The organism is Mesorhizobium sp. WSM4884 (genome assembly GCF_029625675.1).
Lineage (GTDB): Bacteria > Pseudomonadota > Alphaproteobacteria > Rhizobiales > Rhizobiaceae > Mesorhizobium.
Window position 1 is genome coordinate 1 of sequence record NZ_JARTVO010000022.1, and the last position, 55576, is coordinate 55576.

Sequence of the window (55576 nt, forward strand, 5' to 3'; positions counted from 1 at the left end):
TCCCAGCCAGCATCTTGAATCTGATTTGCAGACCCTTGGGAATCCCCTTCGATTCAAGCCAAAATCATCCCGCTCTATCGCGAGCGATCTTAAAGCGGCGCGGCCTTTCAGATTCGCTCCATGCGCTTTAATGCGCCGACACCCGGCAAGCCGAACTCAAGCGACCACTGCCAGGCCCGGCGAAGCGCGCAAGCGGGCTATGTCGCGCGCCGGCGGTTCGCCAAAGTGGCGGCGATATTCGCGGCTGAACTGCGACGGGCTTTCGTAACCCACGCGGAAGGCGGCGGTCGTGGTGTCGATGTCCTGGACCAGCATCAGGCTGCGCGCGTCCTGGAGCCTGAGCTGCTTCTGGAATTGCAGCGGCGTCATCGCCGTCACGGCGCGAAAGTGCTCGTGCAGGCTCGACGGACTCATGCCCACTTCCGCGGCAAGCCGCTCGATGCTGAACCGTTCCCGGAAGTTCTGGCCGATCCAGGCGATGGCGCGGCCGACCTGGGCCACCCGCCCCTGGCTGGAGGTGATGTGGCGCATCCTGGCGCCGTCCGGGCCGGCGAGCAGGCGATAGAGAATTTCCTGCTCGGCAAGCGGCCCGAGCACGGGCAGCGCCGCCGGATCGTCGAGCAGGCGCAACAGGCGCAGCACCGCATCGAGCAGACCGGCGCCGGCATCGGACACCGTCTTGCCTATGGGCAGAGAGGGCGCTCCCGGCGGCGGCGGTACGCGCAACGCCAAGTCCCCCAGCATCACCGGATCGAAATCGAGGTACAGGCAGAGATAGGGCTTGTCGGGCGTCGCCTCGACCACGTGGCCTATAGCCGGCAGATCGTAGGTCACAACCCCATAGCGCCCCGGTGCGTATCTGAACACGCGGTCGCCCAGCGTGACCTCCTTTTGCCCCTGCGCGACGAGGCACAGTTGCGGCCGGTAGACATTCGGCATCGGCATCGTCACCGTGGAGGATCGAACAAGCGTCACGCGTTCGATGGGAGTAGCTTGGAAGCCATCCTTCGAGACATGCCGGGCAACCACGGCCGCGATTTCGGTCAGTGTTTCCATGAATCGGACCATCGCATGGGCGCGGAGGGGCGACAATGCGAACCCCGCGACTTCTGGAGGATTGGGCAGGAATCCCGGCGCATCAGGCTAACGGTTCGACGTCGCCGCGCATCATAGTTTCCGCAGCCTCTGGCGAGGCAGGTGAGCAAGTATGGAGAGCGAACATGACAATCGATAGTCTGAAGATCCCCACGGTCGCACTTGGGACCTGGGCCTGGGGCGATAGCGGCGAGACTGGCGACGGCTATTTCGGCAGCTCGCTAACTCGGGCTGGCCTGGAAGAGGTCGCGGACAAGGCGCATGCGGCCGGCTTCACCCTGTGGGACACCGCCGTGGTCTACGGCATGGGCCGTTCAGAGACCGTACTCGGGGAAGTCCTGAAGCGCTACGCCCGCAGCGACTACCAGCTCTCCACGAAGTTCACCCCGCAGGCCGCGGGGACCAGCGATGATCCGATGGCGGGCATGCTGGAGCAGAGTCTGGCACGCCTCGGCACCGACTACATCGACATCTACTGGATACACAATCCAGCGGATGTGGCGCGGTGGACTCCGCGCCTGATCCCGTTGCTGAAGAGCGGGAAGATCAAGCATGTCGGCGTCTCGAATCACAACCTGAGCGAAATCGAGCTCGCCAACCAGATCCTTGGAGACGCCGGGTTCCGGGTCGAGGCCGTCCAGAACCACTACAGCCTTCTCTACCGCAGCTCCGAGGATGCCGGCATCCTGGACTACTGTCGCAACCAGGGCATCCCGTTCTTCGCCTATATGGTGATCGAGCAGGGCGCCTTGACCGGCAAGTACAGCCCGGAAAACCCGCTGCCGGAAGGCACCAACCGGGCGAAGGCTTACAATGGCATGCTGCCTCAGCTGAAGGCGCTGACGGACAGGCTCGCCTCGATCGGCCAGAAACACGGTGCAGCAGCTCCCGATGTTGCGACGGCCTGGGCTATCGCCAAGGGCGCGACGCCGATCATCGGCGTCACCAAGCCCAACTACATCGATGGTCTGGTCCGAGCCACCAGCATGACGCTCTCCAGCGACGACATCGCGGAGCTGGAAGCCCTCGCCGACGCCGCCAACGTGAACACCCGGGGCTGGTGGGAAAAAGCGATGCAGGTTTAAGCTTCGCTAGGAACTCGGACCGCCGCTCCGAGCAATACGCCAGGCGATCATCTCGTTCCGCGGGATGCAGCGGGGCGAGCGAACTTCCGCAGACTAATTCGTAGCCTTAATCTGCGACGTCCATCTAGGTCATTGAAAGATTGGCGCTCGAAGAGATACGAACTCCTGACCCCAGATTCGTAGTAAGTCATGTCAAAGTTCTTGAAATCAATGATTTACCAAAATGGATTTGGATTGCGGAAAACTGGATGATCCAGAATGCCATATCTAGCGCAGCGTCGCTAGCAGGCGGGCGGCAGACTTCAGATCAGCCGTATCCAAGCCCTCCGCGAAACGCTCGAACAGCGGTTGGAGTAAAGCTCGGGCGCTTTCGTGTTGGGTGCGAGCGGCCAGAAGAGCAGCCAGATCGATCGTGGCGCGCAACTCCCACCCCCGCGCGCCGTGACCACGGCTCATTTCGAGCGACCGCTTGAAATACATTTCCACCTCGTCATCAGCACCGGGCTTGGTTACGCGAACAAGGGTTCCCTTCACGCGCAGCAACTCCGGCATGTAGCAAAGATCCCCATTTGACTCGACCGATCGGATTGTCTCGTTGACTAGTGCGAGGGCTTCCGCGAACCGGCCCGTCGCGGCGAAACCTTGAACGAGCGCGATGCTGAGCGGCGTTGTGAGCAGTTCGTATGGGGCTGCGTGAAGGTCCTGAAGAACGCGTTGCAGGCTCCGAACCCCGCTTTCTGCATCGCCTCGACGAATGGCAAGTTCTCCTTGGAAGCCCCGCCCGACTGTGAGGTAGGGCCTGAGAGAGTGCAGCTCGGCGCAGGAGAAAAGACGATTTATATGCTCCTCCGCCCGGTCGAAATCACCGACCCAGGCCAACACGGAAACTGCCCAGACCAGAGCGATGGAGAGCGTTAGCGGATGGTCTAAGGTTTCCGCATCCTTGACTGTCAGCAGCGCACGCTCCACCGCGCGATCCGGATAGCCTTGCAGCCAGTGTGTCCTGGCCAGGATCGCGCCGGCGAGAATTCTGCCGTCAAAGCCGAGATAGTTCGTCGTGGTCAGGTCAGAACGAGGGCCGTATCGCAGCGCCTCTTCGAGCGAGGTCCGCGCACGGTCATGCTCTCCGTTCAGATGGAGCGAAATTCCCATCAACGAATGCGCCAATGTCGTGGAGACGGAGTCCTCGAGAGTGCCAGCGATGACGGAGCAGCGCTCCGCATAGCTGAGCGCCGTCCTGAACCCTCCCGTGCGCAGGTGGAACATCTGCAATGGACCCAAAACCTGGAGCTGATCGAGCCCATTGCCTCGCTCCTCGGCAATGGCGAAGCTTCTGTTCAATGCCGCACGCGCAGCATCCTGTCCTCCGCGCGTGAACATCAGGGATACACCCGAGGCCGCCTGAAGACGCATCTCGTCGGGCCCTCCATGCGTGCTGTTGTCCAGAGCGAGAATTGCCTGGGCAGCCCAGCGGTGGCATTCGGTGAGCAAGGACATCGACAGGAAGACTGGAGCTGCGGCAGCGGCGAGCCGGATACCGAGTTGAGTGTTCCCGTTAGGCCCGAAGCACCATTCCAAGGCCGCTCGCACGTTCGCAATGCCGGCGAGGTGAAGAGCGCGCTGCGCCGCGCTCGACAAGGTCGGCCATTCAGTTCCAGTCTCCTCCAGCCATCGCAGATAGTAGGTGACGTGGCGGACGGCCAGCTCCGTGAGTTCGGCATCGTGGACGTCGAGATGGAGGGCATAGGCCCGCGTCGTATCGAGCAGCCGATAACGCATTGTTGCGCCAGCGGGTCTTGCCGCGACCATCGACTTGGCTACGAGGCTGTCGATGGCACCAAACACCAGAGTCTCGTCAGCGGTGCGGCTCGTCACGATCGCCAGGGCGGCCTCAATCGAAAAGTGGCCAACGAACACGGCGAGCCGGCGAAGCACTAGACGCTCGAACTCGGACAGAAGCCCGAAGCTCCAGTCCAAAGTGGCCTGGAGGGTCTTCTGGCGCGGCGGGGCGGTGCGCTGCCCCGGCCACAGCAGAGTCAGTCGTTCGTCGAGAAGGGCCGCGGTCTTGTGAAGGCCGTAGCTCGCAACTCGTCCGGCCGCCAGCTCAATCGCGAGCGGCATGCCGTCAAGCTTCCGGCATATGTTGGCCACGACCTTGGCATCCGCATCGTCGAGATCGAGGCGAGCACCGCTCGCCGCGGCGCGTTCCACGAACAGCTGGGATGCGGGGAAGCCCTGCGCAACTGACACCGTGAGCTCCGGATCGTCCGGCGGGTATGCCAGCGGCGCCAGCTTGTAAACGTTCTCCCCTTCGACTTGAAGCGGCTCGCGGCTCGTCGCGAGGATGTGGGTCTGCGGCGTGTTGGCGAAGATACGGGTTGCCAGGTCTGCAGCCGCATCGATGACATGCTCGCAGGTATCGAGGATCAGGAGGGTCCGCCGCCCCGCCAGACAGGCGATCAGCTCGGGGATGGCGTCGTCGGACTGCGGTGACAGCCCGAGCGTCGAGGCCACTGTTGTCGCGACCAGGCTGGAATCGCTGAGCGCGCCTAGATCGACGAAATGCACGGCGCCAGCGAACATCTCGATCAGATCGTGTCCCACCGATACCGCAACAGTGGTCTTGCCGACCCCACCGGTGCCAACCATTGTGACGAAGCGCGTGGCAATGAGCTGGGTTGAAAGCGCGATAGCATCATCGGCCCGCCCCACCATCCGAATGAGCCGGCTTGGTAGATTGGCGTGATAGCTGGCGGCGACCTCCCTCTGCACGTCGTTCCGACTGCCCGATCGCGCGATCGGCGCCACAAAGCAGTAGCCTCGTCCGGCCAGGGTCGCGATGTAGCGCGCGCCGTCCTTGCCGTCTCCCAACGCTTTTCGCAGGTTGGCCATGTGAAATCGCAGGCTACCCTCCTCCACGGTCACATCGGGCCAGACATGAGCCAGCAGATCCTTCTTGCTGACGACCTCGTTCGGGCGGGCAGCCAAGGTCGCCAGGATGTCGAAGGCGCGTGCGCCTAGATCAATCGGCACCCCTTGACGCAGAAGCAGCCGTTCGTTCGCAACCAGAGTGAAAGGGCCAAACGAAATCATATCGGTTTCCGCGCCACCAACCGTATCATGGAGTCATCCTTCGCCTGACTGAGGAAGACCCTGGCTCGCGGAAAGGCTTTTCCTCAGGACAGATCCGCCGCGCCGAGTGGCGATCTGCGACGGGACTTGCTGCTGCTGGCGAGCACTAACAGCTCCTCATAACGCATAACGGGCAAGCAGGGCGACCTCTCTCTATGTGTCGAAGCAGCACAGCCTTCCATCGACCAACGGAGAGTGATCATGCCCGCACAACCAAACAAACTCTACACCGGGAAAGTCCGCACCGCCGGTGGCCGGGACGGAGCATCCCGCAGCTCCGACGGGAGGCTGGACATCCGGCTCTCGCCACCCGGAGGCCCGGGCAGCGGCACCAATCCCGAGCAGCTGTTTGCCGCGGGGTGGTCGGCCTGCTTCGAGGGCGCGATGGCGATCGCCGCCCGCAAGATGAACGTCGCGCTGCCCGCCGGAACGGCAATCGACGCAGAGGTGGACCTCAACGTCGACGAAGGCGCCTACTTCCTCGGCGCGCGTCTCAGCGTGAGTCTGCCAGGTCTCGACCGCAACGTCGCACGAGCGGTCGTCGATGCGGCCCATCAGACCTGTCCCTACTCGAAGGCCACGCGCGGCAACATCGATGTCGAAATCAACCTGGTCTAGCCTCATGCCGACCGTCGGGTCGGCGCTGGCCAAAACCTCACAGCAAGGCGGTTTACCAATGAACGCAATCAGAACTCCAGAAGAGATCGACCATTCCCGCCGACGCCTGTTCGGCATCGCCGCAGCGACCTTCGCGGCTGCGCAACTCGGCGCGATCAGCGGCGCGAGAGCGCAAGCTGGCCGGACAGACGCCGCCGCTTCCGCCTCCATAGAGCCCAGGACCTCTTTCGCTTCCCTGAAGCAAATCGACGCGGGCCTCCTGAACATCGGATATGCCGAGGACGGCCCTGCAGGTGGCCCCCCGGTCATCCTTCTGCACGGCTGGCCCTATGACATCTACAGCTATGTCGATGTCGCGCCGCTGCTTGCGGCCGCAGGATACCGCGTGATCGTGCCCTATCTCCGCGGCTACGGCACGACGCGCTTCCTGTCGGACGCCACCGTCCGAAACGGCCAGCAGGCGGCGCTCGCCGTCGACATCATCGCCTTGATGGATGCCCTCGGCATCCAGAGGGCGGTCGTCGCGGGCTACGACTGGGGGGCGCGGACTGCCAACATCGTCGCCGCGCTGTGGCCGGAGCGCTGCAAGGCCATGGTGTCCGTCAGCGGATATCTGATCGGCAGCCAAGCGGCCAACATGGCGCCGCTGCCACCGGAGGCCGAGCTGCAATGGTGGTATCAGTTCTATTTCGCCACCGAGCGCGGCCGCGCAGGCTACGCGAAAAACACGGACGACTTCGCCAAGCTGATCTGGCGGCTCGCGTCGCCGCAATGGAAGTTCGACGACGCCACCTTCGCGCGCAGCGCGGCAGCCTTCGCCAATCCGGATCATGTCGACATCGTCATCCACAATTACCGGTGGCGCCTCGGCCTGGCTGCAGGCGAACCCAGATACGACGAGTTGGAGAAGAAGCTCGCCACGGTTCCGACGATCGGTGTGCCGACGATCACGATGGAAGCCGATGCCAATGGCGCGCCGCATCCAGCCCCGGGCGCCTACGCCAAAAGATTTTCCGGCAAATACGAACACAGGCTGATCACGGGCGGCATCGGGCACAACCTGCCGCAGGAGGCACCACAGGCTTTCGCCCAGGCAGTCATCGACGTCGACCGGTTCTAGCCCCTCGCGCTCAGGGTCACGATTACGTCTTCACGCGGCTTGCGCCGCAGTTCAACCAATCAACCGTCAAAGGACATCGAGATGAAAACACTGCTTGCAGCCTTGGCAGTCGCCAGCGCCTTGTTCGGCAACGCATATGCGCAGGCCAACAAACCCACCGTCGTTTTGGTTCACGGCGCGTTCGCGGATTCGTCGAGCTGGAACGGCGTCGTCAAAATCCTGGAGAAGGATGGCTATCCCGTCGTAGCCGTCGCCAATCCGCTGCGTGGGGTCAAAAGTGATGCTGGCTACGTCGCCGACATCCTTGGCTCCATCAAATCGCCTGTCGTCCTCGTTGGCCATTCCTACGGCGGCTCGGTCATCAGCGACGCGGCCGAAGGCCATGCGAACGTCAAGGCACTGGTTTATGTCGCGGCCTTCGCGCCGGATGCGGGCGAGACCGCCGCGCAACTCGCCGGCAAATTTCCCGGCAGTTCGCTCGGTCCGACCCTCGCGCCGCCGGTCACCCTGTCAAGCGGTGGGAAGGACCTCTACATCCAGCAGGATAAGTTCCGCGAGCAGTTCGCAGCAGACGTCCCCGAAGCCGAAGCCAGGCTGATGGCCGCGGGGCAGAGGCCTATTGCAGAAGCTGCGCTGAACGAAATCCAAATGGAAGCAGCGTGGAAAAAGCTTCCGACCTGGTTCATCTACGGAGACGGCGACAAGAACATACCGCCGGAAGCCTTGGCTTTCATGGCTGCTCGGGCCCGCTCTCGGGATACTGCGGTGATCAAGGGCGCCTCGCATGTAGTGATGGTATCGCACCCTGAACCGGTGGCGCGGCTGATCGAGAAGGCCGCCACGGAGACATCACGATGAAAGCGGTGGTGATGACCGCCCAAGGCGGACCGGAAGTGATAGAACTCGTCGAGTTGCCCGAGCCCGAGGCCGGCCCGGGCGAAGTCCTCGTCAAGGTCGCTGCTGCGGGCGTCAATTTCATGGATACGGGCGTGCGGCGCGGGCTCGCCTGGACCGACATCCCCAATCCGAAGGTCCTCGGAGTCGAGGGAGCGGGTCGCGTGATCTCGGTCGGCCATGGAGTTGATCGCCTCACACCGGGCGATCGCGTCGCCTGGGTCTATGCGCCAGGAAGCTATGCCGAGCGGGTGGTGGTACCGGCGGATGCGCTGGTGCAGATACCGGATGCGATCGACGATCGCACCGCGGCCGCGGTGATGATGCAAGGACTTACCGCCAGTCACTTCGCGACGGATTTCTATCCGGTACAGCCGGGCGATATCGCGCTCGTGCATGCGGCAGCCGGCGGTCTCGGCCTGCTGCTCACCCAAATCATCAAGTTGAGAGGCGGCCATGTGATCGGCCGCGTCTCCGCGGCGGAGAAAGTGGCGATCGCGAAAGAAGCTGGCGCTGATCATGTGATCGTGGATACCAAAGGGCAGTTCGCGCAAGATGTCCTTCGCCTGTCCGGCGGCGACGGCGTCCACGTCGTCTATGACGGCTCAGGGCCGAAAACCTTCCAGGGATCGCTCGACTCACTGCGCCGTTCCGGCACTTTCTGCTGGTATGGCCCGGTGCTCGGCGGTCCCGGTCCGCTCGATATTATGAGCCTGCCGAAGAGCATCAAGATCGGGTACGCCGTCTTTTCCGATCATATCCACACACCGGCACTGCTTCGCGCCCGCACCGGACAACTGTTCGACTGGATCGCGAGAGGAGACCTGAAGGTCCGGATCGGCGGCATCTATCCGCTTGCCGAGGCAGCACAAGCGCATGCCGATATGGAAAGCCGAGCCACGACAGGCAAGCTTCTGCTTATACCGTAATCTCCGGCATTTTCCAGAAAGTGCAGCAAAAGCTCCCGCGATTGCTTTGACTGCCATCCGTCACTCTCGGCACACGGGTGATGCCTCGTATGCTGATGAGAAGACCTCGCGCTCCGCAGACTAATTTCTCGCTCTAGTCTGCGGCGCCCTGCTAAGTCCTTGAAATTATGGCGCGCCCGAAGAGATTCGAACTCCTGACCCCCAGATTCGTAGTCTGGTGCTCTATCCAGCTGAGCTACGGGCGCGCAACAGGCCGTGCATGACACAAGCCCCGCGATCCGGTCGAGACGGCCGGCCGCGATGTGGAGTGTTCCCTAACGACTGAATTTCGGAAAAGCAAGCCGATCCGGCAAAAGTTTTGTCGCAGGCATTGCGACTGAGCCTCCGACGGCGTCGTTCAGGACGAAACCGGCGCCGTTGCTGGGATGGTTACGGTCAAGCAGGACGGCGCAAGCCGTTACGCGCCTGGTCGAGCCGCACCGGCTGGTCGGGGATGGTAACGGCGAAGACCGTGCGGCCGCCGATCGATTCGACCAGCTCCACCATGCCGCCATGGGCGCGGATCAGCTCGTGGGCGATCGCCAGGCCAAGGCCGGTGCCGCCGCTGCGCGCCGAACCGCGGAAGGCGGCGAAGAGGTTCTCGCGCGCTTTCGGCGGCAGGCCGGGACCGGTGTCGGTGACGGTGATACGGCTGACGCTGCCCGAGCGCTCGGCCGAGACGGCCAGCCGGCGCACCACTGCGCTCTCGGTATCGGCGGCCATCGCCTGCACCGAATTGCGGCAGAGATTGGTGAGCACGCGGAACAGCTGGTCGGAATCGGCATCGACCTCGAAGGTGAGATCGACGGCGTTGATGAACTCGATGCCTTCCTCGATGTCGAGCAGGCCGTGCACGTCGTCGACCAGCTGGCGCAGCCGCAAGCGGCGGCGCGACGGCGCCGGCTCCTGCGTGCGGCCATAGGCGAGCACGCCTTCCGAATAGGCGACGGCGCGGTCGAGAGCGCGCAATAGCTTCGGCGCGAAGGACTGCACGGTCGGATCCTTCACTTGGCGTAGGCGGTCCGACATCAGCTGCGCGGAAGCCAAAATGTTGCGCATGTCGTGGTTGATCTTCGACACCGCGAGACCGAGGTCGGCGAGGTGCTTCTGCTCGGAGAGCATTTTTTGCAGCCGATCCTGCATCTGCGCCAACTCGCGCTCGGCGACGCCGATTTCGTCGGCGCGCTCGGTCGGGCAGATGATGCGACCGGGATCGTCGGGCGCTTCGGAGAAGGACAGGATCGAGCGCGTCATGGTGCGAATCGGGCCGATCATGATGAGGTCGATCGCCGCATAGACGAGCATGGCGGTGAACAGCGAGATCAGCAGCGAGACGACGGCAACGTTGCGCGAATAGCGCAGCATCGCGTTGCGCAGGCTGTAGTCCGGCATGATCAGCTCGAATTCCTTGTCGCTGTCGCCGACCGGACCGAAGACGCGCAGCATGCGGTTGCCGCCGGCGAACAGCGTTTCCAGCGCGCCTGTCATGCCGTTGACCAGGCCGACATTGGCGATGTCGACATGCTCGTCGACCTTCGGCGGCATGTCGGCCACGACCAGCAGCCGCGAGACGCCGCCGTCGCGCACCGCGATCGCCTTGGCGCCGATCGCCATCAGCACGTCGTTCTGGGCGGTATGCGACAGCGAATTGGGTTCGCCCTGCAGCAAGACGATCGAAACGGCCGCGGCAGTGCTCAGCCGCTCCTTCAGCCAGTTCACCCTGTAGCTGGCGATCCAGGGCAGGAAGATCAGGATTTCGGCGAGCAGCACGAAGACGATGGTGAGGAGCAGAAGCTTGGTCGACAGGCCGCGCGACAGCGGCACCCGGCGCGGCGAGCTCTCAGCCGCCGGGCGTGCCTTTTGATCCGTGGATGGGACTTCACTCGTCATGACGCGGTCTTCACGAAGGCTTGATGGGGCAAGATTATGCGATTTGCGGCTTTTTTGCCAATTTCGCCCCCGACGTCGCAAAAAAATCGCCCGCGGCAGGCCGGATTGACTTCCAAAAACCTTCTTTCTATAAGCCCGCTCACGCTCGGGCCATTCGTCCCGGCGCGGTTTCGATCGCGCCTAAAGCCGGCCGGGCGAAAGCTCCTGTTACAAAGTGACAGAATCAAGAAGGGCCGCACGCCGCGGTATTAAAACAAATGAAGCGTACCTACCAACCGTCCAAACTCGTCCGCAAGCGCCGGCACGGTTTCCGTGCCCGCATGGCCACCAAAGGCGGCCGCGGTGTCGTCGCAGCCCGCCGCAACCGCGGCCGCAAGCGGCTCAGCGCCTGAACGAAAGACGAGATCGTTGCCCGCAACCGGCAAGCCAAAGGGACAAACTCCCGGGCGGCTTCTGAAACGCGCGGATTTCCTGGCTGTGCGCGGCGGCGAGAAGCGCCGCGGGCGGCTTTTTCTCGTCGAGGTTCTCGACCGTGGCGACGACCTTTCGCCGCGCGTCGGCTACACCGTCACCAAGAAGGTCGGCAACGCCGTGATGCGCAACCGCGTCCGGCGGCGGCTGAGAGAAGCCGTGCGCACGCATGCCGCCGATGACATGGCGCCCGGTAATGACTATGTCATCGTCGGGCGCGAAGACGTGCTTGCCGTTCCGTTCGGCCAGTTGAAGGCGGAACTCTCCCGCCGGCTGCGCGGAACACGATAGGCCAAGGGCTTTCGATGGAAAACAACCGCAATTTCTTCATCACCATCGCGCTGTCGGTGCTGATCCTGACGCTGTGGCAGGTGTTCTACATGAACCCGCGCATGGAACAGCAGCGCGAGCAGGCCCGCATCGAGCAGCAGCGCGCCGAAGCGCAGAAGAAGGAAGCGGGCGGCGGCGCCAATTCCGGCGCGGCGGGCACTGAGGCCCCGGCGCCGGGCACGATTCCGAATGCGCCGGGCAGCGAGGCCGTGACGGCGGCCAACCGGGATCAGGCGGTTGCGGCATCGAAGCGCGTCAAGATCGACACGCCGAGCCTCGAAGGCTCGATCAACCTCACCGGCGGGCGCCTCGACGACCTGCGGCTGAAACACTACCGCGAGACGGTCGACAAGAACTCGCCCGAGATCGAACTGCTCAACCCCTCGTCGCTGCCCAACGGCTATTTCGCCGAGATCGGCTTCGTCGGCAACGACAAGACCGGGGCGGTGCCGGGCGCCGACACGGTGTGGAGCATCGATGGCAATCCGACGCTGACGCCGACGACGCCGGTGACGCTCACCTACACCAATGACAAGAGCCTCACCTTCAAGCGCACCATCTCGGTCGACGGCGACTATATGTTCACGGTCTCCGATACCGTGCAGAATTCGGGCAGCGCTCCCGTGTCGCTGTTCAACTACGGCCGCGTCACCCGCTACGACAAGCCGGCCGTCGCCAGCACCTATGTGCTGCATGAAGGCCTGATCGGCTATACCGGCACCGAAGGCCTGCAGGAGCACAAATACGCGGCGATCGAGAAGGACAAGCAGTTCCAGCCTGGCAAGTCGACCGACGGCTGGCTCGGCATCACCGACAAATATTGGGCGGTGACGCTGGTGCCGACCGAGAAGCAGCCGTTCCAGCCGCGCTATGCCTATTTCGAGGACGGCCGCCATCGCTACCAGTCCGACTTCCTGACCGATGCCATTAACGTCGATGCCGGCCAGTCCGCGACGGTCGAGACCGAGGTCTTCGCCGGCGCCAAGGAAGTCGCCAAGATCAACGCCTATGAGGAAGACCGCCACATCAAGCGTTTCGACCTCTTGATCGACTGGGGATGGTTCCACTTCATCACCAAGCCGATGTTCTGGCTGATCGACACGCTGTACAAATTCTTCGGTAATTTCGGGCTGGCGATCCTGGCCACCACCGTCATCGTCAAGGCCATCTTCTTCCCCTTAGCCAACCGGTCCTACGCGTCGATGGCGAACATGAAGAAGGTGCAGCCGAAGATGCTGGAGATCCGCGAGAAATACGCGGACGACAAGATGAAGCAGCAGCAGGCGATGATGGAGCTCTACAAGACGGAGAAGATCAATCCGCTGGCCGGCTGCTGGCCGGTGGCGCTGCAGATCCCGGTCTTCTTCTCGCTCTACAAGGTGCTCTACATCACCATCGAGATGCGGCACGCGCCGTTCTTCGGTTGGATCCACGACCTTGCCGCGCCCGATCCGACCTCGGTGTTCAACCTGTTCGGCCTGCTGCCCTTCGCGCCGCCGGCCTTCCTGCCGCATCTCGGCGCCTGGGCGGTGGTGATGGGCATCACCATGTTCCTGCAGATGCGCATGAACCCGGCGCCGCCGGACCCGACGCAGGCCGCGGTCTTCACCTGGATGCCGGTGATCTTCACCTTCATGATGGGCAGCTTCCCGGCCGGCCTCGTCATCTACTGGGCCTGGAACAACCTGCTCTCGATCCTGCAGCAGGGCGTGATCATGAAACGCCAGGGCGCCAAGATCGAATTGTGGGACAATCTGGCGGCGATGTTCCGCAAGAAACCATCGCCGGCGGAATAGCCGGCGCCCGACAGCTGAACGCAAAAACCCCCGTATGCCCGGGGTTTTTTGTTGGCCGAAATCGGTCGAGGGTTCGGACGGAAGCCTGCGGGCTTCTTCCGCAATTCGTTTGGCCTGGCGAAACTCCGGCGCGGTCCGTCTCGTAGCTTTCCCATATCCTCCCCAATAAGGCCGCGGCGGCTTCCGGCGCGACGACGCCGGTGTTTGGGAGGCCGTCCGGCAGACCGGGGTCCCCGCGGGCGGACCCCGGTCTATACAGCAAGACCCCGGTCTATACAGCAAGAATGGCACAAGGCGTCGCGGCGGCCGTTGAGCGCGGTTGGTTCGCTGGCCGTATCGCGTTAGTTTGATGGGCGACTTCGGCGTAACCCGTGCCTGCCAAATCGTGGACTGCCCCCCGATGACCGGACCCAATCCCCACCTCAAGCATCCGATTGCGATGCATCCGCGCGTCGGCTTCCTGAAGCCGCTGGTCAACGCGCCGAACATCGAGATCGGCGACTTCACCTATTACGACGACCCGGAAGGGCCGGATAAATTCGCCGAGAAATGCGTGCTGCACCACTATCCCTTCATCGGCGACCGGCTGATCATCGGCAAGTTCTGCGCGATCGCCGAGGGCGCGCGCTTCATCATGAACGGCGCCAACCACGCGATGTCCGGCTTCTCGACCTATCCGTTCAACATCTTCGGCCATGGCTGGGAGGAAGGCTTCGACCGGGAGACCTGGTCGAAGGAGATCCGTGGCGACACGATCGTCGGCAATGACGTCTGGATCGGCATGGATGCGGTGATCATGCCGGGAATCGAGATCGGCCACGGCGCCATCGTCGCGGCGAAATCGGTTGTCACGCACGACGTGCCGCCCTATGCGATCGTCGCCGGCAATGCGGCCAAGGTGGTGAAGATGCGCTTCGACGAATTCACGGTGCGGCGGCTTTTGAAAACGGCCTGGTGGGACTGGCCGGTCGACAAGATCGGCCGCAACCTCAACGCCATCCGTGGCGCCGACATTTCCAAGCTGGAGGCCGCCGTTTGAACGCGCCGGATAGAACCACGAACGAAACTGCGATCAGTCCGGAATTGTTCACCCGCGCGTGGATCTTCATCCGCGGCGTGCCTTCGATGAAATTCCTGCCGCCGGAAGGGCCGCCGGAGATCGCCTTCGCCGGCCGCTCCAATGTCGGCAAATCCTCGCTGATCAACGCGCTGGTCGGCCAGAAGGGCCTGGCGCGCACCTCCAACACGCCGGGGCGGACGCAGGAGCTCAACTATTTCGTGCCGGACGGCTTTTCCGGCGAAGGCGCCGACCTGCCGCCGATGGCACTGGTCGACATGCCGGGCTATGGCTATGCCAGCGCGCCGAAGGACAAGGTCGACGCCTGGACGAAGCTTATCTACGAATATCTGCAGGGCCGCGTCACCCTGAAGCGCGTCTATGTGCTGATCGACGCCCGCCACGGCATCAAGGCCAAGGACGAGGAGGTGCTGTCGCTGCTCGACAAGGCGGCGGTATCCTACCAGATCGTGCTGACCAAGACCGACAAGATCAAGGCGGCCGGCGTGCCAAGGCTGATCGAGGAGACGCTCGCCAAGATCAAGAAACGGCCGGCAGCGTTTCCGGCGGTGCTGGCGACATCGTCGGAAAAGGCCGCGGGGCTCGATGAACTGCGCGCGGCGATCGCGCTGGTGGCGAACGGCGGCTGAAATCCGCCGGAACCTCGCCAATCAGACAAGGCTGGACGAGAGCCGTATCCACCGGTTTGACCCGCCCGATCCCGATCAATCCGTCTCGTCGCGCTCCGGCGCATGGTCGCGCCGGCCGGTGAGGATTTCGCGCTTGCCGACATGGTTGGGAGCGCCGACCAGACCTTCCTTCTCCATGCGTTCGACCAGCGACGCGGCGCGGTTGTAGCCGATGCCGAGGCGGCGCTGGATGTAGGAGGTCGAGCATTTCTTGTCGCGCTTGACCACCTTGACGGCTTCCTCGTAGAGGGCGTCGCCATCCTCGGCGTCGACCGCGCCCTTGTCGAAGACCGGACCGGTGTCGGCCGCCTCTTCCTCCGCCTCCTCGTCGGCGGTGACCGTATCGAGATATTCCGGGCGGCCCTGCGCCTTCAGATGCGCCACGACATGCTCGACCTCCAGGTCGGAGACGAAGGGGCCATGCACGCGCGCGATGCGCCCACCGCCGGCCATGTGCAGCATGTCGCCCTGGCCGAGCAACTGCTCAGCGCCCTGCTCGCCAAGGATGGTGCGGCTGTCGATCTTGGACGTCACCTGGAAGGAGATGCGGGTCGGGAAATTGGCCTTGATCGTGCCGGTGATGACATCGACCGACGGACGCTGCGTGGCCATGATCAAATGGATGCCGGCGGCGCGCGCCATCTGTGCCAGCCGCTGGATGGCGCCTTCGATCTCCTTGCCGGCCACCATCATCAGGTCGGCCATCTCGTCGACGATGATGACGATGTAGGGCATCGGCGCGAGGTCGATTTCCCGCTCCTCGAACAGCGGCTCGCCCGTGCCCTTCTCGAAGCCGACTTGCGTTTGCATGACCACGACCTCACCGCTGTCGCGGGCGGCGGCGGCGCGCTGGTTGTAGCCGTCGATGTTGCGCACGCCGAGGCGCGCCATCTTGCGGTAGCGCTCCTCCATCTCGCGCACCGCCCATTTGAGCGCCGTGACCGCCTTCTTGGAATCGGTGACGACGGGCGTGAGCAGATGCGGGATGCCGTCATAGACGGACAGTTCCAGCATCTTGGGATCAACCATGATGAGGCGGCATTCCTCCGGCTTCATCCGGTAGAGCAGCGACAGGATCATGGTGTTGATGGCGACCGACTTGCCCGAGCCGGTGGTGCCGGCGACCAACAGATGCGGCATCTTGGCGAGGTCGGCGATGACCGGCTCGCCGCCGATCGTCTTGCCGAGGCCAAGCGCCAGCCTGCAGGAGGTGTTGCGGAAACCGGCCGACTCGATCAGCTCGCGGAAATAGACCGTCTCGCGGGTTTCGTTGGGCAGTTCGATGCCGATGACATTGCGGCCCGGCACCACGGCGACGCGCGCCGAGATGGCCGACATGGAGCGGGCGATGTCGTCGGCCAGCCCGATGACGCGGCTCGATTTCACGCCAGGCGCCGGCTCGAACTCGTAAAGCGTCACGACCGGACCCGGCCGGACATGGATGATCTCGCCCTTGACGCCGAAATCCTCCAGCACGCTTTCGAGCAGATCGGCGTTTTGCTCCATCCGCTCCTGCGACATGTAGAAGCCCTGGCCTTCAGGCGGCATCTGCAAGAGGTCCTCGGAGGGAAGGTGGTAGCCGGCGTCGGCGGCCGGCGGCGCGACCTTGCCGGCGAGAGGCAGGGAGGGCGCGGATTTAGCGGATCGGACGCTCTTTGCAGCGGAAGGCGGCGCGGCGGCCGACGCTTTTGGCGCGCGCGATTCGGTCTCCAACGGAGCGGGCCGGGCGGCGGGCGCGACGGCCGGCGCCGTCACCGAGGCAGGGCTTGCGGCCGGCCCATTCGAGCGCCACTCGATGACGCGGTAGAACGAAATTGCCTCGCCTGCCGAGGCGGAGCGAGATGGGCTCGGCTGCGCCGGCGCAGGCCTCACCGGCGCGGGAGCGACGGGCGGCTGCGCCGGATCGTGCAGGCGTGCCCGCGCCAGGCGTTCGGCGAGCAAAGGCATGCTGAATTCGAAGAACGCATCGTCGGAAAGGTAGGACCAGCGGAATTTCGGCTGCGGCTTTTGCGCCGGAGTGGCGACCGCCCGCGGCGACGTGGTGATGGCCTGCTGCGGCCTGACTGCGGAAGCAGCGGAGGGAACTGCCCGGGTCGGATTTGCCGTTTGAGCCGCCGTCGGCGCAGGACGGGTGGAATCGCCGGCGGGAGCCGCCGTTTTGGCCGACGCTTCGTCGTCAGGCTGCGCTGCTGGCCGCTTGTCGGAATCCGGGGTGCGGGTGAAACGCACATTGGGCGCGAGGAAGAAATATTGCTGCCAGGGCTGACGGGCGAACTCGCCGCCGCCAGCCGAATCGAACGAGACGGCATCCGATTCGCCTCCGATCGAGTCCCGCAGCGTGACAACCTGCCCCGCTTGGCCCTGCCGCGGCGAGTCCGAGCCATGCCCGCCCGCCTGCGCCGCACGACGGTGATCGTCGTTGTCGCAGGCGGAAACACCGGAAAGATTGGCACGGGAGAAACGCATGGATGTCATACTCGAGACTCGTCGAATGAACCTGTCCCGAGACATAGAAAGCGATGGTTAACAAGACCTTCCAACGGGCTCGCGAAGGAGCAAGGAGTGGAGACCTAGGATGGTGTAGCGCCGCGTTCCCTTCACATCCCCTCTTGCCTGCCGGCCATCTCCCGCAAGGGGGAGATTGGCAGCTTCAGTGTCCCGCCAGCATTTCGGATTTCTGCGCCGCGCCCTCCACTCCAACGAACCCGACAGGCAGCTCGGTCAGGCCGGTTCCGACGCCTGCTCCTCGGCGGTAAGCGTCGCGGTGCCGTAGGCCTTCAGGAAGACGTTCACGCCGGAGCGCACGACATGGTCGATCTCGGCCTGGGTCGGCGCCTTGGTACGGTAGGAGAAGATGCACTGGCGAAACAGCCCGGCGAGGCAAAGGTCGGTGAACTGGTAAGCGGCGAGGTCGACGTCGTCGACCTCGAGCAGACCGCGTTCTATGGCGGCATCGAGGAAGGTCACGAACTTGTCGTGGCCGCGCTTGGGGCCGCGCTCGTAGAAGCGCGCGCCAAGCTCGGGAATCCGGTCGGACGCGCCGATCACGGTGCGTTGCGCCTGTATGACCTTGGCCGAGGTGATCTTCATGACCAGCACCTTGCCGAACTTCACCAGCGTCTCGCGCAGGTCGTCGGCGTGGTCCAGGACGTCATACATATTCTTGAAGATGGTGCCGCGCTCTTCCTCGATGAGGGCCTCGAACAGCTCTTCCTTGTTGGCGAAATAAACGTAGATCGTGCCCTTGGAGACGCCGGCCTCGCGCGTGATGTCGTTCATGGATGCGGCCTCGAAGCCCTTGTCGATGAAGACGCGGCGCGCGCCCTCGATGATCTGGGCCCGCTTGACCGGATCCTGGCCGGCCGCCGGACGGCCTTTGCGCAGGTCGAGCAGATCGCTATCCGCTGTCGTTTCGACCATTGAAGTCACACCTCACGAAATATTTCGAACCAGGCGGTTCGATTTGCTCTTGATATGGGCCTCTTTACGCGCTATGTCAATCATCAATTCGAACCGAACGGTTCAGTCTGACTGACTTACCCAGAGAGATTATCATGTCCTCGAACGCGCCCGCCACCGCCGAAGTCCGCACTTTTCCCAACGCCAAGGTCCAACCGTCGACCGAAGCGCCGGAAGTTCCTGTCCAGCCCACTCCCGTCGCTCCCGTCGAAGCGCCCACCAAGAAGAAGCGTTCGGTCCGCTCGTTCCTGCTGCCGATCATCGGGCTTGCCCTCCTCGGCGCCGGCTCCTGGTACGGCTACAACTACTGGGCCGACGGCCGGTTCATGATCTCCACCGACGACGCCTATGTCCAGGCCGACATGTCGTTCGTGTCGCCGAAAATCTCCGGCTATGTGGATAAGGTGCTGGTGAGCGAGAACCAGAGGGTCAAGGCCGGCGATCCGCTGTTCGTCATCGACGACGGCGACTACAAGATAGCCGTTGCCCAGGCCGAGGCGCAGATCGCGACCTTGGCGAAGACGCTCGACCGCATCGACGCGCAGACCAAGGCGGCACAGGCCTCGCTGGCGCAGGCCCAGGCGCAGAAGATCGCCGACCAGGCGGCGGCCGACAACGCAGCGCGCGCCCAGGACCGCGCGGCGCAGCTGCTCAAGACCCATGTCGGCACACAGGCGCAGCTCGACGACGCCCAGACCGCGCTCGACCAGGCCAAGGCAGCCCTTGCCGGCGCCGACGCGCAGATCACCGCGGCCCAGGCCAATATCGGCGTGCTGGAAGCCCAGCGCGCGGAGCAGGCAAGCACGCTCGCCTCGCTCCAGCTCACACGCGACAAGGCCCAGCGCGACCTTTCCTTCACCGTACTCAAGGCGCCTTATGACGGCGTCGTCGGCAACCGCTCGGTCGAGCAGGGCGATCTCGTCAGCCCCGGCCAGAAACTCGCCGTCGTCGTGCCGATGGACAAGCTCTACATCGTCGGCAATTTCAAGGAGACGCAGCTTGGCCGGCTGGTGCCCGGCGAGAAGGTCCGCATCACGGTCGACGCCATCGACGGCCAGACCTTCGAGGGCACGGTCTCGTCGCTGGCGCCGGCCTCGGGTGCGGTGTTCTCGCTGCTGCCGCCGGAAAACGCCACCGGCAACTTCACCAAGGTCGTGCAGCGCGTGCCCGTGCGCATCGACGTGCCGGCCGACGTGCTGAAGACCGGCAAGCTGCGCGCCGGCCTGAGCGTCATCGTCGCCGCCGACAGCCGCACCGCGCCGGCCGCGACGACCAACTGAGCAGTTTGGGGGGCGGTTCGGCGGCCGATCGAGCGCCGGGCCGCCCAGCCTGCCAGCTATCTGTTTCGACGCAATTCCGGACGGAAAACCGCTTTGCCGGAATTGCTCCCAGGGAGGCCATGACATGGCAACCGCGACCATCACAGCAGGATCAGTGCCGGCACGGCCGGCAGCCGCCGCGCCCGCCGACCACATGCCGGCGCGCCGCGTCATCGCCTTCCTGGCGATGGTGTTCGGCATGTTCATGGCGATCCTCGACATCCAGATCGTCTCGGCATCGCTGGCCGAGATCCAGGCGGGCCTCAGCGCCAGCTCCGACGAGATCCCGTGGGTGCAGACCGCCTATCTGATCGCCGAGGTGGTGATGATCCCGCTGTCGGGCTTCCTCAGCCGCATGCTGTCGACCAGGGTGCTGTTCACCATCGCCGCCGCCGGCTTCACCGCGGCCAGCGCGCTCGCCGCGACCGCCACCAACATCGACCAGATGATCGTCTACCGCGCCATCCAGGGTTTCATCGGCGGCGGCATGATCCCGAGCGTGTTCGCGGCCGCCTTCACCATCTTCCCGCCGTCGCGTCGCGCCGTCGTCTCGCCGATGATCGGCCTGGTGGCGACGCTGGCGCCGACCATCGGCCCGACGGTGGGCGGCTATATCAGCCACGCCATGTCCTGGCACTGGCTGTTCCTGATCAATGTCGTGCCCGGCATTTTGGTGGCGACGGCGGCCTGGTCGCTGATCGACTTCGACAAGCCCAACCTGAAACTGTTCTCGAAGTTCGACTGGTGGGGCCTGATCGGCATGGCCGCCTTCCTCGGCTGCATGGAGTATGTACTGGAAGAAGGCCCGAACCATGACTGGCTGCAGGAGCAGGCCGTCTTCATTTGCGCCGTGATCATGACCATCGGGGGTGTCATCTTCTTCTGGCGCGTCTTCACCGCCGAGGAACCGATCGTCGACCTCAGGGCCTTCAGCAACGTCAACTTCGCCTTCGGCTCGCTGTTCTCCTTCGTCGTCGGCATCGGCCTTTACGGGCTCACCTATCTCTATCCGGTGTTCCTGGGGCGCATCCGCGGCTACGATTCGATGATGATCGGCGAGGCGCTGTTCGTCAGCGGCCTGGCGATGTTCTTCACCGCGCCCGTTGCCGGCATCCTGTCGAATAAGATCGATCTCAGGCTGATGATGATGATCGGCTTCTTCGGCTTCGCCACCGGCACCTGGTGGATGACGCATCTCACCGCCGACTGGGATTTCTATGAGCTGCTCGTCCCGCAGATCCTGCGCGGCTGCTCGATGATGCTGTGCATGGTGCCGATCAACAACATCGCGCTCGGCACTTTGCCGCCGGAGCGCCTGAAGAACGCGTCGGGCCTGTTCAACCTGACCCGCAATCTCGGCGGCGCTGTCGGCCTGGCGATCATCAACACGGTGCTGATCGACCGCAACGCCTTCCACTACGCAAGGCTCTCCGAGCATGTCGAGTGGGGCAGCCAGGCGGCGCAGACCAAGCTGCAGAACATGACGCTGAACTTTGAGCAAACCGCCGGCCTCGATGCCACCAGCGCCGCGATCTCGAAACTGTCCGGCATGGTGCATCAGCAGGCGGCGCTGCTGTCCTTCATGGACGTCTTCTTCATGCTGACGGCGCTGTTCGCCACGCTCGGACTGCTCGTGCTGTTCATCAACAAGCCGGCCGACCAGCGCGGTGGTGGCGGCGGAGGCCATTGAGGAAGCCGGAACCCCCGCCTGGCATCCTCACGCGCGACCCCGGAAATCGGCAACGATTTCCGGGGTCGTTTCTTTTTGGATAAAGGGAAGCGCTGCCTCAGGCGGCGGCCGGCTTGAAGCTCAGCGCCACGCCGTTGATGCAGTGGCGCAGCCCGGTGGGCGGCGGGCCGTCGTCGAAGACATGGCCGAGATGGCCGCCGCAACGCCGGCAATGCACCTCGGTGCGCGTCATGCCGAGCGACCGGTCCTCGGTCTTGCCGATGGCATTGGGGATCTCCTGCCAGAAGCTCGGCCAGCCGGTGCCGGAATCGAACTTCGTTTCCGACGGATAGACCGGGAGGTCGCAGCCGGCGCAGGCGAAGATGCCCTTGCGGTGTTCGTTGAGCAGCGGGCTGGTGCCCGGATATTCGGTGCCCTCTCTGCGCAGCACGTCGAAGGCGGCGTCCGAAAGGATAGCGTGCCATTCGGCATCGGTCTTGGTGACTTCGAAGGTCTCGGCGGCCAGAGCAGGCTTGGCGCCACCGATGCGCAACGCCGCTCCGGTTCCGACGGCGAGGGCGGTGGCGGCGGCACCGCTCCAGAGAAAGTCGCGACGGTTCATGGCCTTTCCTCCTGATATGATCTTACAAACTAGGACGCCGCCGGAAAGTCAAAAGCCGGTGACGGCCCACCTGCGCCACCCCGCATCGACCCAAGCCCTGGAGATGCGGAGCGGCGCTTGACGGCAGCGCGGATCGTGGGAGAGAGAACCGTGCGGCCGGCGGGGACACATCTCACTTCGCCGGCCGCACGCGCTTTGTTACATCTTCGGCAGAAGAACCTTGTCGACGACGTGGATGACGCCGTTCGACTGGCGCACGTCGGCGATGGTGACATGGGCGACGTTGCCGTTCTCGTCGGTCACGGTGACCTTGCCCTTTTCCGACTTCAGCGTCAGCGCGCAGCCGCCGACCGTCTTGACCTCATGCGCGCCGCCATCGGCCTTGGCCATCTTGGCGACGTCGGCGGCCATCGCCTTGGCGGCGATGACGTGGCAGGTGAGGATCTTGGTCAGCTTGTCCTTGTTCTCGGGCTTCAGCAGCGTCTCGACCGTGCCGGCAGGCAGCGCGGCGAACGCCTCGTTGGTCGGGGCGAAGACGGTGAAGGGACCGGGGGTTTGCAGCGTGTCGACCAGGCCGGCGGCCTTGACGGCGGCGACCAGCGTGGTGTGGTCCTTCGAATTGACGGCATTCTCGATGATGTTCTTCTTGGCATACATCGGCGCGCCGCCGACCATCGGATTGGCGGCATGGGCAACGGCGCCGAGCGCGGAAATGCCGATCGTCGAGACAAGCAAAAGGGTGGCGAGTTTACGCATGATATCAGTCTCCTCGGGTTGTTTTTCCCATCCTTGGGAACGCTAGGAGATACGGGGCATCAGAAACTTAGTTTCATGAGCCTCGAAATTTTTTTATTCGCCGATCTGAATTCGGATACGCCGCACTTAAGTACACAGAATCGCTTCTGCCAACGGCGAAAGGCATATAGACTTCGGTTAACCTTGAAAAATTTCCGGCGATCAGATGCCCTTCAGATCGCCGGTGGCGACGACGGGGCCTGTCGGCTGGCCGGTCGGCGAACCGCCGGTCGGCTCGAGGCTGACGGCGAGCACGGCGCCCTGCGCCAGCTTCCGCTGGACGGCGGGCGTGACCGCCATGCGCGCGGTCTGGCCGGCCGGGATGACGCCCATCGAGACCGGCGCGTTCTTGCCCTCGATCATCCACAGCTCGAAGTCCTTGCCGGCGCCTCGCTCGCCGGAAACCAGCGAGAGGCCGACCTCCTGGCGCGCCGCGTCATAGACGGCGAGGTATTTGACGTTGCTGTTGTCGGCGGCGAGCGAGGCGACCAACCTGGTCTCGGGGGGCGGCAATGACGGATTGACGAAAGGCAGGGCGACAAAGACGGCCAAAGCGGCAAGCGCGGCGGCGGCAAGCCCGCGCCAGAAGGCGAGGTTCCCCAGCAGGCCGGCGCCGGGATCGGATGTGGCGGCCGAGGAGGCAAAGAGCCGGCGGTCGATCGCCCCCTTGACCGAAGCCGGAGGGTCGACCGCCGCATAGGCGGCCGCCATCGGCGCGAAACGGACCTCCCAGGCATCGACCAGGCGGGCGAACGCCGTCTCGGTGTCGATGCGGCGCGAAGCGATCTGGCGTTCGTCGGCCGACAGAACGCCAAGAACGTATTCGGCGGCGAGCAGGTCGTCGCCTCCGCGTTCCGGTCCGTTGTCTTCAGCCAGCGTCATCTTTCCAGACATTCTCTCAGTTTGAGCAGGCTTCGCCGCAGCCAAGTCCGCATCGTGTTCAGCGGAACCTTGTAGCGCTCCGCCAGCTCGGCATAGCTCTCGCCGTTGAGATAGGCGCCCCGGACCGCCGCCGCCCGGTCTTTCTCCAATTCGTCGAGGCAATGGTGGATGCGTTCGGTCTCGCCGCCCGCGACAGCCATGGACTCAGGCCCCGGCGCCGGATCGGCGACATCGAGCGCCGCATCGATGCCGGCAGAAGGACCGCGCCGCGCCCTGATGCGATCGATCGAATGGTTGCGCGCAATGGCCACCAGCCAGGAAATCGGGCTCAGATCGGAAACCGCGAATCGGTCCGCCTTCGTCCAGATCTTGACGAAGACCTCCTGCAGCGCTTCTTCCGCTTCTGCCCTGTCCCTCAATACACGAAGACAGATGCCGAAAAGTTTCCCACTGGTCTGCTTGTAGAGCAGATCGAACGCAGCCCGGTCCTTCATCGAAGTCCGGACGATCAGCTTGCTGATGTCCTGAGGCCCCATGCGGGCAAATTAGAAGATTGCGATTTATTTGCAACGGGGCGCCGAGGCCTTTGTCCGCCAAAGGTTTATCATGCCGTTGGTCTGTCGAATCCCGATTCCGATTTGCCGCTTCATGCGATAGCTTTGCATAAAAGAGGGGCGGCAATGTCGAACGAATGCGTGCTTTGGGAACAGGATGCGACCGGACTTGCCGAGCTCGTGCACAGGGGAGAAATTTCGCCGCAGGAACTGGTCGACGCCGCGATCGCGCGCGCCGAAGCGACAAGACCCGACATCAACGCCATAGCCACGCCGCTCTACGACACCGCCAGGGCGAGGGCGAAAGCGGTCGACCGCAAGCTGCCGCTCGCCGGCGTGCCCTTCGCGCTGAAGGATCTCGGCATCGGCATCAAAGGCGTGCCGATCCATGGCGGCAGCCGCATCCCGGCCTTCACGGCGGACTACAACTCGGTGATGGTCGAGCGATATCTGGCCGCCGGCTTGATCCCGATCGCCACCAGCACCTCGCCCGAGCACGGGCTGCGGCTGATGACGGAATCTGCCCGCTTCGGCATCACCCGCAATCCCTGGAACACCGGCCACACCACCGGCGGCTCATCGGGCGGTTCGGCCGCGCTTGTGGCGGCAGGCGTGGTGCCGGCGGCGCATGCCTCCGACGGCGGCGGCTCGATCCGCGTGCCTTCGGCCTGCTGCGGGCTGGTCGGATTGAAAACATCGCGCGGCCGAGTGCCCCTGACGCCGCTAACCAGCGAAAGCTGGTACGGCATGGTCGTCGACCACGCCGTCAGCCGCTCGGTGCGCGACACGGCGCTGCTGCTCGACCTGACGCATGGCGCCGATCCGCTGTCACCCTATGCGGCGCCGGCGCCGAAAGGCTCGTTTGCCGCAGCAGCGGCGCGCGATCCCGGCAAGCTCAGCCTCGCCGTCTACCGCAAGTCGCCGCTCGGCCTGCCGATCTCGGCCGAGACGATTGCCGCGCTGGACACGGCGGTGGCGCTGGCGCGCGAGGGCGGGCATACGGTGGAGGAGATCGACCTCCCCTATATCGGCCGCGACTTCATGGCCGATTTCTGCAAGAGCGTCGCCTCGGCGGTCGCAGGCATGATGCGGGCCGAGGCGCTGCGCGTCGGCCGGCCCGTCACCGGCGAGGTCGAGCGCGCGACGCGCGTGCTCGGCCGCCTCGGCGAGATGCTGTCCGCCGGCGAAGTCTATGACGCGGTGCAGCGGCTCAACGCCAGCGCGCGGCGGATGATCGAGGAGACCGCGCGCTTCGACGCCGTGCTGATGCCGATTATCGCCCACCCGCCGCTCGCCTGCGGCGCGATGGACGCGAAGGGCGTCGACGAGCTCATCGAAAACACGCTCGACAAGCTGCACCTCACCGGGCTGCTCAGGATCAAATCAATTTTCGGCCAGCTGATGGACAAGAGCCTGTGGTTCACCCACTGGCCGGCGATCCACAATGTCAGCGGCCAGCCCTCGATCGCGCTGCCGGTGCATGTCACGGCCGCCGGCCTGCCGCTCGGCATCCAGGCCGCGGGGCGGCCGGGCGACGAAGAGACGCTCTTGTCGCTCGCCGCGCAGATGGAGAAGTTGTCGGGGTGGCTCAAGCGGCGGGCGCCACTCAAGGCGCCCGGCTGATTTCGCAATTGTGACCGCAAAGCCGTTTGCGGCCTGCGGCAATTACCGCTAAGACGCCGCCGTCCTTTCCTAGAAGCCGGGAACATATCGATGACGGACATCGCCGCCACTGCCGAAATGCAGGCCGCGCTGCTTTCCAGAGCGCTGCCCTATATGCAGCGCTACGAGAACAAGACCGTGGTGGTGAAGTATGGCGGCCATGCCATGGGCGACAACGAGCTCGGCAAGGCCTTCGCCCGCGACATCGCGCTGCTGAAGCAGTCCGGCGTCAACCCGATCGTCGTGCATGGCGGCGGGCCGCAGATCGGCGCCATGCTCAACAAGATGGGCATCGAATCCAAGTTCGAGGGTGGCCTGCGCGTCACCGACCAGAAGACGGTCGAGATCGTCGAGATGGTGCTGGCCGGCTCGATCAACAAGGAGATCGTGGCGCTGATCAACGCCGAGGGCGAATGGGCGATCGGCCTCTGCGGCAAGGACGGCAACATGGTGTTCGCCGAAAAGGCGCGCAAGACCATGATCGATCCGGATTCCAACATCGAGCGGGTGCTGGATCTCGGCTTCGTCGGCGAGCCGGTCGAGGTCGACCGCACGCTGCTCGATCTTCTGGCACGTTCCGAGATGATTCCGGTGCTGGCGCCGGTGGCGCCCGGCCGCGATGGCCATACCTACAACATCAATGCCGACACGTTTGCCGGCGCCATCGCCGGCGCCTGCCGCGCCTCGCGCCTGCTCTTCCTCACCGACGTGCCCGGCGTGCTCGACAAGAACAAGAAGCTGATCGACGAGCTGACGGTGGCCGAGGCCAAGGCGCTGATCAAGGACGGCACGATCTCGGGCGGCATGATCCCGAAGGTCGAGACCTGCATCGAGGCGATCGAGCGCGGCGTCGAGGGCGTCGTCATCCTCAACGGTAAGACGCCGCATTCGGTGCTGCTCGAGCTGTTCACCGAGCACGGCGCCGGCACGCTGATCGTGCCGTAAGAGGGCAAGTTCACCGTTTCCATAAAACGATGAACTGCCATAATCAGCCGGCTAGTCTTCTTTCGTCCGATGCAACGCCGCCGTCGATGACGGCCCTGGCAGGCTTTCGCACCGGGCGCCGGACGATCATCGATTCCTCCTCGGCGTCCTGCGGCGCGCCCCAGAATTCGGCAAGCGTCGGTCCGTCCTTGACGCGGCGATCGCGGACCAGAAAACTCCAGACCTCGCGGAACCAGACGCGGCGGCCCATCCTCGTGTACCAGCGCATCGAATGCCGCTGTTCGGGGTCCGGGTGGAAAAGGATACGCGCCAGCGCCTTCGGCCGCGATTGCACGGCAAGCTCGATCAGCTTGACGGCGAAGAACAGCATCCAGGGTTTCAGCCGGGTCAACGCCAGCACCTGGTGCTTGTAATCCCAGAGGCGGACGTCCTTCTGGATCACCTTGCGATCCTTGGCGATGCGGAAGAACGGCGTCCAGCGATGCGGCGTAACATAGAGCGCCTGGATCTGGTCGGGATCATAGGCGATGAGCTGGCGAAAGCCGCGCCAGAGATCGCGCAAGCCTTCGTCCTCGAAGCCGGCAACCCAGGTCGCCATCGACAGGATGCCGTGCTGCCTGAGCAGCCGGATCGCCTCGCGATCGGACTTGGTGCTGCCACCCTTGCGGATCAGCGACAGTGTCGCCTCGTCGGTGTTCTCCATGCCGAGCAGCCAGCGGATGACGCCGGCCTTGCGGTAAAGATGCAGGATATCGGCATCGCGCACGATATCGTCGGCGCGGGTCGAGCCGACGATCAGCACCGGCACGTTCTCCGCGATCATGGCTTCGAGGAAGGCGCGCCAGGCCTTTTTCGATGAGGTCGGGTTTTCGTCCGCCAGATTGATCAGCTCGACGCCATGCTCGCGGTGCAGCCAGGCGATTTCCTTGGCGAATTTGACCGGATCTCGATGGCGCCAGCGGGTCCAGAAGCCACGCTGGCCGCAATAGTTGCATAGATGCGGGCAACCACGCGAGAACTGCATGACCACGGCACGCTTGCCGCCCCAATAGCTGTAGCGGCGATGGTCGATCAGCTCCCAGCCGACGCGACAGGCGTCGAGATCGGCGATCGCCGCTGCCGGCGGCGTGGCGAAGGCCCGGCAGAGATCATCGCGATAGGCGATACCGGCGACGCTTGCCATCGGCAGGCGCCGTTCCAGCGCCTCGACCAGCGACACCGCGGTCACCTCCCCCTCGCCGCGCACAATGAAGTCGAAGGCGTGCGTCGCGGCCAGCACGTCGCGCCAGTGATAGGTCGGGAAGACGCCGCCATAGACGACGACCGCGGGCGCGCGGGCCTTGATCATCTCGGCGATCCGCAGCGCTGTCGGATGCGCCGAGGTCGAGCCGGAATGGCCGATGAGGACCAAATCCGGATCGCCGCTCAAAGCGTCATCAACGAGCGCGGGAAGCGGCATCGGCCCGAATTCGGCGTCGACCAGGCGCACCGGGTGGCCGGCATCGAGCAGCGGACCGCCGATGGCCAGCAACCCGAGTGGCGGCAGATGATCGTCGGGCACGCGGCTGCCGATGGCCGTATGCGGCGGGTTGATCAGCACGATGTTCATGGCGGACCTCCAAGTTGGCCCACCGGTCGTATTTGCCGATGTCGAAGCCGCCTTGGCGCGGTTCAGCAGTTTCGATGCAGCTTTCCAACAGATTTGAGGGGGATGCGGTCAAAGCGACTAAGCGCAGCCAGGCGTCGAAGTGGTGGCACGCATTCCGCACGTTGATGCGGCTTTCGGCGGCTCAAACCTTCGGAAATCAGTATATTAGCATTATCTAATGCAGATTAGCCTAAACCTTTATTAAAACTCTATCCATCTATATATGCATCTATAAATTGTCGGTGCGTGACCACAAGGAATGCCCATATGGCGTTGAATCCTGATTTGAAAATTGACGAAGCAAGCCTCATCACATCGACGTTGATCAAGAAACACAAGGCGGCGTCCGCAGAAACGGTCGACGCCGTCGAGCTCAAGACGCGGGCGGCTCAACTCGCCCTCGTGCTGGACCTCGCCCACCAGGCTTTCGCGCGCCAGGAGCCGGCGGGGCAAATCGTCGAACGCCTGGCCGGTCGATTGCACGAATTGCGCCGCGATGTCGCCCCCGCTCTGTGGCAGGAACTGATACCCTTGGCTCAGCAGCACCGAGTCGCGGATTATCTGAAGCAGGATCCATTCACGCGTTGGTCCTTCGAAAAACCGCGCGGCTATTCGGGCGACGCGACGCTGCTGGACATCTACTACAAGCATCCGAGCGCCAACGAGATCGTCGCATCGTCGAGCGAGCTCGGCCGCGAGATCTTTGCCTATACGAGCGAGGCGGCGAGTTCGGTGGCGGGGCGCGAGCGTCGCGCGATATTGGCCAGAACGGTCGACGAAACGGCGGCGCGGGTGGAGAATGCCGAAATCCTGGCGATCGCCTGCGGCCATTTGCGGGAAGCCGAGCTCTCAAAGGCGCTCGCGGAGAAGAGATTGAAGCGCTGGATCGGTCTCGACCAGGACCCGGTCAGCGTCGGCACGGTCAACCGAGACCTCGCCGGCACCGCCGTCGAGGCCATGGACGGATCCGTGCGCGGTCTTTTGCGGCGTGCCTACCCGCTTGGTACGTTCGATCTCGTCTATGCGTCCGGCCTGTATGATTACCTGCCGCTCCCCGTCGGCGCCCGTCTGCTTCAGAGGGCCATGGAATTGGTCAAGCCGGACGGGGAATTCCTCTTCGCCAATTTCAGCGACGAGATCACGACCGACGGCTACATGGAGACCTTCATGGACTGGCCGCTCATCCTGCGTTCGGCGAGCGACATGTGGGACATCATCAATGCCGCGGTGGACAAGAACCATGTCGATGCCGAGGTCTACTACGGATCCAACAGGAACATCGTTTACGGCAGGATCCTCAAGCGCGGTGGCACCCGGGCGCCGGCATAGGCGGCAGCGGAGCTGCCTTTCAAGGATCCTTTTCGATTTCCAGGTCGGGCCGCAAAGCGGCCCGACCTTTTTCATGAGGGCTGGCGTCGCGCTCCATGCGCTTTAATGCATGTCGCGCAAAAGTGCGCAGCGGTTTTGCGATAACGGACATGCATAAAAACAAAGACTTAAAGCGCGTCGCCTGAATCCGCTTCAGCGCGACGCGCTTTAGGTTCTGATTTCAAGCATGCCAGTTCCGATTTTCGCGGGAGATGCTTCAGGCAACGAGTTCCCGCCTGGCCTGCTTGATCTCTTCGATCGGAACGGGGCGGCCAGTAAGGAAGCCCTGGACCGACTGAATACCCATGTGCTGCAGCAAATTCTGCTGCTCCTTCGTCTCGACGCCTTCGACAAGCACCGTGTGGCCCAGATTGCGCAGAAGCCTGACCATGTCCTGCAATAGGCTGAGGCCTCGAATCGTCTGGCAGTCGTGCAGGAAACTGCGGTCGATCTTGACGACGTCGAACTTGAACCGACGCAGCCAGGCCAGACCGGCGAACCCGGTGCCGAAATCATCCAGCCAGATTTGAACGCCGAGGTTGCGGAGCTGCTCGATATTCCTGGCGGCCTGCGCCTCGAGGAAAATATCGCTGCCTTCGGTCACTTCGAGCGCCAGTTTCTGGGGCGCCATGCCGTGCCGGCCAAGGATCTCGGTGATGTGCAGCGGAAAATTCGGAGCCTTGAGCTGGACGACCGACACGTTCGCGGACACGACCGATCCCAATCCGTGCTCGACCATGTCGCCGCAGGCCCGATCGATCAGCCACATGCCGAGTTCCTCGATCCCGCCGGTCTGCTCGGCGACGGGTATGAAGACGGATGGGCTGATTAGGCTGCCGTCGAAGTCGCGCAGCCGCATCAACGACTCATGGCCAAGCACCTGGCCGGACGTCGCATCGCAGATCGGCTGATAAACGACGGAGACCAGTCGTTCCGAAACGGCGTGCTTGAGCAGCTCCGAGAGATTCTGGCTGGCGCGCTTCTGGTCGGTGGCCTGCGCGTCGTAGATCGTGAGGGTGGCGCGGCCTGAGAATTTCGACGCATAGAGCGCGCGGTCGGCCTCTTGCAGCAGTATCCGAAGCTCTATGCTGTGATCCGCGCGCGTCAACGAAGCGCCTGCGCTGATGGTGACGATGTTGAGCTTGTCGTCCCGATCGGGATGCGAAATCTTCAGATCCTCGACAGCCCGGCAGAATTGGTGCGTCACGTCGCGAAGATGATCCCGTCCGGCGACCTTGCAGAGCACGACGAATTCCTCGCCGCCATAACGTCCCGCGATGGCATGATTGGCCGCCGCCGTTTCATCGAAGGCGCGCGCAAGTTCGATAAGGCAGTCGTCGCCGGCTTGATGGCCGAGCCGGTCGTTGAACCGCTTGAAGTAGTCCACATCCATGAGAATGACGCCTATTTCGTCATTGTCCGTGGCCCATTCCTTGCACAGTTCCGCGAATTCCCGCGTGATCGCTCTTCGGTTCTTGAGCCCGGTAAGCGGGTCCGTGTCGGCGATCTCGATGAGCTTTTGACCATTCTCGATGGCGACCTGCTCCTGGATCTGCGCCTGAAGCGCATGCAGGAAGGTCTGGTACCGCTCCATGGCGAGACGCCATGAAAGATAAAGCGACAAAACGAGGCAATTCGCGAAATAGGTCGAAAGCACCAGGCGTGTGGCAAAGCCGGCACGAAGGTAGAACAGCGTGGCGCCGACGAAGGCGACCGTCACCGTCGCGGACGACAGCGCCGAGAGCCATAACCGGAAATTGAAGAAAAGATTGGCGCCGAGAATGAACACCGTGCCGAAGATGATGAAGTGGGACAGCGCCTCCTGATACGCGGTGCCTAGCGCCGACAGCAGCCATCCGATGGCGCCTGTCACGATCGCCAGGGCAGCAACGTAGTGCAGGGTGGTGATGGCCCGACTGTGTCGGGCGACGAGTTCGACAAGCACCAGGAAGGTCAATCCCAACGACAGGCGCGTCAGGATCAAACGGTCGGCGACGTCCGGGAAAAGAAACAAGTCGAAGGCGCCGTAGGAGATGTAGCTCAACACCGCCGCCGCTATGCCCCAGCGCACGACCTTGCGATTCTGATCCGCGTTCTTCTGCAGGAGCATCGCAAAAAGTATCGGGTCGGCCGATTTCCACGAGGGGCGTGAAATCGCTTCGGTGACCCTCTGAGCCACATCCTCCGTCAGTTGCATTCAGTGCTCCTTTGCGTTCGTCCTCCGCATGAACGGTTCGAACCAGCGAAGTTCGTCGGGTCCACACGGAAGGACGAAGGCAAGCCCGTTTCATTATAAGACACTAATGTTGCTAACCGCCGGTAAACGGATTGCACGACCGCTTTACCAAGTTGGCACGGTACCGGTTCCAGGCAACGTACTGGAGCAGCCAAGCAACACAGGATCGATCCCTTGTCCGATTCACAAGGTGACGCACACGCAATGTCGATACTGTAACAATATTTACGCATGTTTTTTCTTGGAATTACTCAATCCGCAATTCAGTAATACCGATTAGGACATCCAAATCTAATGCGCACCTCGTTTCTTTTCAGGCTCGTATCCGCCCGGGAACCTGATCGCAGAGCATTGGTCAGCGCCGCAGATGGCTGAGCGGCACGTGGCCGGGTCCCTTGATGTTCTGCAGCACGAGCTGGGTGTGGACGTCGCGCACGCCGGGGAGCCGCATCAGCCGGTGCATGACGAAGGCGTTGAGGTCGTCCACCGACGGCACCATCACATGCAGCAGGAAATCGTGGTCGCCGGTCATCGTCCAGCAGGACGAGACCTCATCCATGCGCTGCACGGCGGCGATGAAGCTTTCCGGCGAGCCGTCGCTGTGGCTCACCAGCCGAACCTGGATGAACACCTCGACCATCAGGCCGACGGCGCGGCGGCTGAGCACGGCGGCAAAACCCTTGATGACGCCGGTGCCTTGCAGCGCTTCGAAGCGACGCGCGCAGGGCGTGGTCGACAGGCCGATCTCCTGCGCGAGCTCTGACACCGGCTTGCGCCCGTCGCGCTGCAAGATATCAAGCATTTTAATCTCAAACTCATCAAGTTGAGGCATTTTCACTCCCAAGCAGGCCGACTTCGCAAGCTTTACCTCGAAACCTGCGATCAAGCCATCACAAAAGCTGATTTGCCTCGCCGGATGCCGCTACAATTTCTCCACGATCCGCCGATCACAATTCTGAGGAGGAAGACATGACGATCAGCGTTGCCGACTATGCCCGCGACTGCGCGGCGCAGGGCCTGCGCGGCGACTATTCGGTCTGCCGCGCCGATTTCACCGTTGCGCAGGATTACAATTATTCGGCCGAGGAGCAGGCGGTGTGGCGCACGCTCTGCGACCGCCAGACGAAGCTGACGCAGAGGCTTGCGCACCGTTCCTATCTCGACGGCGTCGCGGCGCTTGGCCTGCTCGACAAAATTCCGGATTTCGATGCCGTCAGCGAGACGCTGCGCAAGCTGACCGGCTGGGAGATCGTGGCGGTGCCGGGCCTGATCCCCGCCGGCCCGTTTTTCGATCACCTGGCCAACCGGCGCTTCCCGGTCACCAACTGGCTGCGAACCCGCAAGGAACTGGACTACATCGTCGAGCCGGACATGTTCCACGACTTCTTCGGCCATGTGCCGATCCTGACCCAGCCGGTGTTCGCCGACTTCATGCAGATGTATGGCGAGAAGGCCGAGGATCTGATTGCGCTCGGCGGCGACGAGATGATCACCCGGCTCTACTGGTACAGCGCCGAATACGGCCTCATCCAGGAACCGGGACAGCCGCTGAAGGCATTCGGCGCCGGGCTGATGTCGTCCTTCACCGAGCTGCAGTTCGCGGTCGAAAGCAAGGATGCCCACCACGTGCCGTTCGACCTCGAGACGGTGATGCGCACCGGCTACGAGATCGACAAGTTCCAGCGCGCCTATTTCGTGCTGCCGTCCTTCGATGCGCTGCGCGACGCCTTCGCCAGTGATGCGCTCGCCGGTATCGTGACGCGCTTCAAGGGCCAGCCGGCGCTCGACCCGGCGACGGTTTAGGCATCGAAACAAAGGCGCGGTGCCTGAGACCGTTCGGCGGGGCGCGCTTCAAGGGTCCGGCTTTCGCCCAGCCGGTCGTCAGAGCGGTTCGGCCGCCGGGCGGCTGAACCGCTCTGGGTTTATTCGGAAGGCGCTTCCTCAGTCGCTGCTTTCTCAGCCTGAAGCGACCGGCTCGGCCTTGAGCCTCGCCAGTTGCTCGCTCTGCAGGTCGAGCGCGGCGTTGATGAAGCGCAGCACGGCAGCCAGTTCGGCGTCGCTGAAGCTCGCCACCACCTTTTCGCCCTCCCGCGCTATGGCGCCATAGTAGCGCTCCGACAGCTCTCTGGTCAGCTCGGTCGCCTCGATCACCACCTTGCGCCTGTCCTCCAGGCTGCGGGTTCGGGTGACAAGCCCGCGCGCCTCCAGCCGATCGATCAATGCGGTGACGGCCGCCGGTGTGAGTCCCGTTGCCGCGGCTACGGCGCCCGCCGACTGCGGGCCGCCATAGAGCAGGCCCAGGCAATGCCGCTCGGCCGCGATCAGCCCGAGCCGCGCGCCAACCGCCTCGTCATAGGCCTGCGTCGCGTCCTGCCAGCGCATGACGGCGAGGCTGACGGCCTTTGTCATTTCCGCGCGATTCGTGCTTGACGAATTTGCTTCGATCATCTAACTATTAATCTGCCTAACATTAAGACCATCGAATCAATATGCGACGCCGCACTTTGCAAGGCAAGGGCAAAGTCGCCAGCAAGGAGTGAACAATGAGCCTGATTCAACAGCGCACCCCTCTCTCGAACGAGGAGGAATACAGATACGCCAAGCTGGCGATGGAATGGTACGGCTGGGGCTCGCCCATCGGGCTTGGCATCCTGCTGGTAGCACTTGCCGCCGCGGCCGTGCTGGTGCGCGTCGCTGTGTACGGGCTATAGCGAGCTCACAATCTCCCCGCCATGGCGGCGCCGGCTGCCGTTCGAGATCCCGGCACCGCCCCTGATCACCTTGCCAAGGTGGTCGCCCAGCCGGCAGGCGAGCGCGGTGATGGTAGTCGTCGGGTTGCACTGTCCGGAAGTGCAGAGCACCGAGGAGCCGCCGACATAGAGGTTGTCCGTGCCATGCACCTTGCAGTTGGCGTCGACGACACTCTTCGAGACATCGGTGCCCATGCGGGTGCCGCCCATGTGATGGTTCCCCGCCGTCTCCTCATCCGTTGGGTAGTCGCCGCCATTGCGAGGTCGCTCCGCCTCAGGATCCAGCCATTGATCTCTATGATTTCGTCGCGGAGGATCTCGTCAGGGCCGGCGGCAGGCTGGTTGCGGAACAGCGACAGCGCGGGCAACGCGATCAGCGCCTGCACGATCGTGCGGCGCGACATCTTTCTCATGAAATGGTTCATGACACGTCTTTCGATGGGTCGATACACGCATGCCGTCCTCGGACGGCACACATGCCGCCGCAGAAGCTAATTCCGTGCCAAGTCCAGGTGAAAACCCGGTTACAGCCACGTGATCGCCGCGGTTGAATCTTGGAAAGGATAGGACCTCGCTAACGCCTCGTTGCTCCGCTCGGCGCGCGCGGAACCGCTTCATGCGGCTTCCGAAATGTCGCGATCGAGAATGGACAGGTTGCGGCCGCGATGCTTGGCCTCGTAGAGCCTGCGGTCGGCGGCGCGCATCAGCTCCGATACGGTGGCGCTCTCGCCGCAGGTGATGCCGCCGATCGAAACGGTCAACGGCACGGTCCGCTCATCGATGGGACGGAAGCGGATCAGCTCGACCTCGCGGCGGATGCGCTCCGCCACGCGCCTCGCTTCCGGCTCGGTGGCGCCGACCAGGAAGGCGGCGAATTCCTCGCCGCCGATGCGGCCGAGCACATCGCCGCCGCGCACGCCGCGCTCGATGGCGCCGGCAATCAAAAGCAGCGCGTCGTCGCCGGTCAGGTGACCGTAATTGTCGTTGATGGTCTTGAAGTGATCGGCATCGATGATCAGCAGCGCGCCGCGATCGGCCTTGCGGCGGGAACCGTCGAGAGCGGCGAAGAAGGTCTCGCGGTTGAGCATGCCGGTCATGTCGTCGCGGCTTGCCTTCTCGGACAGGCGCCTGTGGGCGGCGGCGAGCTGCGCATGCGCGCGGGCAAGCTCGCGATGCGCGTTCTTCAGACGGTCGCTTTGCCAGAAGGTGCCGGCGCTGGCGATCCAGGCGAGCATCAAGGGGCAGACCGTGGCCGTCAGCCAGACGGTGCGGCTGATCGGAAAGCCCATGGCCGGGACCACAACCAGCGTCAGCAAGAGCGAGGCGGCGACCGAGGCGAAGGCGACGACTGCGGACTTCAAAATTATACGACTCATCGCTGACTCCCGACGGAATGCCTCTGTGCCAGCAAGCGCTGAAGGCGACCTTTCCGGGATGGTTAAAATTTGAAGCGAGCCGCCATTTTCACGACGCAAGACGCGCGGAAGTTGTGGATAAAGTCCGTGCCAGCATGCCATAAGGAAGGCATGACAACGACACCCGACCCCTCGCGATTTGCCCATGTCACGGATTGGGTGTTCGACCTCGACAACACGCTCTACCCGCATCATTCGAATCTGTTCGCGCAGATCGACGTGAAGATGACCGCCTATGTCAGCGAGCTGCTGACGCTGTCGCGCGAGGACGCGCGCAAGCTGCAGAAAGAACTCTACCAGGAGTATGGCACGACGCTGAACGGGCTGATGGCGCGCCACGGCATCGACCCGGACGACTTCCTCGAGAAGGTGCACGACATCGACTATTCCTGGCTGGTGCCCGATCCGGTGCTGGGCGCCGCGATTCGCCAGCTTCCCGGCCGCAAATTCATCTTCACCAATGGCGACCGCCGGCATGCCGAGCGCGCCGCGCGCCAGCTCGGCGTATTGGATCATTTCGACGACATTTTCGACATCGTCGCAGCCGGTCTCAATCCCAAGCCGGCGCGCCAGACGTACGAACGGTTCGCGGCGCTGCATTCCGTCACCGGCCACAACGCGGTGATGTTCGAGGATCTGGCGCGCAACCTCTCGGTGCCGAAATCGCTCGGCATGACGACGGTGCTGGTCGTGCCGCGCAATTTCGAGCCGACCTTCTCGGAGATCTGGGAGCGCGATCCGGCAAATGAGGACGACGTGGATTTCGTCACCGACGACCTCGCCGGCTTCCTGACGGCGATCGTCGACGTCACGGCCTGAACCAACCCCAGATTGCTGACGTATCACGTGCCTTGGAGATTGGCCTAAACGCCGACCGCTTCGTCATCCTGGGGCGGAGCAAGGAGCGAAGCGACGCGGCGCAGACCCCAGGATCCATGCCGTGACGTCAAGACCTTGCGACGGTGCAGAATTCTGCTTCGCTGCACCCTTCGCGCGGGTAGCGGCATGGATCCCAGGGTCTCCGCGACGGAGCTTCGCTCCTGCTTCGCCCTGGGATGACGAGGCTTCAGCCAATTCCAAACGTCTGCCATGGCTCGAAGCGAACGATGAAACCTTACCCGCTGACAACCCCCGGGGGCCTAGTCGAAGTCGGGGATCGTACCGGGCGACAGCCCTAGTTGGCCGTTCAGGTTTTTCAGGAACCGGCACCAGTCGGGTAAGGCCTGGCGCTTCCCGTTGCCGTTGCCGTCGGACGAAAACCCGTTGCCGAAGCGGCTGCCGCAATTGATGTTGCCGTTGAAACTGCCGGCATTTCCGTTGCCGTTGAAATTGCCGGTATTGCCATTGCCGTTGAAGCTGCCGCGATTGCCGTTGCCGTTGAAGCTGCCGCGATTGCCGTTGCCGTTGAAGTTTCCGGTGTTCCAGTTGCCGTTTGAGCCATCGGCGTTACCCAGGCCGGCAATCGCATCATCGCCGCGGCCGATGGGAAGATCGGCGATCCTGACCACCGTCGAGGCGTCGGCGACCACGATCGCGGCAAGCAGCGTGCAAACCGCGATGCCGTTCCCATCGAACAGCCTCGCGGTCGCCTGGCGAGTGCCGCGCCGGGCCGAAGCGAGTGGCCCGAGCCTGGCCATCAGCGGTTTCCCCGGCCGTTGAAATTGCCGTTGAAGGCGCCGACGTTGCTGTTTCCGTTGAAGGAGCCGCCGTTGAAGTTGCCGTTGAAGGCGCCGACATTGGCGTTGCCGTCGTATTCGCCGGTGTTGCCGTTGCCGTTGAAGGCTCCGATATTGTGGTTTCCGCTGGTCGAGGAGGTGTTGTCGTTGCCGTTGAACGCGCCGACATTGCCGGTCCCGCTGTTGAAGGCGCCGATATTGCCGCTGCCGGTGTTGTTGTAGCCGGCATTGCCGCCCAGGCTGCCGAGCGGATCCATGCTCCTGACATCTGAGCCGATGTAGTGGCCATACTGACCGGCGGTTTGCGCGATCCGGGATGTGCTGAAGGCCTGACTGCCGGTGTCGGCGGCCTTCGCGGCTGTCGCGCTCAGAAGGCCAAGGCACAGTGCTGATATGACGCTCGGTTTCATGAGCGAATTCCTTCCATGGCTCTGCTTTGGAAAAAGGCTTCCTGCTTGAGAAAGGACTGGGACCACCGGCGATAGCCTGGCGTGGGGGATGGGCGCGAGGCTCGGCGGTCCCAGAAGCGTCAGCGTCTTTCGATGCTGACGGTTTGCGACGCTACTGGTTGGCGTTGCCGTTGCCGTTGCCGTTGCCCATGCCCCAGTTGCCGTTGCCGTTGGCATTGCCATTGCCGAAGCCGAAGTTGGCGTTGCCGTTCAGGTTGCCGTTGCCGAGGCCGAAGTTGCCGTTGCCGTTGCCGTTGCCGTTGGCGACGCCGGCATTGAGGTTTCCGTTGAAGTTGCCGTTGAAGCCACCGATGTTGGCATTGCCGTTTCCGTTGCCGTTGCCGATGCCGAAATTGCCGTTGCCGTTGAAGTTGCCGTTGAAGGCGCCGGTGTTGGCATTGCCGTTTCCGTTACCGTTGCCGACCCCAACGTTGCCGTTGCCGTTGCCATTGCCGCTACCGATCGACAGCGCGGATGCCGAAACTGTCAGAGCCGACAGGATAGCCGCGGCCAGGATGATGCTTTTCATGACGTTCTCCTTGGTTGTGGTGTTGAAGATCTCGGCCGGCACGAAGATGACCGAGACGACACAACAAGGATGCCGGCACAAAAGACGCCGAAACATTGGGGCTGATCGGCATGGGCTGTCGGTTTTTCAGCCGATGCCCTTGTCGGGAAAAGTCGAAGACATCGGGAAAAAACTGACAAGCATAAAGGCATATGGCGGGTGTATATTGCTCGGATATTCATGCCTTTTCTCGCCGACCCGTGGACGGCTTGCGACCCACACGACGGCAAAGAGAAGAGAAGGTTGATGCGGGCGGGTATCGCTACAGGCAAGGACGACAAGGCTCGGGACGACAAGGCTCGGGGCGACAAGGCTCGGGGCGGCGGGGCCCGGCGCCGGAAATTGGCGCGGCACCTGATTGCCGTGCAGGAGGAACAGCGCCTGCGCCTCTCGCGCGAGCTGCACGACGATCTCGGCCAGATGCTGGCAAGCGTGGCGCTGGAACTGCACAACATACGCGCGGACTCCGCGGAATTCGATGCCCGCCTCTCGCGCGCGGCCCAGCTGATCGACCAGCTGAGCGCCAGGGTGCACGATGCCGCCTGGAGCCTGCGGCCCGCTGATCTCGAACGCCTGGGGCTTCGCACCTCGATCGAGGATCTGGCCGGCATGCTGTGCGCTCAGCTCGGCATCCCATGCGATGTCGATCTGGAAGCCCTGTCGAGGCCGATCGAGCCCGAAATCGGCCTGACGCTCTATCGCATCGCGCAGGAAGCCCTCACCAACATCGGCAAGCACGCCAAGCCGAGCCGGGTCAGCGTGACGGCCCACATTCGGGGCTACAGGCTGCGGCTGGCCGTCGAGGACAATGGCCATGGTTTCGACGGCGATATCGCGCCCGGTTCTCACCATTTGGGACTTGCCGGGATGAAAGAGCGCCTTGCCTTGATCGGGGGCGAGCTGACGGTCGAAACCGCCAAGGGCAAGGGGACCGCAATCTATGCCGATGTGCTTTTGACCGGCTGACTCGGATAAATGGCTTAACGCCGACACCCTCCTCCCCGCAACATCATCGGACAAGAATGCCGGTTCCGGCTCGGCGACCAGCTGACCGGTTCGGCGTTTGGACAGAAATCGGCCATCCGCTCTAACTATTTGTTTTTCGTGCCGTTCCGGGCACCTCTTTCCGGTAATTGCTCTAAGTGAAGCGTTCCACATCCGAAAATGTCGGCCGAGGCTTACAATCCGACTCATGGGGTTAGGCGGGGGATGGCTTTACCCGTTGCGGCCGTTCTGGCCTGCTGAGACAGACGGGCGTCCCGCGCCAGGCGGGGCAGTTGCCTAGACCATCAAGGACAAAGAGGACCCCCCCAAGCGGCGGGGCCTTTGACAGACTGATGGAGGTTAAAGGTGTGCTGCAGGCGCATATTCGTGGTCGATGACCACCCGATCATCCTGTCCGGTGTCGGCGCGATGATCAACAGCCAGGACGACCTGACGATCGTCGGGCTGGCGGCGAATGCCGATGAGGCCCTCGAAGGCATCGGCAGGGCCCTTCCCGACGTCGCCGTGGTCGATATCTCGCTTCCCGGCGTCAACGGGGTCACGCTGATCGAGCGGCTCGTCGAGCGGTTTCCCGAGATTGGCTGCATAGCGCTGACCGCGCATGAGGACCCCGGCTGCCTGCGCCAGGTGCTGGCGGCCGGGGCGCGCGGTTTCGTGGTCAAACGGTCGACCGCGACGGATCTGCTGCAGGCCATCCGATGCGTGCTGGCCGGCGACAATTATGTCGATCCGGCACTTGCCGCGCGCATCCTGAGCCCCCGCCATGGCACGCAATGCGACCCCGGCAATCTCAGCGAGCGGGAGCGATCGGTGATCCAGCTGGTTGCCCTCGGCTACAGCAACAAGGAAATATCCTCGCGGCTCAACCTCAGCATAAAGACCATCGAAACCTACCGGACCCGGGCAACCGACAAGCTGGAACTCCACTCCCGCGCCGCCATCGTGCGCTTTGCGCATTCGAATGGCTGGCTGGCCGAGCTGCAATAGCGGGCAGCACCTTCAAAGACTGTAGAAGCGGCGGACGATGTCCCAGGCCTCTTCGGCGGTGTCGACGAAATCGATGATGTCCTGGTCGCCGGGCGAGATCGTGCCCTGCTCGGCAAGGAAATCGAGGTTGATCGCCCTCTGCCAGAACGCCTTGCCGAACAGGATCACCGGCACGCGCTCCATGCGCCCGGTCTGAATCAACGTCAGGGCTTCGAAGAATTCATCCATAGTGCCGAAGCCGCCCGGGAAGACCGCGACCGCCTTGGCGCGCATGACGAAATGCATCTTGCGGATGGCGAAATAGTGGAAGTTGAAGCAGAGCTCCGGCGTCACATAGGCGTTCGGCGCCTGTTCGTGCGGCAGCACGATGTTGAGGCCGATCGACGGCGCGCCGACATCATCGGCGCCGCGGTTTCCGGCTTCCATGACACCAGGCCCGCCGCCGGTGGCGACGACGAATTCGCGATAGTAGGAGGTGGCCGACTGCTGCGAGCACAGCCGGGCGAACTTGCGCGCCTCTTCGTAGTATTTGCTGTTCAGCTCGAGGTTCTTCTTCTGCGTCTCGTTCTTCGCTGCCCAGGCGACGCCGCCCGGCTCCGGCAGCCTCGCCCCCCCGAACAGGATGACCGTAGAACGGATGCCGCGCTCGGCAAGGATCATCTCGGGCTTCAGCAGCTCGAGCTGCAGGCGCACCGGGCGCAATTCGCGCCGCGTCATGAAGTCGGGATCGTTCCAGGCCAGACGATAGGTTTCGGCCCGCGTCTGCGGCGTGTCCGGCACGCTCTTCGACCGCTCCAGATCCTCGTCCGAATGCGGCAGCGGCGTCCAGCCCGCCTTTTCCATGGGTGTCATTGAGTCCACCGTTCCAAATCCTTTACTTGCGCCGTCCCATGACGCAGCCGCGATTGACCCTCATCCAGGCTTCACATAGGGTCCGCGCGATTTCAAAACAGGTTAAGGCGCAGCCCTTAACAGCTTTGTAATGGAGCAAATTCATGTCGAAGCCCGATCTGGCGAGCCTCGAAAAGACCATCGAAAAGGCCTTCGAGGAGCGCGACACGATTTCGACCGCGACACGCGGCGAAACGCGCGACGCCATCCAGTCGGCGCTCGACCTGCTCGACCGCGGCGTGGCCCGTGTCGCCGAGCGGCAGGACGACGGCAAGTGGCTCGTCAACCAGTGGCTGAAGAAGGCGGTGCTGCTCTCCTTCCGGCTGAACCCGATGGAGATCATCAAGGGCGGCCCGGGCCAGGCGGTCTGGTGGGACAAGGTGCCGTCGAAGTTTGAGGGCTGGAGCGCCGTAGACTTCGAGAAGGCCGGCTTCCGCGCCGTGCCGTCCTCGATCGTGCGCCGCTCGGCCTATGTCGCGCCGGGCGCGGTGCTGATGCCGTCCTTCGTCAATGTCGGCGCCTATGTCGATACGGGCACGATGGTCGACACCTGGGCTTCGGTCGGCTCCTGCGCCCAGATCGGCAAGAACGTGCATCTTTCCGGCGGCGTCGGCATCGGCGGCGTGCTGGAGCCGATGCAGGCCGGCCCGACCATCATCGAGGACAATTGCTTCATCGGCGCGCGCTCCGAGGTGGTCGAAGGCTGCATCGTGCGCGAAGGCTCGGTGCTCGGCATGGGCGTGTTCATCGGCCAGTCGACCAAGATCGTCGACCGCGCCACCGGCGAGGTTTTCTACGGCGAAGTGCCGGCAAATTCGGTGGTGGTCGCCGGATCGCTGCCGGGCAAGCCGCTGCCCAATGGCGAGCCGGGGCCCAGCCTCTACTGTGCCGTCATCGTCAAGCGCGTCGACGCCAAGACCCGCTCCAAGACGTCGATCAACGAATTGCTGCGCGATTGATCTTTTCCGGAAACGGACGCACCTTCCGCCGGCGCGACATTCCGTCGCGCTGGTTCAACACGGAGGGGCGTCATGGACTGGAAGTATCTGCTGACGAGTTTCGACGGCCGCATCAACCGCGCCAAGTTCTGGGCCGGCATCGGCGCATTCATCATTCTTGCTATCGTTGCCTTCATTCTCGATTCGATCCTCGGCACGCGTTTCACCACGGCCAGCGGCGGTGAGATCGGCGTCGTCGGCATCCTCGTCATGCTGGCATCGATCTATTTCGCGATTGCTCTTTATGCCAAACGCTGGCACGACCGTAACAAGTCGGGCTGGTGGACGCTGATCGGCCTCATACCCATCATCGGCGGCATCTGGTTGCTGGTCGAGCTCGGCATCCTGGAAGGCACCAGAGGCGCCAATCAATACGGACCGGACCCGCTTGCCTGAACAATCAGACTTCATCTGGCTTTTCTTCAAAACCTCGGGCCGCGTCAGCCGCGCGGCCTATTTTCTCGGCGGATTGCTGGTTGCCCTGATCCAGGCTTTCCCGCTCTACCGCTTCACGCTGGTGCCGGAAGGCTCGGCCGAGAGCAACCTGTGGTCGTTCGTCTTCTTCCTCGCCTTCCTTGGATCGCTGTGGTCGAACATCGTTTTGGCGGTGAAGCGGCTGCACGACCTCGACAAGCCCGGCATCGCTGCGCTTGTGCTGTTCGTTCCCGTCGTGTCGATCGTCGCCTTCCTGGTGCTCTGCCTGTTTCCGGGACAACCCGGGTCCAATCGCTACGGCAGCCGCACCAACGCGCCGGCTGACCACTAAAGCGACGCAGCCGCCATGCGCTACCGCACGCTCGATCCGACGCTGATCATCGAGACCGCCGAAAGGCTCGAGGAGCGTGTCGCCGAGCGTTTTCCGGAAGCGGGCCTTCGCGGCGTCGCCGGCGAGCTGGTCGCCCTGTCGCGCGACCTGGCGAAGGCCGCCAGGGAGCTGGATGCGCCGATCTGGTGGCTGCGCGGCGTCATCGTCGCGGCCTTCATTGCCGGGGTCGCGATGTTCCTGTTCGTCGGTACCGTCCTGCCGCTCGACCGCATTTCGGGAACCGACGATGCCGTGCAGTCGGTGCAGGGCATCGAGGCGACGATCAACACCGTCATCCTCGCCGTGCTCGGCTTCCTCACCCTGATCCGCAGCGAAGAACGGATCAAGCGCAAACAGGTCTTCCGCCAGCTTCACGGCTTGCGCTCGCTGATCCATGTCATCGACATGCACCAGCTGACTAAAGACCCGGCGGCGCTATCGGCAGATTTCAGGCCGACGGCGCATTCGCCGGCCCGCATCACCAATGCCGCCGACCTCGCGCGTTACCTGGACTATTGCTCGGAGATGCTGTCGATCACCGGCAAGATCGCCGCGCTGTTTGCCCAGTCGGTTAATGACGCCGTGGTTGTCGACGGCGTCAACGACATCGAGAACCTAGCCTCCAACCTGTCGAGAAAAATCTGGCAGAAGATCACGCTGATCGAGGACCGCCACTGACCGCATCCGGTCGCAGGCCGGGCGAGCCGCACCCGTCCGCTTCCGCCTGACGGATCAGCGCCGCGACGCGCTTCGTCAAAGGCACCGGCACACCGGTCTTTTCCGCCAAACGCAGGATCGCGCCCTGTAACTCGTCGATCTCGGTCGGGTGGCCCCGCTCGAGGTCGTCCCACATCGAGGCGCGCGCTTCGGGATCGATCGCCAGCATGCGGCGCGCCAGAAGTCCGAACAGCCAGTCCGGAAGCCGCAGCACTTTCGGCAGCAGCCATGGCGGCGGCCCGGCGATGCGCGCCGGCTCGATGCCGGAGGCTTTCATCGCCGCCCGCGCCTCGTCGATCTGGTCCGCCAGGATGACGCGCCAGCGGCGATCGGCGAGCTCCCTGGTCAGCGGCAGGTTGGACAGCGCCACCAGCGCATTGTTGAGGTTCATCAGCAGCTTGCTCCACTGCACCGCCTTCATGTCGGCATGGGTCCGAACCGCGAGCCCTTCGACGTCAAGCAAGGTGGCGAGGCCGGGCACGGTATCCTCGATCAGCACCTTGCCGTCGCTGGCGCGCCGGACCCGGAATGGCGTTTCGCTCTCCGGCGATTGCACGACGTTGAACGCAACCATACCGGCCAGCACGCGACGCGCCGGAAGCGCGACGCGCAGTTTGTCCGCGTTGTCGACGCCATTCTGCAGGCTGACCACGATGGTATCGGGCCGGGCATGGGCTGCGACGAGCGCTGCCATCTCCTCGGTCGCGCCGCTCTTGACCGTGACAAGAACGATATCCGAATTGCGCAGCGCCAACGCCGGATCGTCGGTGACCGCGAGCGCCTCGGGGTCGATGCGCCGATCGCGACCGTCGAGATCGCTGACCCGAAGCCCATCCTTGCGCATGGTCTCGACGATGCGGCCACGGCCCAGGAAATTCACCTTTCGCCCGGCAAGCGCCAGGCAGCCGCCGACATAGCAGCCGATGCTGCCGGCGCCGGCAACCGCGATCGTTCTTCCGTCATTGGCCATGCGATCATCCCGTGCTGGCTCGCGCGACTATACGACATGACAACCATAACCATATTGTCGGTGGCATGATCGGCGATCATCTGCCACCGTGACAGAGTTACTGCTTTCGACTATCGCTTTGCCTATGAAATTGCCGACCGACCCCGCCCAGAATCTTGCCGCCCTGATCCGCTGTCCTTCCGTGACGCCCGCCGAAGGCGGCGCGCTGCGGACGCTGGAGGACATGCTGAAGCCGCTCGGCTTCTCGGTCGAGCGGCCGCTGTTCTCGGAAAGCGGCACGCCGGACATCGAAAACCTCTATGCGCGCCGCTCCGGCAATGGCCCGCATCTGATGTTTGCCGGCCATACCGACGTCGTGCCGGTTGGCGACGAGGCGGCCTGGACGCATCCGCCGTTTGCCGCCGAGATCGCCAATGGCGAGATGTATGGCCGCGGCGCCGTCGACATGAAGGGCGGCATCGCCTGCTTCATCGCCGCCGTGGCGCGCCACATCGAAAGAAATGGCGGACCGAAAGGCTCGGTTTCGCTGCTGATCACGGGCGACGAAGAAGGGCCCGCCATCAACGGCACGACGAAGCTGCTCGACTGGGCGGCCGCCAAGGGCGAGAAATGGGACGCCTCGATCGTCGGCGAGCCGACCAATCCGGATGCGCTCGGCGACATGATCAAGATCGGCCGGCGCGGCTCGCTGTCCGGCAGCGTCATCGTCAACGGCCGCCAGGGCCACGCCGCCTATCCGCAGCTTGCCGACAACCCGGTGCGCGGTCTCATCAGCCTGGTCGACGCGCTGCTGCATCCGGTGTTCGACAAGGGAACCGGGGATTTCCAGCCGACCAATCTCGAGGTGACGTCGATCGACGTCGGCAACCCGGCGACCAATGTCATCCCGGCCAAGGCGACCGCCACGTTCAACATCCGCTTCAACGACACCTGGGACGCCGAAACGATCCAGGCCGAGATCCACAACCGGCTCGACCAGGCGGCCGGGCGCAAGAAATACCGGCCAGGCAAGAAGACGCCAGTCGACTACGAGCTTGTCTGGCGCGACCGGCCGAGCCATGTCTTCCTCACTCGCGACGACAAGCTGGTCGACACGCTGAGCGCGTCGGTTGCCGCCGTGGTCGGCAGGACACCGGCGCTCTCCACCTCCGGCGGCACGTCGGATGCACGCTTCATCAAGGATTATTGCCCGGTGGTCGAGTTCGGGCTGGTCGGCAAGACGATGCACATGGTGGACGAGCGTGTGGCGGTCGCCGACCTGGAGACGCTGACGCAAATCTACGAACGTTTCATCGAAGACTGGTTCGGACAGGGCCTCGCGTGACCATGCTTTCGGCAGACGAAACCTATGCTTCGCTGGCCGGCGCCTGGCGGCTGATGCTCGGCAAGGCCGACGGCCTGCGCATGCTCGACCTTACGGCGGACGGCTTCTGGAATTCCTTCTTCGCCATCGTCGTGGCGGCGCCGGCGCTGATCGTCGGCTGGGTCGGCATCGCCAACGAGATCGGCGATCCGAACGCTTTTGCCGGTCGCCTCGGCATGCTGCTCAAGCTGGCGACGGTCGACATCGGCTCCTGGGTGCTGCCGCTGGTGGCGCTTGCGCTGGTCGCGCCGCGCGCCGGCATCGGCGGCCGCTTCGTCCACTACGTCGTCGCCTCCAACTGGGCCTCCGCGATCATCGCCTGGCTGATGCTGCCGTCGGCGCTGCTGAGGCTGTTCCTGCCTTCGACCGACGAGATCAGCGGGTTGGTCTCGCTGCTTCTGTTCGCGCTGTCGATGGTGCTGACCTGGCGCATGACCAACGCGACGATCGGCAAGGGCGCGGCCATCGGCACGGCAGTGTTTGCCGGCATGTTCGTGGCCTCCCTGCTCGTCCTGTTCGGCCTGCAGGCGCTGCTCGGCATCGACATACCGAACGGCGCACGGGGCTGATCTTTCCGATCGGGGGTGGTCTTCCAATTTGCTGTCGGTCCGGTATGATAATTTCATACCGACTCCCGGGAGAGAGCACGTGTCCGCCACGGAAAAACGCACTTTCAGCCTGCCGTCGGAGCAAGCCGCCTTTATCGACCAGCTTGTTCAGTCGGGCGCCTACGCCACCAGCAGCGAGGTCATCCGCGCCGGGCTTCGCGCGCTGCAGGAGCGCGATGCCGCAGTGGAGCGCTGGCTGCGCGAGGAGGTCGCTCCGACCTATGACGCCTGGAAAGCCAATCCCGGCAAAGGCATATCGCCTGAGGAAATGGCCGAGCGGGCGCGCAAGCGCCATGCGACGCGTCCTCAGAAGAAGCCGTGAAACGTCGGGCTCTCATCTATACGCCTGACGCAGGCGATGACCTCGATCGTATCTATAATGTCATTGCGCAAGCCAGCGGCGCTGCGACGGCCGACCGTTACGGCAGCCATCTACGCGCCTTCTGCGAGCGCCTCGAATATGGCTCTGAGCGCGGCACGCGCCGCCATGACGTGCGGCCAGACCTCCGGATCATCGGATTGATTTGAGCGCCGCATAACCGTTGCCTTCGTTGTGGAACCCGAGCGCGTGGTGATTTTGCGCCTGTTCTACGGCGGCGCCAATTGGTCAGACGATCTGGCAGAGGGCGGCACCGACTGATCGGTTTGCTCGGCAGGATAATCCACCCCGACCAGAAACAGCCCATCCGGCGGCGCCACCTGGCCGCAGGCGGCGCGGTCGCGCGCTTCGAGCGCCTCCTTGAGATCGGCAGCGCTCCACGAGCCGTCGCCGACCCGCCGCAACGAGCCGACCATCGAGCGCACCTGGTTGTGCAGGAACGAGCGCGCCGAGGTCCGCACCTCGATGAGATCGCCCATACGGCTGACGTCAAGTTGGGCAAGCGTGCGGACGGGGCTTTCGGCCTGGCATTGGGTGGAGCGGAAGGTGGTGAAATCATGCCGCCCGAGCAGCACCTTCGCCGCCTCATGCATGGCCTCGGCATCTAGGCGCTTCGGCACCCACCAGACCTTGCCCTTTTCCAGCGCCGAGGGCGCGCGGCGGTTGAGGATGCGGTAGAGATAATGGCGGCCGGTGGCGGAAAAGCGCGCGTCGAAGCCGTCGGCGACGAGCGCCGCATTGAGGATGACGATGCGCGCGCCGGCCGCCTGCAGATGGGCGTTGACGGCATCGCGCACCTTGTCGCCCGCCCAGCTTTTGGCGAGATCGACATGCGCCACCTGCGCGGTGGCGTGCACGCCGGCATCGGTGCGGCCGGCGGCACGTATCCTCACCTGTTCGCCGCAGAACTTTTCGATCGCCTGCTCGATCGCCTGCTGCACCGAAAGCTGGTCCGCCTGATGCTGCCAGCCGGCGAATCGGCTGCCGTCATATTCGATATCGAGCCGAAAACGCGGCATGCTCAGACGACCGCCAGCGATCGCGTCGCGGCGCTTTTTCGATTGAGCATGATCTTTCCCGAAAACCGGTTCCCCCTTTTCGCGGGCGCGGACCTTCGGTTCGGGATCATGCTCTAAGCAGCGAGCGCGGTGAAGGCCGAAGCGTAGACCAGCTTGCCGGCCTCGGGCGCTTCGCCCCAGGCCAGCGCCTGCAGCGCCTCGCCCTGGTATTCGCTCTCGAATTTCTCGGCGCGGGCATGGCTGTAGCCGAAGCGCCCGTAATAGGCCGGGTCACCCAGCACCACGGCAAGCCGCTCGCCGGCTTCCTTGAGGCGGACATGCGCCTCGCGGATCAGCGCGCCGCCGATGCCGGTGCCGTGGAAGGACGGCTCGACCGCCAGCGGCGCCAGCGCCACGGCCGCGAAGCGCTTGCCGCCCGTCTGCACCACGAGCCTGGAAAACAGGATGTGGCCGACGACCTGGCCATCCTCTTCCGCCACCAGCTCGACGACGGCATCGCCGCCGGTCACCAGCGCGTCGACCAAGCCGGCCTCGGTCCGCTGGCCGAACGCATGCTCTTCGACAAGGCGGATCGCCTCGCGATCCCGCGGCGTCGCCGCGCGTATCGACATCATGCTCATTTGAGTTTCGTTCCTTTTTCGATCTTGGCTCCGCGCAAGAACTCCTGCGCGGCGGCGGGCCTTCCGCCCGCCCGTTGAACTTCGACCAGCCGGACCGCGCCTGACCCGCAGGCGACCGTCAGCCGGTCATCGAGAATACCTCCCGACTCGCCGACGCCATCGGAAAGCGTCGAGCGAAGCAGTTTCAGCCGCTCCATGCGGCCACCAATTTCGACCTCGCACCACGCGCCCGGAAAGGGCGAGAGGCCGCGAATGTGATTGTGGACTTCGCCGGCAGGCCGCGTCCAGTCTACGCGCGTCTCCGATTTATCGATCTTTCGGGCGTAGGTCACCCCTTCCGTCGGCTGCGGGGTAAATGTCAGACAATTTATCCCCAGCCGCGTCAGTGCTTCCACCATCAGCGAAGCGCCTTGAGCCATCAGGCGGTCATGCAATTCGCCGGCGGTCATATCGGGTCCGATGGCGCATTTTTCAACCAACGCCACCGGGCCGGTGTCCAGACCCTCTTCCATGCGCATCACCATCATGCCGGTTTCGGCATCGCCGGCCATGATGGCGCGCTGGATGGGCGCGGCACCGCGCCAGCGCGGCAAAAGCGAAGCATGGCCGTTGAGGCAGCCGAGCCTGGTCGCCTCCAGCACGGGCTTCGGCAGAAGCAGGCCGTAGGCGACGACCACGGCGACGTCGGCCCGCAACTCGGCAAAGGCTCGCTGCTCGGCCTCGCCCTTGAGCGATGTCGGCGTCCGCACCTGGAGGCCAAGCCGCTCCGCCTCGCGCTGGACAGGCGACGGCGTAAGCTCCAATCCGCGCCGGCCGGCCGCGCGCGGCGGCTGCGTATAGACGGCCGCGATGTCGTGGCCGGCCTCGGCAATGGCGCTGAGCGTCGGCACGGAAAAATCCGGCGTGCCCATGAAGATGACGCGAAGGGGCATGACCCCTAGCCCACCATCTTGCCCGGCGCCTTGTCCTTGGCGAGCTTCTTGAATTTCCTGACCACCATGTCGCGCTTCAATTTCGAGATGTGGTCGATGAACAGCACGCCGTTGAGATGGTCGATCTCGTGCTGCAGGCAGGTCGCCATCAGGCCCTCGGCCTGCATCTCCTGCAGCTTGCCGTCGCGATCGAGATACGTCACCCGAACCGCTGCGGGACGCTCGACCTCGGCATAGTAGTCGGGGATCGACAGGCAGCCTTCCTCATAGACCGAGCGCTCGTCGGAGCTTTCGAGGATTTCCGGATTGATGAAGACATGCGGCGCAGGCGGCTCGCCCTCCTTGGCGAGGTCGATGACCAGCAAGCGCCGCGGCTCGCCGACCTGGATTGCCGCCAGCCCGATGCCCGGCGCGTCGTACATGGTTTCCAGCATATCGTCGGCGAGCTTGCGCAAATCGCCGTCGACGCGCTCGACCGGTTTGGAAACCTGGCGCAGGATCGGATCGGGAAGGATGATGAGCGGCTTGATCGACATGGCGTCTCACCTAAGACGTCGTTGGAAAAGCGTCAACGGGGGCGGCTGCGACCTGTTCACGTTTTGATCTGTTTCGGCAAGCCGAATCGGCTATGCTGCCGGCATGAACGACATGACATCCATCCTTTCGCAACCGGTCGCGCGGCTCGGCGCCACCACGATCACGCTCGGCGGGGTGCTCGGCTTCGGCGCGCTGCTGCTGCTGGCATTGGTCCTGGCGCTGGTTATCGCCTTGTGGCGCGCGGGCAAGGCGCGCGCGATTGCCGCAGCCGAAGCGGCCGATCATGCCCGTGACACCGAGGCGCGGATGGCGGACATCCTGCAGGCGCAGGCCGAGATGCAGGGGCGCATGGGCGCGATCGCCGAAGTGTTCGGCGCCAGGCAGGCCGAGCTGACCCAATCGCTCGGCCAGCGGCTCGACGCCATGACCGGCCGCCTCGGCCAGACCATGGCCGAGCAAACGAAGTCGACGCATGAGAGCCTGGCCAAGCTGCAGGAGCGGCTGGCGGTGATCGACACGGCGCAGGGCAACATCCAGTCTCTCGCCGGCCAGGTCGTGCAGCTGCAGGCGATCCTTTCCAACAAGCAGACGCGCGGCGCCTTCGGCCAGTCGCGCATGGAAGCGATCATCGCCGACGGTCTGCCGCACGGCGCCTACGAGTTCCAGGCGAGCCTCTCCAACGGCAGCCGTCCGGACTGCCTGGTGCGGATGCCCAATGGCGCGCCGATGCTTGCCATCGACGCGAAGTTCCCACTGGAAGCGTGGAACGCCATCCGCGCCGCGGAGGGCGCCGAGCTGCAGAAGGTGGCGGCGCAGGCGTTCAGGCGGGACATCGAGGTGCATGTCCGCGATATCGCCGAAAAATACCTGATCCAGGGCGAGACGCAGGACACGGCCTTTATGTTCGTGCCGTCGGAATCGGTGTTCGCCGAGATCCATGAGAATTTCGAGGCGGTGGTGCAGAAGGCGCACCGCGCCCGCGTCGTCATCGTCTCGCCGTCGCTGCTGATGCTGTCGATCCAGGTCATTCAGGCGATCCTGAAGGACGCGCGCATGCGCGAGCAGGCGCACCTCATCCAGGGCGAGGTCATCCGCCTGATGGAAGACGTGGCGCGCGTCGACGAGCGCGTGCGCCGGCTGCAGACGCATTTCGGCCAAGCGGCCAAGGATATCGACGACATCCTCGTCTCGACGTCGAAAGTCACCAAGCGCGGCCAGAAGATCGAGGCACTGGAATTCGGCGAGACGGAAGCCGAGCCGCCGCGGAGCGGTCCGGCGAAGGCCGAAGCAGGCGCGCGGGTGGCCGATTCCAAGACGGGCCAATTGCGGCTGAGGGTCGTCGAAGGCGACGACTAGAGCGGTTCAGCGTTCCACGGAATCGCCGAACCGCTCTAAGTATTTGTTTTGCGCAATTCCGGACGGAAAACCGTTACGCACCTTTCCTGGAATTGCTCTGAGCCTACTGCTCCTCGACGACCCTGGTGCCCTCGAACTCCGGCAGCCAGTGCAGCGCCGAGCGGTGCCAGTATTGCGTCCTCGGCACCAGCTGGTCGCGCTGGCGCGCCGTACCCGTCCTGATGCCATAAACCTTCGGCCCGTCGCCGACGGAGGTGGCGTAAAGATGCGAGCCGCACTCGCCGCAAAAGCCCTGCGCCCGCTTGGCGCCGCTCGCCCCGGTCTTGATGTAGACCTTGGGCTCGCCCTTGGTGATGCGATAATCCTCCTCCGGCACCCGCACAGTGACGCGGAACGCCGTGCCGGTGAGCCGCTGGCAATCCGTGCAATGGCAGATCGAGGTCTTTTCGGGATCGACCTCCGCCTCGTAGGTAATGGCGCCGCAGTGGCACCCGCCGTCGATTCTCATTGGCTTGCTCCCAAAAGACCGTCCCGGTTCAAATCTAATCCTCTTCGGAAGCCTCGGCGATAGCCTTGCGCCTGCGCTCCCATGTGCCGGTCGCCTGCGGCTTGACGAACAGCCTGGCGATCTCGGGCATCTCCTCGTTCAGCCGCGCCTCCAGGCGCTCGATGCACGCCTCGATCTCGGGCGCTGTGAGATGATCCTCGAATTCGATGCTCAAGCCGGCGACGATTTCCTCAGGGCCGATATGGACGCTCAATATGCCGTTCGCCCGCTGCACCGCCGGATCATCCTCGGCGATCGCCAGGACCTTGCGCTGCACCTCAGGGGAGGCGGGTTCGCCGATGAGCAGCCCCTTGCTCTCGCGTGCCAGAAAGGCCGCGGTCGCCCCAAGGATGATGGCGATGCCGATCGAGCCGGCACCATCGAGTTCGGGAATTTCTAGCAGTTCGGACGCAAGGATGCACGCGAACGCGACAATCAGGCCAAGCAGTGCGGCACTGTCCTCGAACAGCACGGTGTAGACGCTGGGATCCTTGCTGGTCCGCACCGCCTGGAACCAGCCCAGCTTTCCCTTCCGGTCCCGGAACTCCTTCAACGCCACCAGCCAGGAACTGCCTTCGAACAGGAAGGAGAGGCCGAGCACGATGTAGTTGACCTTGGCGTTGACGACCGGCTCGGGCGCCATGATGTGGATGACGCCTTCATAGAAGGAAACGCCGGCGCCCAGCGCGAAAACCAGCAGCGCGACGATAAAGCTCCAGAAGTAGAGTTCGCGTCCGTGGCCGAGCGGGTGCGTGCGGTCGGGCGGGCGGGCGGCGCGATGCATGCCGTAAAGCAGAAGCGCGCCGTTGCCGGTGTCGACCAGCGAATGCACGCCTTCCGACAGCATGGCCGAAGAGCCCGTAAAGAGTGCCGCGGCGAATTTGGTCAACGCGATCGCGAGATTGCCGGCGAGCGCGGCGTAGATCACCCTTTTCGAACCGCTATGCCCTGCCATCCGTTTCCGATCCTGCCCCAGGCACCGAGCTTAACGACCCGACGGCCGAAGCTCTACAGACAATGCGCCAGCCGATCCGAGGTTCAAGATGCCGACGAACCATCCTGCAGCCGCTGCCCGAAATCCGGTCGACGCCGCCTGATAGAGGGAAAACGGTTGACATCCAGGTGCCGGCTTTCGAAGCGGCAAGCAGCCCCTTGCGGTCGGGCGCTTCTCTTGTTTCACTTGGGCTGCCCACAATCGGAGGAGCGAATCATGGCTAAGGGTGCGATGAAGGCGGGCAAGGAACCCCGCAAGCCGAAGAAGGACGCGAAGAAACCAGCCGCGGCCCCGGCTCCGAAGGCACCGCCGGTCAAGGCGATGCGCATCAAGGAGAAGTAAGCCGCCAGAGCGGCTGATCCGTCTCGATGTGGAATTGAACCGGCGGCATGCCGAGTGCTGCCGGTGTTTTGTTGATTGGGGAGCGGGACCTTCCTATATCGACGCGGCGAGGACGACCTCGCTTCCCCGAAGAAATCGGCCGGGACGACCCGCCACCTCAGGCATCGGATGACCGGTGCTGGAATGACGGAGTCTTTGCGATGTCCTGGATTTTTCTCTTCTTCGCCGGCCTGTTCGAGATCGGCTGGGCTATCGGCCTCAAATATACCGACGGTTTTTCGAAGCCGCTGCCGACCCTTCTCACCATCGTCTCGATGATGGTCAGCCTTGGCCTGCTCGGCCTGGCGCTGAAGATGCTGCCCGTGGGCACCGCCTATGCGGTGTGGACCGGCATCGGCACCGTGGGCACGGCATTGCTCGGCATCTGGCTGCTCGGCGAGCCGGCGACCGCGGTGCGGCTTGCCTGCATCGGCCTGATCGTCTGCGGCATCGTCGGGTTGAAGCTCGTGGCCTAAAAGCGCGTCGCGCTGAAACGGATCCAGGCGACGCGCTTTTAGGTCTTGTCTTATACACATCGTCTTCGCAAAACCGCTGCACACCTTTGCGCGACATGCATTAGAATCACCGGTGCATGCGGCACAAACGCCTTCAGGGCCGCCAGATGGCGACCCTGAACCGTCTTCGAACGAAACTATGTCAGCGGGCGGAGAAGCCCGGGGGCGTGCGGCCGACGCGCGCCTTGCGGGCGGCGTAGCGCGCGTCGCGCTTCGCCTTGCGCTCGGCCTCTTCGGCAAGCAGGCGGGCGATGCGTTCGGTTTCCTCGGCTTCGCGGATCTTGGCCTCGGCCGCCGCCGCCTGTTCGGCAGCAAGGCGAGCAGCCTCGGCCGCCGCCTCGCGCTCGGCCTTCTCGGTCGCCTCGCGCGCCAACTTTTCCTGCTTCAGTCTGGCCTTCTCGGCCTCGCGGATCGCACGGGCCTCGAGGATCGCCTTGCGCTCCGCCTGGCGCGCCAGCACCGCTGGATCGTCCGCCGCCGGCTTTGCCTTGAAGCGCTCCAGGAGCGCCTTCTTTGCCTCGTTCGCGGCGTTGCGCCGCTCGAATATGTCTTTTTCCCTGTAGATAGCCAAGTCCACTTCCCTGCAGTCAATTCGCGACGCTTACATACGCGCGAAAGCGATGAGTTCAAGCGCCAAAACGGTATGCCAGCCATGAAAATCTGCGCTGTTGCCGCCGGGATACGTCAAGGCCGCGCGATGCACCGTTCACAAATCGCGCCACTGGCGAACAGCAAGGCCGACCGCTACCTCTAGCGCCGACAATCAACGCTCAAACCGTGCATCGGGATG

57 protein-coding genes, 1 tRNA gene and 1 pseudogene are annotated in these 55576 nt (G+C 63.9%); 31 read left to right on the forward strand and 28 right to left on the reverse strand.

Annotated elements, in window-relative coordinates; all coding sequences use genetic code 11:
* Positions 1-156: 156 nt before the first annotated feature.
* On the reverse strand, positions 157-1056 hold the full coding sequence (locus tag P9236_RS25750; protein WP_278077451.1) for an AraC family transcriptional regulator: 900 nt from the start codon (positions 1054-1056) through the stop codon (positions 157-159).
* A 164-nt stretch (positions 1057-1220) separates the two neighbouring features.
* On the opposite strand from P9236_RS25750, the gene P9236_RS25755 reads away from it, so the two are divergent.
* On the forward strand, positions 1221-2180 hold the full coding sequence (locus tag P9236_RS25755; protein ID WP_278077452.1) for an aldo/keto reductase: 960 nt from the start codon (positions 1221-1223) through the stop codon (positions 2178-2180).
* A gap of 267 nt (positions 2181-2447) precedes the next feature.
* On the opposite strand, the gene P9236_RS25760 is transcribed toward P9236_RS25755, so the two are convergent.
* Positions 2448-5273: a winged helix-turn-helix domain-containing protein gene (locus tag P9236_RS25760; RefSeq protein ID WP_278077453.1), complete on the reverse strand. Its 2826-nt coding sequence runs from the start codon at positions 5271-5273 to the stop codon at positions 2448-2450.
* 240 nt (positions 5274-5513) lie between these two features.
* Here P9236_RS25760 and P9236_RS25765 point away from each other — a divergent pair, with 240 nt between their 5' ends.
* The 4 genes from P9236_RS25765 to P9236_RS25780 all read left to right on the forward strand — a co-directional run bounded on the left by P9236_RS25765 (position 5514) and on the right by P9236_RS25780 (position 8873).
* Positions 5514-5930 carry an organic hydroperoxide resistance protein gene (locus P9236_RS25765; RefSeq protein ID WP_278077454.1) on the forward strand — a complete coding sequence of 139 codons (417 nt, stop codon included), beginning with the start codon at positions 5514-5516 and terminating at the stop codon, positions 5928-5930.
* 58 nt (positions 5931-5988) lie between these two features.
* Positions 5989-7050 (forward strand): alpha/beta hydrolase, encoded by a 1062-nt coding sequence (locus tag P9236_RS25770; RefSeq protein WP_278077455.1) that lies wholly within the window; start codon positions 5989-5991, stop codon positions 7048-7050.
* Between the two features lie 81 nt (positions 7051-7131).
* Positions 7132-7908, forward strand: a complete 777-nt coding sequence (locus tag P9236_RS25775) for an alpha/beta hydrolase (protein ID WP_278077456.1) — start codon at positions 7132-7134, stop codon at positions 7906-7908.
* Positions 7905-8873 carry a quinone oxidoreductase gene (locus P9236_RS25780; protein WP_278077457.1) on the forward strand — a complete coding sequence of 323 codons (969 nt, stop codon included), beginning with the start codon at positions 7905-7907 and terminating at the stop codon, positions 8871-8873. Before P9236_RS25775 ends, P9236_RS25780 begins: the two co-directional genes overlap by 4 nt.
* Before the next feature lie 168 nt (positions 8874-9041).
* Here the strand turns inward: P9236_RS25780 and P9236_RS25785 are convergent.
* Positions 9042-9118, reverse strand: a tRNA-Arg gene (locus P9236_RS25785).
* 190 nt (positions 9119-9308) lie between these two features.
* On the reverse strand, positions 9309-10802 hold the full coding sequence (locus tag P9236_RS25790) for a HAMP domain-containing sensor histidine kinase (protein WP_278077458.1): 1494 nt from the start codon (positions 10800-10802) through the stop codon (positions 9309-9311).
* A gap of 257 nt (positions 10803-11059) precedes the next feature.
* Here P9236_RS25790 and rpmH point away from each other — a divergent pair, with 257 nt between their 5' ends.
* From rpmH to yihA, 5 genes are all read left to right on the forward strand, one after another.
* Complete coding sequence (gene rpmH / locus P9236_RS25795; protein WP_008833937.1) at positions 11060-11194, forward strand: 50S ribosomal protein L34; 135 nt, start codon at positions 11060-11062, stop codon at positions 11192-11194.
* A gap of 16 nt (positions 11195-11210) precedes the next feature.
* Positions 11211-11564, forward strand: a complete 354-nt coding sequence (rnpA, locus tag P9236_RS25800) for a ribonuclease P protein component (protein ID WP_278077459.1) — start codon at positions 11211-11213, stop codon at positions 11562-11564.
* Positions 11565-11578: 14 nt separating this feature from the next.
* Positions 11579-13399, forward strand: a complete 1821-nt coding sequence (gene yidC / locus P9236_RS25805) for a membrane protein insertase YidC (protein WP_278077460.1) — start codon at positions 11579-11581, stop codon at positions 13397-13399.
* Positions 13400-13799: 400 nt separating this feature from the next.
* The gene (locus tag P9236_RS25810) at positions 13800-14438 is read left to right on the forward strand and encodes a CatB-related O-acetyltransferase (protein WP_278077461.1); all 639 of its coding nucleotides are present in this window, start codon (positions 13800-13802) and stop codon (positions 14436-14438) included.
* Positions 14435-15106 carry a ribosome biogenesis GTP-binding protein YihA/YsxC gene (gene yihA / locus P9236_RS25815; RefSeq protein WP_278077462.1) on the forward strand — a complete coding sequence of 224 codons (672 nt, stop codon included), beginning with the start codon at positions 14435-14437 and terminating at the stop codon, positions 15104-15106. The genes P9236_RS25810 and yihA overlap by 4 nt, the downstream gene beginning before the upstream one ends.
* 75 nt (positions 15107-15181) lie before the next feature.
* Here yihA and P9236_RS25820 read toward each other — a convergent pair whose 3' ends face one another.
* Positions 15182-17620 (reverse strand): DNA translocase FtsK, encoded by a 2439-nt coding sequence (locus P9236_RS25820; protein ID WP_278077463.1) that lies wholly within the window; start codon positions 17618-17620, stop codon positions 15182-15184.
* Positions 17621-17866: 246 nt separating this feature from the next.
* Complete coding sequence (locus P9236_RS25825) at positions 17867-18565, reverse strand: TetR/AcrR family transcriptional regulator (RefSeq protein ID WP_278077464.1); 699 nt, start codon at positions 18563-18565, stop codon at positions 17867-17869.
* Positions 18566-18699: 134 nt separating this feature from the next.
* Between P9236_RS25825 and P9236_RS25830 the strand changes: the two genes are divergently transcribed.
* Entirely contained in the window at positions 18700-19884 is a 1185-nt protein-coding gene (locus P9236_RS25830) for an HlyD family secretion protein (protein ID WP_278077465.1), read from the forward strand.
* Between the two features lie 124 nt (positions 19885-20008).
* Positions 20009-21613 (forward strand): DHA2 family efflux MFS transporter permease subunit, encoded by a 1605-nt coding sequence (locus tag P9236_RS25835; RefSeq protein WP_278077466.1) that lies wholly within the window; start codon positions 20009-20011, stop codon positions 21611-21613.
* 97 nt (positions 21614-21710) lie between these two features.
* Here the strand turns inward: P9236_RS25835 and msrB are convergent, their stop codons facing one another.
* The 4 genes from msrB to P9236_RS25855 form a co-directional block, all read right to left on the reverse strand.
* Positions 21711-22214: a peptide-methionine (R)-S-oxide reductase MsrB gene (msrB, locus tag P9236_RS25840; RefSeq protein WP_278077467.1), complete on the reverse strand. Its 504-nt coding sequence runs from the start codon at positions 22212-22214 to the stop codon at positions 21711-21713.
* Between the two features lie 198 nt (positions 22215-22412).
* Positions 22413-22970: a fasciclin domain-containing protein gene (locus P9236_RS25845; RefSeq protein ID WP_278077468.1), complete on the reverse strand. Its 558-nt coding sequence runs from the start codon at positions 22968-22970 to the stop codon at positions 22413-22415.
* Positions 22971-23171: 201 nt separating this feature from the next.
* Positions 23172-23891, reverse strand: a complete 720-nt coding sequence (locus tag P9236_RS25850) for an anti-sigma factor (RefSeq protein ID WP_278077469.1) — start codon at positions 23889-23891, stop codon at positions 23172-23174.
* Positions 23888-24427 (reverse strand): sigma-70 family RNA polymerase sigma factor, encoded by a 540-nt coding sequence (locus P9236_RS25855; protein WP_278077470.1) that lies wholly within the window; start codon positions 24425-24427, stop codon positions 23888-23890. The genes P9236_RS25850 and P9236_RS25855 overlap by 4 nt, the downstream gene beginning before the upstream one ends.
* Positions 24428-24571: 144 nt before the next feature.
* Between P9236_RS25855 and P9236_RS25860 the strand changes: the two genes are divergently transcribed.
* Positions 24572-26068 carry an amidase gene (locus tag P9236_RS25860; RefSeq protein ID WP_278077471.1) on the forward strand — a complete coding sequence of 499 codons (1497 nt, stop codon included), beginning with the start codon at positions 24572-24574 and terminating at the stop codon, positions 26066-26068.
* 90 nt (positions 26069-26158) lie between these two features.
* The gene (gene argB / locus P9236_RS25865; RefSeq protein WP_192249238.1) at positions 26159-27052 is read left to right on the forward strand and encodes an acetylglutamate kinase; all 894 of its coding nucleotides are present in this window, start codon (positions 26159-26161) and stop codon (positions 27050-27052) included.
* A gap of 43 nt (positions 27053-27095) precedes the next feature.
* On the opposite strand, the gene bchE is transcribed toward argB, so the two are convergent.
* Entirely contained in the window at positions 27096-28661 is a 1566-nt protein-coding gene (gene bchE, locus P9236_RS25870; RefSeq protein ID WP_278077472.1) for a magnesium-protoporphyrin IX monomethyl ester anaerobic oxidative cyclase, read from the reverse strand.
* 306 nt (positions 28662-28967) lie between these two features.
* Here bchE and P9236_RS25875 point away from each other — a divergent pair, with 306 nt between their 5' ends.
* Complete coding sequence (locus P9236_RS25875) at positions 28968-30029, forward strand: class I SAM-dependent methyltransferase (RefSeq protein ID WP_278077473.1); 1062 nt, start codon at positions 28968-28970, stop codon at positions 30027-30029.
* 256 nt (positions 30030-30285) lie between these two features.
* Here P9236_RS25875 and P9236_RS25880 read toward each other — a convergent pair whose 3' ends face one another.
* Together P9236_RS25880 and P9236_RS25885 are read right to left on the reverse strand one after the other, a co-directional pair.
* Positions 30286-32265 (reverse strand): GGDEF and EAL domain-containing protein, encoded by a 1980-nt coding sequence (locus P9236_RS25880; protein WP_278077474.1) that lies wholly within the window; start codon positions 32263-32265, stop codon positions 30286-30288.
* A 394-nt stretch (positions 32266-32659) separates the two neighbouring features.
* Positions 32660-33136 carry an Lrp/AsnC family transcriptional regulator gene (locus P9236_RS25885; RefSeq protein ID WP_278077475.1) on the reverse strand — a complete coding sequence of 159 codons (477 nt, stop codon included), beginning with the start codon at positions 33134-33136 and terminating at the stop codon, positions 32660-32662.
* Positions 33137-33273: 137 nt separating this feature from the next.
* Here P9236_RS25885 and phhA point away from each other — a divergent pair, with 137 nt between their 5' ends.
* Complete coding sequence (phhA, locus tag P9236_RS25890) at positions 33274-34107, forward strand: phenylalanine 4-monooxygenase (protein ID WP_278077476.1); 834 nt, start codon at positions 33274-33276, stop codon at positions 34105-34107.
* A gap of 153 nt (positions 34108-34260) precedes the next feature.
* Here phhA and P9236_RS25895 read toward each other — a convergent pair whose 3' ends face one another.
* Positions 34261-34752: a MarR family transcriptional regulator gene (locus P9236_RS25895; RefSeq protein WP_278077477.1), complete on the reverse strand. Its 492-nt coding sequence runs from the start codon at positions 34750-34752 to the stop codon at positions 34261-34263.
* Positions 34753-34847: 95 nt separating this feature from the next.
* Between P9236_RS25895 and P9236_RS25900 the strand changes: the two genes are divergently transcribed.
* Positions 34848-35015: a hypothetical protein gene (locus tag P9236_RS25900; RefSeq protein ID WP_278077478.1), complete on the forward strand. Its 168-nt coding sequence runs from the start codon at positions 34848-34850 to the stop codon at positions 35013-35015.
* A 63-nt stretch (positions 35016-35078) separates the two neighbouring features.
* Here P9236_RS25900 and P9236_RS25905 read toward each other — a convergent pair.
* Both P9236_RS25905 and P9236_RS25910 read right to left on the reverse strand, forming a co-directional pair.
* A pseudogene (locus tag P9236_RS25905) lies at positions 35079-35312 on the reverse strand (GMC family oxidoreductase); the annotation flags it as partial.
* A gap of 356 nt (positions 35313-35668) precedes the next feature.
* Positions 35669-36430 carry a GGDEF domain-containing protein gene (locus P9236_RS25910; protein WP_278077479.1) on the reverse strand — a complete coding sequence of 254 codons (762 nt, stop codon included), beginning with the start codon at positions 36428-36430 and terminating at the stop codon, positions 35669-35671.
* A gap of 150 nt (positions 36431-36580) precedes the next feature.
* On the opposite strand from P9236_RS25910, the gene P9236_RS25915 reads away from it, so the two are divergent.
* A complete protein-coding gene (locus tag P9236_RS25915) occupies positions 36581-37288 on the forward strand; it encodes a pyrimidine 5'-nucleotidase (protein ID WP_278077480.1) in 708 nt (235 codons plus the stop codon).
* Positions 37289-37608: 320 nt separating this feature from the next.
* Here the strand turns inward: P9236_RS25915 and P9236_RS25920 are convergent, their stop codons facing one another.
* The 3 genes from P9236_RS25920 to P9236_RS25930 all read right to left on the reverse strand — a co-directional run bounded on the left by P9236_RS25920 (position 37609) and on the right by P9236_RS25930 (position 39123).
* Positions 37609-38106, reverse strand: coding sequence for a hypothetical protein (locus P9236_RS25920; RefSeq protein ID WP_278077481.1), 498 nt, complete (start codon positions 38104-38106; stop codon positions 37609-37611).
* Positions 38106-38555 carry a hypothetical protein gene (locus tag P9236_RS25925; RefSeq protein ID WP_278077482.1) on the reverse strand — a complete coding sequence of 150 codons (450 nt, stop codon included), beginning with the start codon at positions 38553-38555 and terminating at the stop codon, positions 38106-38108. The genes P9236_RS25920 and P9236_RS25925 overlap by 1 nt, the downstream gene beginning before the upstream one ends.
* Before the next feature lie 151 nt (positions 38556-38706).
* Entirely contained in the window at positions 38707-39123 is a 417-nt protein-coding gene (locus P9236_RS25930; RefSeq protein WP_278077483.1) for a hypothetical protein, read from the reverse strand.
* A 219-nt stretch (positions 39124-39342) separates the two neighbouring features.
* Between P9236_RS25930 and P9236_RS25935 the strand changes: the two genes are divergently transcribed.
* Together P9236_RS25935 and P9236_RS25940 are read left to right on the forward strand one after the other, a co-directional pair.
* The gene (locus tag P9236_RS25935) at positions 39343-40128 is read left to right on the forward strand and encodes a sensor histidine kinase (protein ID WP_278077484.1); all 786 of its coding nucleotides are present in this window, start codon (positions 39343-39345) and stop codon (positions 40126-40128) included.
* A 405-nt stretch (positions 40129-40533) separates the two neighbouring features.
* The gene (locus tag P9236_RS25940) at positions 40534-41154 is read left to right on the forward strand and encodes a response regulator transcription factor (protein WP_278077485.1); all 621 of its coding nucleotides are present in this window, start codon (positions 40534-40536) and stop codon (positions 41152-41154) included.
* Between the two features lie 12 nt (positions 41155-41166).
* On the opposite strand, the gene P9236_RS25945 is transcribed toward P9236_RS25940, so the two are convergent.
* On the reverse strand, positions 41167-42006 hold the full coding sequence (locus P9236_RS25945) for an LOG family protein (RefSeq protein WP_278077486.1): 840 nt from the start codon (positions 42004-42006) through the stop codon (positions 41167-41169).
* Positions 42007-42149: 143 nt separating this feature from the next.
* Here P9236_RS25945 and dapD point away from each other — a divergent pair, with 143 nt between their 5' ends.
* From dapD to P9236_RS25965, 4 genes are all read left to right on the forward strand, one after another.
* Positions 42150-43004, forward strand: coding sequence for a 2,3,4,5-tetrahydropyridine-2,6-dicarboxylate N-succinyltransferase (gene dapD / locus P9236_RS25950; RefSeq protein ID WP_278077487.1), 855 nt, complete (start codon positions 42150-42152; stop codon positions 43002-43004).
* 72 nt (positions 43005-43076) lie between these two features.
* The gene (locus tag P9236_RS25955) at positions 43077-43439 is read left to right on the forward strand and encodes a DUF805 domain-containing protein (protein ID WP_278077488.1); all 363 of its coding nucleotides are present in this window, start codon (positions 43077-43079) and stop codon (positions 43437-43439) included.
* On the forward strand, positions 43432-43809 hold the full coding sequence (locus tag P9236_RS25960; protein WP_278077489.1) for a DUF805 domain-containing protein: 378 nt from the start codon (positions 43432-43434) through the stop codon (positions 43807-43809). Before P9236_RS25955 ends, P9236_RS25960 begins: the two co-directional genes overlap by 8 nt.
* Before the next feature lie 15 nt (positions 43810-43824).
* Positions 43825-44526, forward strand: a complete 702-nt coding sequence (locus P9236_RS25965) for a hypothetical protein (protein ID WP_278077490.1) — start codon at positions 43825-43827, stop codon at positions 44524-44526.
* Here the strand turns inward: P9236_RS25965 and P9236_RS25970 are convergent.
* The gene (locus P9236_RS25970) at positions 44501-45535 is read right to left on the reverse strand and encodes a 2-dehydropantoate 2-reductase (RefSeq protein ID WP_278077491.1); all 1035 of its coding nucleotides are present in this window, start codon (positions 45533-45535) and stop codon (positions 44501-44503) included. The two genes, P9236_RS25965 and P9236_RS25970, sit on opposite strands and share 26 nt — an antisense overlap.
* 124 nt (positions 45536-45659) lie before the next feature.
* On the opposite strand from P9236_RS25970, the gene dapE reads away from it, so the two are divergent.
* The 4 genes from dapE to P9236_RS25990 all read left to right on the forward strand — a co-directional run bounded on the left by dapE (position 45660) and on the right by P9236_RS25990 (position 48034).
* On the forward strand, positions 45660-46859 hold the full coding sequence (gene dapE / locus P9236_RS25975) for a succinyl-diaminopimelate desuccinylase (RefSeq protein WP_278077492.1): 1200 nt from the start codon (positions 45660-45662) through the stop codon (positions 46857-46859).
* Between the two features lie 2 nt (positions 46860-46861).
* Positions 46862-47467, forward strand: coding sequence for a transporter (locus tag P9236_RS25980; protein WP_278077530.1), 606 nt, complete (start codon positions 46862-46864; stop codon positions 47465-47467).
* 79 nt (positions 47468-47546) lie between these two features.
* On the forward strand, positions 47547-47828 hold the full coding sequence (locus P9236_RS25985; protein ID WP_278077493.1) for a type II toxin-antitoxin system ParD family antitoxin: 282 nt from the start codon (positions 47547-47549) through the stop codon (positions 47826-47828).
* On the forward strand, positions 47825-48034 hold the full coding sequence (locus P9236_RS25990; RefSeq protein ID WP_278077494.1) for a type II toxin-antitoxin system RelE/ParE family toxin: 210 nt from the start codon (positions 47825-47827) through the stop codon (positions 48032-48034). The genes P9236_RS25985 and P9236_RS25990 overlap by 4 nt, the downstream gene beginning before the upstream one ends.
* A 60-nt stretch (positions 48035-48094) precedes the next feature.
* Here the strand turns inward: P9236_RS25990 and truA are convergent, their stop codons facing one another.
* The 4 genes from truA to def all read right to left on the reverse strand — a co-directional run bounded on the left by truA (position 48095) and on the right by def (position 50992).
* The gene (truA, locus tag P9236_RS25995; RefSeq protein ID WP_278077495.1) at positions 48095-48904 is read right to left on the reverse strand and encodes a tRNA pseudouridine(38-40) synthase TruA; all 810 of its coding nucleotides are present in this window, start codon (positions 48902-48904) and stop codon (positions 48095-48097) included.
* Positions 48905-49017: 113 nt separating this feature from the next.
* A complete protein-coding gene (locus tag P9236_RS26000) occupies positions 49018-49524 on the reverse strand; it encodes an N-acetyltransferase (RefSeq protein WP_278077496.1) in 507 nt (168 codons plus the stop codon).
* A complete protein-coding gene (gene fmt / locus P9236_RS26005; RefSeq protein WP_278077497.1) occupies positions 49521-50456 on the reverse strand; it encodes a methionyl-tRNA formyltransferase in 936 nt (311 codons plus the stop codon). The genes P9236_RS26000 and fmt overlap by 4 nt, the downstream gene beginning before the upstream one ends.
* A 5-nt stretch (positions 50457-50461) precedes the next feature.
* Positions 50462-50992 carry a peptide deformylase gene (def, locus tag P9236_RS26010; protein ID WP_278077498.1) on the reverse strand — a complete coding sequence of 177 codons (531 nt, stop codon included), beginning with the start codon at positions 50990-50992 and terminating at the stop codon, positions 50462-50464.
* Between the two features lie 103 nt (positions 50993-51095).
* On the opposite strand from def, the gene P9236_RS26015 reads away from it, so the two are divergent.
* Positions 51096-52349 (forward strand): DNA recombination protein RmuC, encoded by a 1254-nt coding sequence (locus P9236_RS26015; protein WP_278077499.1) that lies wholly within the window; start codon positions 51096-51098, stop codon positions 52347-52349.
* A gap of 103 nt (positions 52350-52452) precedes the next feature.
* On the opposite strand, the gene P9236_RS26020 is transcribed toward P9236_RS26015, so the two are convergent.
* Together P9236_RS26020 and P9236_RS26025 are read right to left on the reverse strand one after the other, a co-directional pair.
* The gene (locus tag P9236_RS26020) at positions 52453-52857 is read right to left on the reverse strand and encodes a GFA family protein (RefSeq protein WP_278077500.1); all 405 of its coding nucleotides are present in this window, start codon (positions 52855-52857) and stop codon (positions 52453-52455) included.
* A gap of 34 nt (positions 52858-52891) precedes the next feature.
* Positions 52892-53851 (reverse strand): cation diffusion facilitator family transporter, encoded by a 960-nt coding sequence (locus P9236_RS26025; protein WP_278077501.1) that lies wholly within the window; start codon positions 53849-53851, stop codon positions 52892-52894.
* Positions 53852-54106: 255 nt separating this feature from the next.
* Here P9236_RS26025 and P9236_RS26030 point away from each other — a divergent pair, with 255 nt between their 5' ends.
* Positions 54107-54232: a hypothetical protein gene (locus P9236_RS26030; RefSeq protein WP_082953831.1), complete on the forward strand. Its 126-nt coding sequence runs from the start codon at positions 54107-54109 to the stop codon at positions 54230-54232.
* A 200-nt stretch (positions 54233-54432) separates the two neighbouring features.
* Positions 54433-54747, forward strand: coding sequence for a quaternary ammonium compound efflux SMR transporter SugE (sugE, locus tag P9236_RS26035; RefSeq protein WP_278077502.1), 315 nt, complete (start codon positions 54433-54435; stop codon positions 54745-54747).
* A 181-nt stretch (positions 54748-54928) separates the two neighbouring features.
* Here the strand turns inward: sugE and P9236_RS26040 are convergent, their stop codons facing one another.
* Positions 54929-55357 carry a DUF6481 family protein gene (locus tag P9236_RS26040; protein WP_278077503.1) on the reverse strand — a complete coding sequence of 143 codons (429 nt, stop codon included), beginning with the start codon at positions 55355-55357 and terminating at the stop codon, positions 54929-54931.
* Between the last annotated feature and the right edge of the window lie 219 nt (positions 55358-55576).

Bases quoted from the DNA above. Each gene is read 5' to 3' on its own strand.
- P9236_RS25750 (WP_278077451.1), bottom strand. From the start codon at position 1,056: ATGGAAACACTGACCGAAATCGCGGCCGTGGTTGCCCGGCATGTCTCG.
- P9236_RS25755 (WP_278077452.1), top strand. From the start codon at position 1,221: ATGACAATCGATAGTCTGAAGATCCCCACGGTCGCACTTGGGACCTGG.
- P9236_RS25760 (WP_278077453.1), bottom strand. From the start codon at position 5,273: ATGATTTCGTTTGGCCCTTTCACTCTGGTTGCGAACGAACGGCTGCTT.
- P9236_RS25765 (WP_278077454.1), top strand. From the start codon at position 5,514: ATGCCCGCACAACCAAACAAACTCTACACCGGGAAAGTCCGCACCGCC.
- P9236_RS25770 (WP_278077455.1), top strand. From the start codon at position 5,989: ATGAACGCAATCAGAACTCCAGAAGAGATCGACCATTCCCGCCGACGC.
- P9236_RS25775 (WP_278077456.1), top strand. From the start codon at position 7,132: ATGAAAACACTGCTTGCAGCCTTGGCAGTCGCCAGCGCCTTGTTCGGC.
- P9236_RS25780 (WP_278077457.1), top strand. From the start codon at position 7,905: ATGAAAGCGGTGGTGATGACCGCCCAAGGCGGACCGGAAGTGATAGAA.
- P9236_RS25790 (WP_278077458.1), bottom strand. From the start codon at position 10,802: ATGACGAGTGAAGTCCCATCCACGGATCAAAAGGCACGCCCGGCGGCT.
- rpmH (WP_008833937.1), top strand. From the start codon at position 11,060: ATGAAGCGTACCTACCAACCGTCCAAACTCGTCCGCAAGCGCCGGCAC.
- yidC (WP_278077460.1), top strand. From the start codon at position 11,579: ATGGAAAACAACCGCAATTTCTTCATCACCATCGCGCTGTCGGTGCTG.
- P9236_RS25810 (WP_278077461.1), top strand. From the start codon at position 13,800: ATGACCGGACCCAATCCCCACCTCAAGCATCCGATTGCGATGCATCCG.
- P9236_RS25820 (WP_278077463.1), bottom strand. From the start codon at position 17,620: ATGACATCCATGCGTTTCTCCCGTGCCAATCTTTCCGGTGTTTCCGCC.
- P9236_RS25825 (WP_278077464.1), bottom strand. From the start codon at position 18,565: ATGGTCGAAACGACAGCGGATAGCGATCTGCTCGACCTGCGCAAAGGC.
- P9236_RS25830 (WP_278077465.1), top strand. From the start codon at position 18,700: ATGTCCTCGAACGCGCCCGCCACCGCCGAAGTCCGCACTTTTCCCAAC.
- P9236_RS25835 (WP_278077466.1), top strand. From the start codon at position 20,009: ATGGCAACCGCGACCATCACAGCAGGATCAGTGCCGGCACGGCCGGCA.
- msrB (WP_278077467.1), bottom strand. From the start codon at position 22,214: ATGAACCGTCGCGACTTTCTCTGGAGCGGTGCCGCCGCCACCGCCCTC.
- P9236_RS25845 (WP_278077468.1), bottom strand. From the start codon at position 22,970: ATGCGTAAACTCGCCACCCTTTTGCTTGTCTCGACGATCGGCATTTCC.
- P9236_RS25850 (WP_278077469.1), bottom strand. From the start codon at position 23,891: ATGACGCTGGCTGAAGACAACGGACCGGAACGCGGAGGCGACGACCTG.
- P9236_RS25855 (WP_278077470.1), bottom strand. From the start codon at position 24,427: ATGGGGCCTCAGGACATCAGCAAGCTGATCGTCCGGACTTCGATGAAG.
- P9236_RS25860 (WP_278077471.1), top strand. From the start codon at position 24,572: ATGTCGAACGAATGCGTGCTTTGGGAACAGGATGCGACCGGACTTGCC.
- argB (WP_192249238.1), top strand. From the start codon at position 26,159: ATGACGGACATCGCCGCCACTGCCGAAATGCAGGCCGCGCTGCTTTCC.
- bchE (WP_278077472.1), bottom strand. From the start codon at position 28,661: ATGAACATCGTGCTGATCAACCCGCCGCATACGGCCATCGGCAGCCGC.
- P9236_RS25875 (WP_278077473.1), top strand. From the start codon at position 28,968: ATGGCGTTGAATCCTGATTTGAAAATTGACGAAGCAAGCCTCATCACA.
- P9236_RS25880 (WP_278077474.1), bottom strand. From the start codon at position 32,265: ATGCAACTGACGGAGGATGTGGCTCAGAGGGTCACCGAAGCGATTTCA.
- P9236_RS25885 (WP_278077475.1), bottom strand. From the start codon at position 33,136: ATGCCTCAACTTGATGAGTTTGAGATTAAAATGCTTGATATCTTGCAG.
- phhA (WP_278077476.1), top strand. From the start codon at position 33,274: ATGACGATCAGCGTTGCCGACTATGCCCGCGACTGCGCGGCGCAGGGC.
- P9236_RS25895 (WP_278077477.1), bottom strand. From the start codon at position 34,752: ATGATCGAAGCAAATTCGTCAAGCACGAATCGCGCGGAAATGACAAAG.
- P9236_RS25900 (WP_278077478.1), top strand. From the start codon at position 34,848: ATGAGCCTGATTCAACAGCGCACCCCTCTCTCGAACGAGGAGGAATAC.
- P9236_RS25910 (WP_278077479.1), bottom strand. From the start codon at position 36,430: ATGAGTCGTATAATTTTGAAGTCCGCAGTCGTCGCCTTCGCCTCGGTC.
- P9236_RS25915 (WP_278077480.1), top strand. From the start codon at position 36,581: ATGACAACGACACCCGACCCCTCGCGATTTGCCCATGTCACGGATTGG.
- P9236_RS25920 (WP_278077481.1), bottom strand. From the start codon at position 38,106: ATGGCCAGGCTCGGGCCACTCGCTTCGGCCCGGCGCGGCACTCGCCAG.
- P9236_RS25925 (WP_278077482.1), bottom strand. From the start codon at position 38,555: ATGAAACCGAGCGTCATATCAGCACTGTGCCTTGGCCTTCTGAGCGCG.
- P9236_RS25930 (WP_278077483.1), bottom strand. From the start codon at position 39,123: ATGAAAAGCATCATCCTGGCCGCGGCTATCCTGTCGGCTCTGACAGTT.
- P9236_RS25935 (WP_278077484.1), top strand. From the start codon at position 39,343: ATGCCTTTTCTCGCCGACCCGTGGACGGCTTGCGACCCACACGACGGC.
- P9236_RS25945 (WP_278077486.1), bottom strand. From the start codon at position 42,006: ATGACACCCATGGAAAAGGCGGGCTGGACGCCGCTGCCGCATTCGGAC.
- dapD (WP_278077487.1), top strand. From the start codon at position 42,150: ATGTCGAAGCCCGATCTGGCGAGCCTCGAAAAGACCATCGAAAAGGCC.
- P9236_RS25955 (WP_278077488.1), top strand. From the start codon at position 43,077: ATGGACTGGAAGTATCTGCTGACGAGTTTCGACGGCCGCATCAACCGC.
- P9236_RS25965 (WP_278077490.1), top strand. From the start codon at position 43,825: ATGCGCTACCGCACGCTCGATCCGACGCTGATCATCGAGACCGCCGAA.
- P9236_RS25970 (WP_278077491.1), bottom strand. From the start codon at position 45,535: ATGGCCAATGACGGAAGAACGATCGCGGTTGCCGGCGCCGGCAGCATC.
- dapE (WP_278077492.1), top strand. From the start codon at position 45,660: ATGAAATTGCCGACCGACCCCGCCCAGAATCTTGCCGCCCTGATCCGC.
- P9236_RS25980 (WP_278077530.1), top strand. From the start codon at position 46,862: ATGCTTTCGGCAGACGAAACCTATGCTTCGCTGGCCGGCGCCTGGCGG.
- truA (WP_278077495.1), bottom strand. From the start codon at position 48,904: ATGCCGCGTTTTCGGCTCGATATCGAATATGACGGCAGCCGATTCGCC.
- P9236_RS26000 (WP_278077496.1), bottom strand. From the start codon at position 49,524: ATGAGCATGATGTCGATACGCGCGGCGACGCCGCGGGATCGCGAGGCG.
- fmt (WP_278077497.1), bottom strand. From the start codon at position 50,456: ATGCCCCTTCGCGTCATCTTCATGGGCACGCCGGATTTTTCCGTGCCG.
- def (WP_278077498.1), bottom strand. From the start codon at position 50,992: ATGTCGATCAAGCCGCTCATCATCCTTCCCGATCCGATCCTGCGCCAG.
- P9236_RS26015 (WP_278077499.1), top strand. From the start codon at position 51,096: ATGAACGACATGACATCCATCCTTTCGCAACCGGTCGCGCGGCTCGGC.
- P9236_RS26020 (WP_278077500.1), bottom strand. From the start codon at position 52,857: ATGAGAATCGACGGCGGGTGCCACTGCGGCGCCATTACCTACGAGGCG.
- P9236_RS26025 (WP_278077501.1), bottom strand. From the start codon at position 53,851: ATGGCAGGGCATAGCGGTTCGAAAAGGGTGATCTACGCCGCGCTCGCC.
- P9236_RS26030 (WP_082953831.1), top strand. From the start codon at position 54,107: ATGGCTAAGGGTGCGATGAAGGCGGGCAAGGAACCCCGCAAGCCGAAG.
- sugE (WP_278077502.1), top strand. From the start codon at position 54,433: ATGTCCTGGATTTTTCTCTTCTTCGCCGGCCTGTTCGAGATCGGCTGG.